Origin of the sequence: Mycobacterium sp. SM1, from assembly GCF_018361265.1 — a bacterium.
Taxonomy (GTDB): Bacteria; Actinomycetota; Actinomycetes; order Mycobacteriales; family Mycobacteriaceae; genus Mycobacterium.
This window is the reverse complement of record NZ_JAFLNH010000001.1, coordinates 230,687-287,306: the sequence shown is the minus strand read 5'-3', so window position 1 is coordinate 287,306 and position 56,620 is coordinate 230,687. Positions and strand designations below refer to the sequence as shown.

Annotated in this window: 52 protein-coding genes, 1 tRNA gene, 1 other RNA gene and 7 pseudogenes (2 of these 61 cut by a window edge); 34 read left to right on the top strand and 27 right to left on the bottom strand. The window is 67.2% G+C overall.

Annotation, left to right across the window (positions count from 1 at the left end):
• Positions 1–1,906 carry the 5' portion of an AAA family ATPase gene (locus MSM1_RS01320; protein WP_213441258.1) on the bottom strand. Its footprint begins 296 nt before the window's first position, so 1,906 of the gene's 2,202 nt are visible here — the first part of the coding sequence; the start codon lies at positions 1,904–1,906; the stop codon falls past the left edge of the window.
• A gap of 166 nt (positions 1,907–2,072) precedes the next feature.
• On the opposite strand from MSM1_RS01320, the gene MSM1_RS01315 reads away from it, so the two are divergent.
• From MSM1_RS01315 to MSM1_RS01295, 5 genes and pseudogenes are all read left to right on the top strand, one after another.
• On the top strand, positions 2,073–2,627 hold the full coding sequence (locus tag MSM1_RS01315) for a TIGR00730 family Rossman fold protein (RefSeq protein WP_213439839.1): 555 nt from the start codon (positions 2,073–2,075) through the stop codon (positions 2,625–2,627).
• 32 nt (positions 2,628–2,659) lie between these two features.
• On the top strand, positions 2,660–4,468 hold the full coding sequence (fadD6, locus tag MSM1_RS01310; protein ID WP_213439838.1) for a long-chain-acyl-CoA synthetase FadD6: 1,809 nt from the start codon (positions 2,660–2,662) through the stop codon (positions 4,466–4,468).
• A 227-nt stretch (positions 4,469–4,695) separates the two neighbouring features.
• Positions 4,696–5,037, top strand: coding sequence for a hypothetical protein (locus MSM1_RS01305; RefSeq protein ID WP_213439837.1), 342 nt, complete (start codon positions 4,696–4,698; stop codon positions 5,035–5,037).
• A 3-nt stretch (positions 5,038–5,040) separates the two neighbouring features.
• Positions 5,041–6,677 (top strand): annotated as a pseudogene (locus MSM1_RS22640) (alpha/beta hydrolase).
• Positions 6,677–7,237 carry an LppA family lipoprotein gene (locus MSM1_RS01295; protein ID WP_213439836.1) on the top strand — a complete coding sequence of 187 codons (561 nt, stop codon included), beginning with the start codon at positions 6,677–6,679 and terminating at the stop codon, positions 7,235–7,237. Before MSM1_RS22640 ends, MSM1_RS01295 begins: the two are co-directional and overlap by 1 nt.
• A gap of 318 nt (positions 7,238–7,555) precedes the next feature.
• Here MSM1_RS01295 and narI read toward each other — a convergent pair whose 3' ends face one another.
• From narI to MSM1_RS01270, 5 genes are all read right to left on the bottom strand, one after another.
• Positions 7,556–8,299: a respiratory nitrate reductase subunit gamma gene (narI, locus tag MSM1_RS01290; RefSeq protein ID WP_307857250.1), complete on the bottom strand. Its 744-nt coding sequence runs from the start codon at positions 8,297–8,299 to the stop codon at positions 7,556–7,558.
• Entirely contained in the window at positions 8,296–8,928 is a 633-nt protein-coding gene (gene narJ / locus MSM1_RS01285; protein WP_213439835.1) for a nitrate reductase molybdenum cofactor assembly chaperone, read from the bottom strand. The genes narI and narJ overlap by 4 nt, the downstream gene beginning before the upstream one ends.
• Complete coding sequence (narH, locus tag MSM1_RS01280) at positions 8,925–10,532, bottom strand: nitrate reductase subunit beta (RefSeq protein ID WP_213439834.1); 1,608 nt, start codon at positions 10,530–10,532, stop codon at positions 8,925–8,927. The genes narJ and narH overlap by 4 nt, the downstream gene beginning before the upstream one ends.
• Complete coding sequence (locus tag MSM1_RS01275) at positions 10,529–14,224, bottom strand: nitrate reductase subunit alpha (protein ID WP_236054966.1); 3,696 nt, start codon at positions 14,222–14,224, stop codon at positions 10,529–10,531. The genes narH and MSM1_RS01275 overlap by 4 nt, the downstream gene beginning before the upstream one ends.
• A 419-nt stretch (positions 14,225–14,643) precedes the next feature.
• A complete protein-coding gene (locus MSM1_RS01270) occupies positions 14,644–16,023 on the bottom strand; it encodes an FAD-dependent oxidoreductase (RefSeq protein WP_213439833.1) in 1,380 nt (459 codons plus the stop codon).
• Positions 16,024–16,222: 199 nt separating this feature from the next.
• Here MSM1_RS01270 and prfB point away from each other — a divergent pair, with 199 nt between their 5' ends.
• The 13 genes and pseudogenes from prfB (at position 16,223) to MSM1_RS01205 (ending at position 26,420) form a co-directional block, all read left to right on the top strand.
• Positions 16,223–17,329 carry a peptide chain release factor 2 gene (gene prfB / locus MSM1_RS01265; RefSeq protein WP_213439832.1) on the top strand — a complete coding sequence of 369 codons (1,107 nt, stop codon included), beginning with the start codon at positions 16,223–16,225 and terminating at the stop codon, positions 17,327–17,329.
• Between the two features lie 16 nt (positions 17,330–17,345).
• Positions 17,346–18,332 (top strand): mechanosensitive ion channel family protein, encoded by a 987-nt coding sequence (locus MSM1_RS01260; protein ID WP_213441252.1) that lies wholly within the window; start codon positions 17,346–17,348, stop codon positions 18,330–18,332.
• A pseudogene (locus tag MSM1_RS22840) lies at positions 18,329–18,676 on the top strand (hypothetical protein); the annotation flags it as partial. The gene MSM1_RS01260 and the pseudogene MSM1_RS22840, both read left to right, overlap by 4 nt.
• A 55-nt stretch (positions 18,677–18,731) precedes the next feature.
• Positions 18,732–19,421 carry a cell division ATP-binding protein FtsE gene (gene ftsE, locus MSM1_RS01250; RefSeq protein ID WP_213441250.1) on the top strand — a complete coding sequence of 230 codons (690 nt, stop codon included), beginning with the start codon at positions 18,732–18,734 and terminating at the stop codon, positions 19,419–19,421.
• Positions 19,422–20,315 carry a permease-like cell division protein FtsX gene (gene ftsX / locus MSM1_RS01245; protein ID WP_213439831.1) on the top strand — a complete coding sequence of 298 codons (894 nt, stop codon included), beginning with the start codon at positions 19,422–19,424 and terminating at the stop codon, positions 20,313–20,315.
• A gap of 2 nt (positions 20,316–20,317) precedes the next feature.
• A complete protein-coding gene (gene smpB, locus MSM1_RS01240; protein ID WP_213439830.1) occupies positions 20,318–20,812 on the top strand; it encodes an SsrA-binding protein SmpB in 495 nt (164 codons plus the stop codon).
• A complete protein-coding gene (locus MSM1_RS01235; RefSeq protein ID WP_213441248.1) occupies positions 20,809–21,657 on the top strand; it encodes a DMT family transporter in 849 nt (282 codons plus the stop codon). Before smpB ends, MSM1_RS01235 begins: the two co-directional genes overlap by 4 nt.
• Before the next feature lie 27 nt (positions 21,658–21,684).
• Entirely contained in the window at positions 21,685–22,518 is an 834-nt protein-coding gene (locus MSM1_RS01230) for a maleylpyruvate isomerase family mycothiol-dependent enzyme (RefSeq protein ID WP_213439829.1), read from the top strand.
• 205 nt (positions 22,519–22,723) lie between these two features.
• Positions 22,724–23,091: a transfer-messenger RNA gene (gene ssrA / locus MSM1_RS01225) on the top strand.
• Positions 23,092–23,334: 243 nt separating this feature from the next.
• Complete coding sequence (locus tag MSM1_RS01220; protein ID WP_213439828.1) at positions 23,335–23,871, top strand: hypothetical protein; 537 nt, start codon at positions 23,335–23,337, stop codon at positions 23,869–23,871.
• A gap of 206 nt (positions 23,872–24,077) precedes the next feature.
• Entirely contained in the window at positions 24,078–24,434 is a 357-nt protein-coding gene (locus MSM1_RS01215; protein WP_213439827.1) for a DUF488 domain-containing protein, read from the top strand.
• Between the two features lie 201 nt (positions 24,435–24,635).
• The gene (pgm, locus tag MSM1_RS01210; RefSeq protein ID WP_213439826.1) at positions 24,636–26,270 is read left to right on the top strand and encodes a phosphoglucomutase (alpha-D-glucose-1,6-bisphosphate-dependent); all 1,635 of its coding nucleotides are present in this window, start codon (positions 24,636–24,638) and stop codon (positions 26,268–26,270) included.
• 77 nt (positions 26,271–26,347) lie between these two features.
• A tRNA-Ala gene (locus MSM1_RS01205) sits at positions 26,348–26,420 on the top strand.
• Between the two features lie 178 nt (positions 26,421–26,598).
• Here MSM1_RS01205 and MSM1_RS01200 read toward each other — a convergent pair.
• The 4 genes and pseudogenes from MSM1_RS01200 to MSM1_RS01185 all read right to left on the bottom strand — a co-directional run.
• Positions 26,599–26,847: pseudogene (locus MSM1_RS01200) on the bottom strand (hypothetical protein); the annotation flags it as partial.
• A gap of 523 nt (positions 26,848–27,370) precedes the next feature.
• Positions 27,371–27,775: a type II toxin-antitoxin system VapC family toxin gene (locus MSM1_RS01195; RefSeq protein ID WP_213439825.1), complete on the bottom strand. Its 405-nt coding sequence runs from the start codon at positions 27,773–27,775 to the stop codon at positions 27,371–27,373.
• Between the two features lie 10 nt (positions 27,776–27,785).
• Positions 27,786–28,016: a hypothetical protein gene (locus MSM1_RS01190; protein ID WP_213439824.1), complete on the bottom strand. Its 231-nt coding sequence runs from the start codon at positions 28,014–28,016 to the stop codon at positions 27,786–27,788.
• 232 nt (positions 28,017–28,248) lie between these two features.
• Positions 28,249–29,058, bottom strand: coding sequence for a DUF732 domain-containing protein (locus MSM1_RS01185; protein ID WP_213439823.1), 810 nt, complete (start codon positions 29,056–29,058; stop codon positions 28,249–28,251).
• A gap of 102 nt (positions 29,059–29,160) precedes the next feature.
• On the opposite strand from MSM1_RS01185, the pseudogene MSM1_RS01180 reads away from it, so the two are divergent.
• The 3 genes and pseudogenes from MSM1_RS01180 to MSM1_RS01170 all read left to right on the top strand — a co-directional run.
• Positions 29,161–29,346, top strand: a pseudogene (locus MSM1_RS01180) (IS607 family transposase); the annotation flags it as partial.
• On the top strand, positions 29,343–29,969 hold the full coding sequence (locus MSM1_RS01175; RefSeq protein WP_213439822.1) for a hypothetical protein: 627 nt from the start codon (positions 29,343–29,345) through the stop codon (positions 29,967–29,969). The pseudogene MSM1_RS01180 and the gene MSM1_RS01175, both read left to right, overlap by 4 nt.
• Before the next feature lie 489 nt (positions 29,970–30,458).
• Complete coding sequence (locus MSM1_RS01170) at positions 30,459–32,093, top strand: fatty acyl-AMP ligase (protein ID WP_213439821.1); 1,635 nt, start codon at positions 30,459–30,461, stop codon at positions 32,091–32,093.
• 14 nt (positions 32,094–32,107) lie between these two features.
• Here the strand turns inward: MSM1_RS01170 and MSM1_RS01165 are convergent, their stop codons facing one another.
• Positions 32,108–33,307, bottom strand: a complete 1,200-nt coding sequence (locus tag MSM1_RS01165) for a phosphatase PAP2 family protein (protein WP_236054950.1) — start codon at positions 33,305–33,307, stop codon at positions 32,108–32,110.
• Positions 33,308–33,827: 520 nt separating this feature from the next.
• Here MSM1_RS01165 and MSM1_RS01160 point away from each other — a divergent pair.
• Both MSM1_RS01160 and MSM1_RS01155 read left to right on the top strand, forming a co-directional pair.
• Entirely contained in the window at positions 33,828–34,130 is a 303-nt protein-coding gene (locus MSM1_RS01160; protein WP_213439819.1) for a hypothetical protein, read from the top strand.
• A 14-nt stretch (positions 34,131–34,144) separates the two neighbouring features.
• Positions 34,145–35,212, top strand: coding sequence for a hypothetical protein (locus tag MSM1_RS01155; protein WP_213439818.1), 1,068 nt, complete (start codon positions 34,145–34,147; stop codon positions 35,210–35,212).
• A 131-nt stretch (positions 35,213–35,343) separates the two neighbouring features.
• Here MSM1_RS01155 and MSM1_RS01150 read toward each other — a convergent pair whose 3' ends face one another.
• The 10 genes and pseudogenes from MSM1_RS01150 to MSM1_RS01110 form a co-directional block, all read right to left on the bottom strand.
• Positions 35,344–35,595 (bottom strand): HypC/HybG/HupF family hydrogenase formation chaperone, encoded by a 252-nt coding sequence (locus MSM1_RS01150; RefSeq protein WP_213439817.1) that lies wholly within the window; start codon positions 35,593–35,595, stop codon positions 35,344–35,346.
• A gap of 3 nt (positions 35,596–35,598) precedes the next feature.
• Complete coding sequence (locus tag MSM1_RS01145; protein ID WP_213439816.1) at positions 35,599–36,111, bottom strand: hydrogenase maturation protease; 513 nt, start codon at positions 36,109–36,111, stop codon at positions 35,599–35,601.
• Between the two features lie 17 nt (positions 36,112–36,128).
• The gene (locus MSM1_RS22835; protein ID WP_374101649.1) at positions 36,129–36,248 is read right to left on the bottom strand and encodes a hypothetical protein; all 120 of its coding nucleotides are present in this window, start codon (positions 36,246–36,248) and stop codon (positions 36,129–36,131) included.
• Complete coding sequence (locus tag MSM1_RS01140) at positions 36,236–37,603, bottom strand: hypothetical protein (RefSeq protein WP_213439815.1); 1,368 nt, start codon at positions 37,601–37,603, stop codon at positions 36,236–36,238. Before MSM1_RS01140 ends, MSM1_RS22835 begins: the two co-directional genes overlap by 13 nt.
• The gene (locus MSM1_RS01135; RefSeq protein ID WP_213439814.1) at positions 37,600–38,247 is read right to left on the bottom strand and encodes a DUF6084 family protein; all 648 of its coding nucleotides are present in this window, start codon (positions 38,245–38,247) and stop codon (positions 37,600–37,602) included. Before MSM1_RS01135 ends, MSM1_RS01140 begins: the two co-directional genes overlap by 4 nt.
• On the bottom strand, positions 38,244–38,879 hold the full coding sequence (locus tag MSM1_RS01130) for a DUF5947 family protein (RefSeq protein WP_213439813.1): 636 nt from the start codon (positions 38,877–38,879) through the stop codon (positions 38,244–38,246). Before MSM1_RS01130 ends, MSM1_RS01135 begins: the two co-directional genes overlap by 4 nt.
• Positions 38,876–39,787 (bottom strand): NifU family protein, encoded by a 912-nt coding sequence (locus tag MSM1_RS01125; RefSeq protein ID WP_213439812.1) that lies wholly within the window; start codon positions 39,785–39,787, stop codon positions 38,876–38,878. Before MSM1_RS01125 ends, MSM1_RS01130 begins: the two co-directional genes overlap by 4 nt.
• A 3-nt stretch (positions 39,788–39,790) precedes the next feature.
• The gene (locus tag MSM1_RS01120; protein ID WP_213439811.1) at positions 39,791–41,590 is read right to left on the bottom strand and encodes a nickel-dependent hydrogenase large subunit; all 1,800 of its coding nucleotides are present in this window, start codon (positions 41,588–41,590) and stop codon (positions 39,791–39,793) included.
• 66 nt (positions 41,591–41,656) lie between these two features.
• Positions 41,657–42,712 carry a hydrogenase expression protein HypE gene (locus MSM1_RS01115; protein WP_213439810.1) on the bottom strand — a complete coding sequence of 352 codons (1,056 nt, stop codon included), beginning with the start codon at positions 42,710–42,712 and terminating at the stop codon, positions 41,657–41,659.
• 372 nt (positions 42,713–43,084) lie between these two features.
• A pseudogene (locus MSM1_RS01110) lies at positions 43,085–43,399 on the bottom strand (hydrogenase accessory protein HypB); the annotation flags it as partial.
• 631 nt (positions 43,400–44,030) lie between these two features.
• Here MSM1_RS01110 and MSM1_RS21390 point away from each other — a divergent pair.
• Together MSM1_RS21390 and MSM1_RS21385 are read left to right on the top strand one after the other, a co-directional pair.
• Positions 44,031–44,675 carry a hypothetical protein gene (locus MSM1_RS21390; protein WP_236054703.1) on the top strand — a complete coding sequence of 215 codons (645 nt, stop codon included), beginning with the start codon at positions 44,031–44,033 and terminating at the stop codon, positions 44,673–44,675.
• Between the two features lie 12 nt (positions 44,676–44,687).
• The gene (locus MSM1_RS21385) at positions 44,688–45,218 is read left to right on the top strand and encodes a zinc ribbon domain-containing protein (protein ID WP_307857249.1); all 531 of its coding nucleotides are present in this window, start codon (positions 44,688–44,690) and stop codon (positions 45,216–45,218) included.
• A gap of 67 nt (positions 45,219–45,285) precedes the next feature.
• Here the strand turns inward: MSM1_RS21385 and MSM1_RS01100 are convergent.
• Positions 45,286–45,661 (bottom strand): annotated as a pseudogene (locus tag MSM1_RS01100) (GTP-binding protein); the annotation flags it as partial.
• Positions 45,631–45,966, bottom strand: coding sequence for a hydrogenase maturation nickel metallochaperone HypA (locus MSM1_RS01095; protein ID WP_213439809.1), 336 nt, complete (start codon positions 45,964–45,966; stop codon positions 45,631–45,633). The gene MSM1_RS01095 and the pseudogene MSM1_RS01100, both read right to left, overlap by 31 nt.
• Positions 45,967–46,320: 354 nt before the next feature.
• Here MSM1_RS01095 and MSM1_RS01090 point away from each other — a divergent pair, with 354 nt between their 5' ends.
• The 3 genes from MSM1_RS01090 to MSM1_RS01080 all read left to right on the top strand — a co-directional run bounded on the left by MSM1_RS01090 (position 46,321) and on the right by MSM1_RS01080 (position 48,440).
• Positions 46,321–46,638, top strand: coding sequence for a hypothetical protein (locus MSM1_RS01090; protein ID WP_213439808.1), 318 nt, complete (start codon positions 46,321–46,323; stop codon positions 46,636–46,638).
• Positions 46,639–47,754 carry a hypothetical protein gene (locus tag MSM1_RS01085; RefSeq protein ID WP_213439807.1) on the top strand — a complete coding sequence of 372 codons (1,116 nt, stop codon included), beginning with the start codon at positions 46,639–46,641 and terminating at the stop codon, positions 47,752–47,754.
• A 146-nt stretch (positions 47,755–47,900) separates the two neighbouring features.
• On the top strand, positions 47,901–48,440 hold the full coding sequence (locus MSM1_RS01080; protein WP_236054702.1) for a homocitrate synthase: 540 nt from the start codon (positions 47,901–47,903) through the stop codon (positions 48,438–48,440).
• Here the strand turns inward: MSM1_RS01080 and MSM1_RS01075 are convergent.
• Positions 48,435–49,913: a cytochrome P450 gene (locus tag MSM1_RS01075; protein WP_213439806.1), complete on the bottom strand. Its 1,479-nt coding sequence runs from the start codon at positions 49,911–49,913 to the stop codon at positions 48,435–48,437. The genes MSM1_RS01080 and MSM1_RS01075 overlap by 6 nt on opposite strands.
• Before the next feature lie 128 nt (positions 49,914–50,041).
• Here MSM1_RS01075 and MSM1_RS01070 point away from each other — a divergent pair, with 128 nt between their 5' ends.
• Entirely contained in the window at positions 50,042–50,722 is a 681-nt protein-coding gene (locus tag MSM1_RS01070; RefSeq protein ID WP_307857325.1) for a TetR/AcrR family transcriptional regulator, read from the top strand.
• Between the two features lie 48 nt (positions 50,723–50,770).
• Complete coding sequence (locus MSM1_RS01065; RefSeq protein WP_213439805.1) at positions 50,771–51,643, top strand: SDR family oxidoreductase; 873 nt, start codon at positions 50,771–50,773, stop codon at positions 51,641–51,643.
• On the opposite strand, the pseudogene MSM1_RS22635 reads toward MSM1_RS01065, so the two are convergent.
• Together MSM1_RS22635 and tnpA are read right to left on the bottom strand one after the other, a co-directional pair.
• Positions 51,615–51,827, bottom strand: a pseudogene (locus MSM1_RS22635) (hypothetical protein); the annotation flags it as partial. The gene MSM1_RS01065 and the pseudogene MSM1_RS22635 sit on opposite strands and share 29 nt — an antisense overlap.
• Before the next feature lie 252 nt (positions 51,828–52,079).
• Positions 52,080–52,493, bottom strand: a complete 414-nt coding sequence (gene tnpA, locus MSM1_RS01060; protein ID WP_213441242.1) for an IS200/IS605 family transposase — start codon at positions 52,491–52,493, stop codon at positions 52,080–52,082.
• Positions 52,494–52,515: 22 nt separating this feature from the next.
• Between tnpA and MSM1_RS01055 the strand changes: the two genes are divergently transcribed.
• Positions 52,516–54,186 (top strand): zinc ribbon domain-containing protein, encoded by a 1,671-nt coding sequence (locus MSM1_RS01055; RefSeq protein ID WP_213439804.1) that lies wholly within the window; start codon positions 52,516–52,518, stop codon positions 54,184–54,186.
• A gap of 141 nt (positions 54,187–54,327) precedes the next feature.
• Here MSM1_RS01055 and MSM1_RS01050 read toward each other — a convergent pair whose 3' ends face one another.
• Entirely contained in the window at positions 54,328–54,930 is a 603-nt protein-coding gene (locus MSM1_RS01050; protein ID WP_374101648.1) for a helix-turn-helix domain-containing protein, read from the bottom strand.
• A 97-nt stretch (positions 54,931–55,027) separates the two neighbouring features.
• Here MSM1_RS01050 and MSM1_RS01045 point away from each other — a divergent pair, with 97 nt between their 5' ends.
• The 3 genes from MSM1_RS01045 to nrdI all read left to right on the top strand — a co-directional run.
• On the top strand, positions 55,028–55,579 hold the full coding sequence (locus MSM1_RS01045; RefSeq protein WP_213439802.1) for an NAD(P)H-dependent oxidoreductase: 552 nt from the start codon (positions 55,028–55,030) through the stop codon (positions 55,577–55,579).
• A gap of 457 nt (positions 55,580–56,036) precedes the next feature.
• Entirely contained in the window at positions 56,037–56,276 is a 240-nt protein-coding gene (locus MSM1_RS01040) for a redoxin NrdH (RefSeq protein WP_213439801.1), read from the top strand.
• A gap of 23 nt (positions 56,277–56,299) precedes the next feature.
• Positions 56,300–56,620, top strand: the 5' portion of a protein-coding gene (gene nrdI, locus MSM1_RS01035) for a class Ib ribonucleoside-diphosphate reductase assembly flavoprotein NrdI (protein ID WP_213439800.1). It continues 159 nt past the right edge of the window; the window shows 321 of its 480 coding nt (coding positions 1–321); it begins with the start codon at positions 56,300–56,302; the stop codon falls past the right edge of the window.

Below are 56,620 nucleotides of genomic sequence, written 5' to 3'. Positions count from 1 at the left end.
CGATCGCGCCCGTCGTGTCGCCGCGCGCCGCTTTCGACCACGCCCCGGCCAGGGCCAGCTCGGGAGCGAACAGGGCCGATTTCAGGCCATGCCGGGATTCGGCACGGTGGAAAACCTTTGCTGCCTCAAATTGCTCACCCTGTTGTCCGAGCGCCTGCGCGAGCAGCATCAACGACAGTGGGCCCCACGAGTAGCCCGTCGGGGTCAACGCCTCGGCGGCCCGCCCCAGCAGCGCAACGGCGGCCTCGAAGTCGCCCTCGGCGATCGCCACATAGCCCACCAGCACCTCGCCGATCGCCCGGCCCGGCTGCTGCAGCTCAGCGAAATCGGTGTATCGCTGCGCCACCGCGCGCGCCTCGTTGAGGCGTCCCGCCATCACCAGCGCGGTAACCCGGCCGAAACCGCTGGTGAACCGCAACAACCCCGGGTGCGCAACCGTCAGCGCTTTGGCGGCGAGCGCCTCGACGTCACCGAGCCGGCCGGTGCGGGCCGAGCACAGCGCCGCCGTCGAGGCCGCCCACCCGATGGCCGTCTCGTCGGCGTGCGGCGTGGCCAGCACCTCGCGGGCCAAGTGAAGCGCGCGCAGCGGAGAGCCCGCGTTCATGGCGAAGGTCGCCGCCAGCGCGTCAAGCGTGACGCGCGCCGCCGGAGCCGAGATGCGGTTGCGGGTGGTCTGCAGGAATGCGGTGGCGCGCTCCGGCTCACCGAGCATCCAGAACTGGTTCGCCGCGCGGGGCAGCGCCCAGGCCATCAGCTCGGTCTCGGACAGCTGGTCGGGATTCACCGCCGCCAGTAGCGCGTCGGCTTCGCGGCCGCGGCCCTGCCAAGCCAGCGCGTGCGCCAACGGCAGTCGCGCCGCAAGCCCGCCCGAGCGCTCCAAGGCGGTGCGCGCCAGCCGCTCGGCCAGCATCAGATCACCCAGCCCCAGCGCCAAATTGGCCGCGGCCACCAGGTCCACGACCGCGCCCGGCTGGTCGCTGTCGGCGGCCAGGGCGGCCAGTCGCAGCCGATCACTGGCATGGGTGACCGGATGCTTGGTCAACTGCGCCACCAGCGACGTGCGCAACGCCCGCGCCTTGGCTCCCAGGGCAGCGCCGGCGTGTTGCCCATAGAGCGGATGGGCCGCATAGATCTGGTCCTCGCCGTCGGCGATGACCGCGCCCAGCGTTTCGGCCTGCGCAACGGCCTGGTGGCCGGCCAGCGCGGCCAGGTCGGCCCGCGTCAGTGGTTCCGCGAGGGCCAGGTAGCTCAGCACCGTGCGCACCGGGGTGGGCAGTCCGGCCACGTATGCGTCGATCAGGCCCGCTAACGGCAGGGGATGCTTGTCGCGGCACCGCCAGCCGCCGTCCACCCGTAGCAAGCCGCCGTCCTGGACAAGATGCCGCAGGTACAGTGGGTTACCCCGACTGCGCGCGACGACCTGCTCCAGGGCGTCCGCGTCGAGCGCCGCGCCTAACGCCGATTCCAGCACTATGGCCGTGCGCGCCCTATCCAGGGGCTGGGGGTCGACGTGATCGAGCAGCCCGTCGGAGGTCAGCGCGGCAATGGCGTGTGGCAGCGGCGTCTCGGCTCTGAGCGTGACCACTAGCCGGGCCGACGTGGCCAGCGCCAATTGGTACACCAAAGTGGCCGACAGGTGGTCCAGCTCGTGCGCGTCGTCGACCACCAGCACCAGATCGTCGTGCCGGCGGGTGAGGGTGTCGCGGGCCAGCCTGAGCAGCTCGGCCGGGCGCCCGACCTCGGGCGCGACGTCGATCAGCCGCCGGAAGGCGCCGAAGGGCACGCACCGCCCCGAGGCGGTACCCCTTACCCAGCGGACGACGCTCACCGGGTGCTCGCGGGCGAACCCCTCAGCGGCCAGGCCGGCCAGCAGGGTTTTCCCGATGCCGTCGGGCCCGGCCAGCATCACGCCCGATCGCTGCGGATGCCGCAAGGCGGTTTGCACGCGGTGCAGCTCGGTGTCCGTCAGCGCGGTTACCCACGGCACTGCCGGATTTTACGGCGCGCCGCGCGGTGGCGTGCCGATAGGGCGAAATGCGCACGCCGACAACCGGTGGTCTACCTTTCGGTGTGTGCCCAATTCACCCGGCGAGTGGGCCGTCTGCGTCTACTGCGCGTCCAGACCCACCCACCGCGAGCTGCTGGCGCTGGCCGCCCAACTCGGCGAGGCGATCGCCGAGCGGGGCTGGACCCTGGTCTGGGGCGGGGGCAACGTCTCCGCGATGGGGGCTCTGGCCACCGCGGCGCGGGCACGCAGGGGGCGCACCGTCGGCGTGATCCCCAAAAGGCTGGTCCACCGTGAGCTGGCCGACCACGACGCTGACGAGTTGATTGTCACCGAGACCATGCGGGAGCGTAAGCAGATCATGGAAGAGCGCGCCGACGCGTTTATCGCGTTGCCCGGCGGCCTGGGCACGCTGGAGGAGCTGTTCGAGGTGTGGACCGCGGGCTATCTCGGCTTGCATGACAAGCCCGTGGTGCTGCTCGACCCGGCCGGACACTACGACGGGCTGCGGGCCTGGCTTGTCGGGCTGGTTGACACCGGCTATGTCTCCCGGGCTGCCTTGGACCGGCTGGTGGTGGTCGACGAGGTGGGCGCCGCGCTAGCGGCCTGCATGCCCGGCTGAGGGCGTCGACCGGCCGGTTAGGCTGGCCACCGATGCTGATTCGCGACTCCAGGGACGGCTTGGCCGCCCACCGCGCCTGCGCCTTCAGGCGGGTCTCCCCGGCCGATGTGGTGACCGGGGTTGCGGGTGTGTTGGCCGACTGGCCGGTGATTGTGCGCGGGGCGGCGACGGGGCTACTGCCCCGGCGGAATTCGAAGACGTCGATTGCAACGGTGTTTCAGCGGCGGGCGGCTCGTTTCGGGGACCGGGTCTTTCTGCGGTTCGGTGACCGGCAGCTGAGCTACCTCGAGGCCAACGCCGCCGCCAACCGCTATGCCGCGGTGCTGGCCGGGCGCGGCGTCGGCCGAGGCGACGTCGTGGGGATCATGCTGCGCAACTCGCCCGACGTGGTGCTGCTGATGCTGGCCGTGGTCAAATGCGGTGCGATCGCCGGCATGATCAACTACCACCAGCGCGGCGAGGTGCTGGCGCACAGCCTGGGCCTGTTGGACGCCAAGGCCCTGGTCGTGGAGCCCGACCTGGTCAGCGCGGTCGGTGACTGCGGCGGGCCCGGTGCGAAGTTGCTGACGATGGAGCACCTGCAGCGGCTCGCCGCCACCGCGCCCACCGCCAACCCCCCGTCCGCGTCGGCAGTACGGGCCAAAGACCCCGCATTTTACATTTTCACCTCGGGCACTACCGGATTCCCCAAAGCCAGCGTGATGTCGCATCAGCGCTGGCTGCGCGCGCTGGCCGCGTTCGGCGGGCTGGGGCTGCGGCTGAAGGCCTCCGACACGCTGTATAGCTGCCTGCCGCTCTACCACAACAACGCGCTGACGGTCGCGCTGGCGTCGGTGATCCATTCCGGAGCGACGCTGGCGCTGGGCCGGTCGTTTTCCGCGTCGCGGTTCTGGGACGAGGTGATCGCCTGCGATGCGACGGCGTTCATCTATATCGGCGAGCTCTGCGGCTACCTGTTGAACCAGCCGCGCAAGCCGACCGATCGGGCGCATCGGGTGCGGCTGATCGCCGGCAACGGGCTGCGCCCGGAGATCTGGGACGAGTTCACGGCACGGTTCGGCATTAAGCGGGTGTGCGAGTTCTATGCCGCCAGCGAAGGCAACACCGCGTTCATCAACGTCTTCAACGTTCCCAAGACCACCGGAATCTCGCCCATGCCGGGTGCGTATGTGGACTACGATCCGGACACCGGCGAGCCGCTGCGCGACGAGACCGGCCGGGTGCGCCGGGTGCCGCGCGGACAGCCCGGCCTGCTGCTGAGCCCGGTCAACCGATTGCAGCCGTTCGACGGCTACACCGATCCGGAGGCAAGCGAAAAGAAGTTGGTGCGCAACGCTTTCCGCGACAGCGATTGCTGGTTCAACTCCGGCGACGTGATGTGCCCGCAGGGCATGGGTCACGCCGCGTTCGTGGACCGGCTCGGCGACACGTTCCGGTGGAAGGGCGAGAATGTCGCCACTACGCAGGTTGAAGCGGCGCTGGCGACCGACGAGGCGGTCGAGGAATGCGCGGTGTATGGCGTCGAGGTACCGCGCGCCGGTGGGCGCGCCGGGATGGCTGCGATCAAGCTGCGCGACGGCGCGGAGTTCGACGGCAAGGCGCTGGCCCGCAGGCTCTACGATCGGCTGCCGGACTATGCGGTGCCGCTGTTCGTGCGGGTGGTGGAGTCGATGGCTTACACGTCGACGTTCAAGGTTCGCAAGGTGGACCTGCGCGCACAGGCCTATGGCCCGGGCATACACGACCCGCTGTACGTGTTGGCCGGCCGGGACGAGGGCTATGTGCCGTTCTATGCCGAATACCCGCACGAGGTTTCGGCCGGTAAGCGACCCCGGGCGTGAGCCCGGGGGAGCGCGCCGGCCCAGAGACGGACGCCGGTAGGCGACCCCGGGCGTGAGCCCGGGGGAGCGCGCCGGCCCAGAGACGGACGCCGGTAGGCGACCCCGGGCGTGAGCCCGGGGGAGCGGTAAGCGACCGCTAGGCAACGCTGGTGGTGACTTGTGGCCGGTTCCCTGCTGCTCGTATTATGCATCGGCCGCATTCTGCTTCCGACGGCGAGGTGCTGGTGATGCCGACTGAGCGAGAGTTTCAGGTCGACCTGGAGGCCTTGGTGTGCTCGGCGGCGCACGTTACCGGCCAGGGTGAGGATCTGGCTATCGCGCATCTTGATTCGGATAACGAGTTAGAAGCCGCGCAATGGGGCTGGGTGGGCACATCTGCGGCGGCGCTGAACACCAGGATGGCGGCGTGGTTGGCGACGTCGCGCATGTTGCTGACCCGGGTCGGTGAGCACGCGCTGAATCTGCATAGCGACGCAATTGATTTCGCGGCGATGGAACGCGAGAACGCTGAGAGGTTGCGTGCGGTGGGCGGCGCCGGCGGCGAGGTAGATGGTGTGCTCGGGGATTGAGCCGTGACGTTGACGGTGGCCGATATTGATCGGTGGAGCGCCGAGGCGGTGCGTGCGGTATTCCGCGCCGCCACCGCGCGGGGGAACGCCACCTTGGAGGCGTCGCGCCAACTGGGGTCGTTGGCGGTGTTTGACACCTGGGAGGGCAAAACCGGCGAGGCCAGGAAGCGCCAAATGCGCTGATCCGCAACGATCTTGATGCTCATGGCAACGAGGCGCTGGCGGTGGGTCGGGCCGCCGACCAGGCCGCCGATGGCATCGAGAACGTGCAGGCTAAGCTGCGCCAATTGCGCGCCGATGCCGCCGAGTTGCACATGTGGATCGATCCGTTGGCCAACAAGGTCGTGGCGAGTTCGACGTTCAAAGGCCCGCCGATGGAGGCTTTGATCGCCGAAGAGCAGCTACAACCCCGGTTGGATGCCATCCTGGCGGAGGCCAACGCGGTCGATGCGGAGCTGGCCAGCGCCATCAATATGGCCGACGGCGACACGCCCATCCCAGCCGATGCGGGCTCGCCGATCGGCCCCCGGGGGCTGACCCCCACCCAGCGGGAAAGTGACGCCAACCAGGAACGGTTGCGCGAGGAACAGGCCAAACTTCAACGCCATATCGCCGAGTTGCAGGCGCGCTATGACCAGTTGGCGCGACACGGTGGTGACGGCGGTGAGCTTCAGGCACTCGGTGATCAGCTCAGCGCCGTGAAAAGCCGGATGGCCGAGTTCGACTCCATCGACAAGGCGCTTAGCCAGGCGCCGGAGACCTATCTGACCGAGCTGCAGATCCCCGACGACCCGACGCAGAAAGTCGGCACCGCGGTGGCGGTGGGCAATCCCGACACCGCCGCGAACGTGTCGGTGGCTGTCCCCGGTGTCGGCTCCACTACTAAAGACTCTTTGCCGGGCATGGTCAGCGAGGCCTACAGTCTTCAGCGGGAGGAAATGCGACAACTTAAGAATGCGGGCAAGCCGACGTCCGTTTCCACGATCGCGTGGATGAACTACAACCCGCCACCCAACCCGTTGAACACCGGTAGCCCGCAGGATCTGTTGAAGACTATGACCGACGGCCAGGCCAAAGCCGGTGCAGCGGAACTCTCGAAGTATTTGGAACATGTCCGAAACCACAACCCCACCGGCCACCTGACGGTGCTGGGGCACTCCTATGGGTCCTTGACGGCGTCGCTGGCGTTGCAGGAACTTAACGCCGAAGGCGCCCACCCGGTCAACGATGCGGTGTTCTACGGTTCGCCTGGCCTGGAACTGTACAGCCCGGCCCAGCTGGGGCTTGATCACGGACGCGCTTATGTTATGCAGGCGCCGCATGACCTCATTACGAACCTGGTTGCGCCGTTGGCGCCTGCGCATGGCTGGGGTGTGGATCCCTACGTTCCAGGGTCGGGGATGACCGAACTGTCGTCGCAGGCGGGTTTCGATCCCGGCGGCATTTGGCGCGATGGGGTATACGGCCACGCTGACTATCCCCGCACGTTTCAAGACCCTATGGGCCACCAGCAGTTGCGGATGTCTGGATACAACTTTGCTGCGATCGCTGCCGGACTGCCGGATAACAAAGTGACGGCGCCGCTGCTTCCTCCCATTCTGGGTGGCGGTATGCCGGGGGCACCGCGGCGTGGTCATTGATGCGGTGGTCGATGGTGTGGCTATTGGTGCTCCTCCTCTGGGGTATGGCGCTGGGTTGCGGCCATCGCGACGGCGGAAAGGAGGGACCGTTGAGCCCGGAAAAGGTCGCTGCGCTGGAGGATGGCTTGCGCTCCAAGCCGCCTCTGGAGGCCGCGAAGGAGCAGTACCGGGCCGCGGTGTCGCAGATGGCCGATGCCATCGCGGCGCTGGTACCGGGGCTGACATGGTCGATGGACATGGATACCTGGGCTGGCTGTGGCGGCGATTACGTATGGACCCGCGCCAAGGCCGCGTATTTTATGGTCGGGTTCAGCGGGCCGATCCCGGATGACAAATGGCCCCAAGCGGTGCAGATTGTCAAGGATGGTGCAAAACAATTCGGTGCCACCGATTACGGTGTCATAAAGGACAAACCGGGCGATCACGACGTGTACCTCTCCGGTTCTGGCGGCGTAGAATTCAAGCTCGGAACCCAGAAAGCGTCGTCGCTCACGGCCCAATCGGACTGCCGCATCAGTGAAACCGACACGTCAAGCCCTTCGCCGACCCCACATCCGTAACGCCGACTGGGCCAGGCTAAGCGGGTGAATCGCGCGAAAGTTCTTCACCGCTAACACCGGCGCACATTGACCGGTACGGCCACGTGTGTCGGACCATGAGCCGGCGATCGGGTGTTCCTGGTTACTTGGACTACTCACGTGCGATCGTCGGCCAGGCGGCGAACGGGTGCTGAGAATGGAGGCTACAACCTGTCGAACGTTAGCGGCAATGAATCGCCTTGGCGCCGAGGGTAACCCGACATATCGACAAAATAGCCAGGGCCGCGGGCAGAGCGCGCGCCAACCCAGCGTCAGCAGAGCGCGCCAGCGCAGCGCTCGTCAGTAGGGCACGCCGATTTTGCGCCAGCGGCGCCCTGCGGTGCCGGGCTCCTGTGGTTGGGTGGCCACTCGGCTGCGGATGACGATGTAGGGCCGCCACAAGTACCACAGCGGATAGCTCCACGCGTGCACCAACCGGCTGAACGGCCACACCATGAAGATCGCCCAGGCGGCCGCGGCGTGCACCTGATACATGATGGGCGCGTTCTCGATTGCCGCCACGTTCGGGCGTGCGGTGAACAGGCTGCGAAACCACACCGAGACGGTGTTGCGGTATTCGTAGCCTCCGCCGAGTTCCTCCTTGCCGATTGTCAGGTAGATGCCGAGGATGACGATGATGCCGAGCAGGATCAGCGCCAAGTAGTCCACGGCGCTGGTGGTGGCGCGCACCCGCGGGATCGCGACGCGCCGAAACGTCAGGATCGCGGCGCCGATGAGGATGCCGATGGCGGCGATCGACCCGGCGATACCGGAGAACATCTGGTAGGCCTTCTCCGGGATGCCCAGCCAGTCGGTGAATGACTTGGGAACCAGGATGCCCAGCACGTGCCCGGCGATCGCGGCGAACGTGGCGTAGTGAAACAGCGGCGAGCCCCATTTGAGCAGCCGCCGCTCCTGCAACTGGGTGGAGCGGCTGGTCCAGCCGAACTGGTCGTAGCGCCATCGCCAGATGTGGCCCACCACGAAAACCGCGAGGGCGATATAGGGCAGGATCACCCACCACAGCATGGACCACGCGCTCACGACCGTCCTCCATCGTGTGGGGCCCCGTAGCCGGTCAGGTATTCCGGCGGGGCGAACGGCTCCAGCCCGACCTTTTCGCTGGGCGGGCCGGACTGCCACGCCGCACGAACCTGGCTCAGCTCGAATTTGCCCAGCGGCGGCAGGCCGGCAGCGACCGCGGTGACCACGTCGGCGTACGGCGACTCGACGGCCACCAGGGCGCGGCGCAGCAGCTCCAGGTCGGTGCGGTGACCGTAGAGCAGCCGTTCGCCGCGTGGGCAGAGCGCGGCGAAGTCCAGCACCATCGGCAGGTAGTCGGGCAGCTCGTCGTCGGACGGGACGAAGCCCGCATCGCGGTACGCGGTCTTGATGACCACCATCGCCATACCCCGTTTGCGGGTGTCGCCGTAGCGGTGGTACGTCAGGTAGAGCGAGCAGCGGCGGCGCAGATCGAAAGTCTGCACGTAGTGCCGCGCCACCTCGTTGGGAGGTGTGGCGCGCAGCCAGCCCAGGAACCGGCCGAACGCCTCGCGGGCGGGCTTGGGGCCGGTGGTGGCCGCGAACGCGTCGAGCTCGTCGAGCCCGTCGAAGAGCGCCGTCGTCGGGTACTGCAGTAGCACCGACGCCAGCTTGACCGTCTGGGTGTTCATGCGCCACCCGGAAACATCCCCGGCACGCGGTCGCGTCCGTTCCAGTTCAGCAGATTGAAACGCCTTGGCCCGCGGGCTGTTTGAGCCCCAGGACGGTAAGAGCCGATGCCGTGCGGCCCCGGTGGCCCGTAGCCGCCCATACCGGGGCCACCGTCGGTGTCCAGGCTGCAGAACAGCTGCTCATGCTGACCCATCAGCCGTCCCGCCTCCTCGGCGTGGGCCGGCGGAATGACGTAGCGGTCTTCGTATTTCGCGATGGCCAGCAGCCGATAGAGGTCATCGAGATCATCGGCGCTGGCGCCCACCGAGGCGGGCAGGTTCTCGTCGACCTGCAGCCCCAGCTGCCCGGCACGCTGGATGGCCCGCACCGCGGCGAGCTTGCGCAACACCGCGCGCACCACCTCGGCGTCACCGGCGGTGAACAGGTTGGCCAGATACTCCATCGGGATGCGCAGCGCGTCGATGGTGGCGAACACGTTGTCCGGGTTGTTCTCGTCGTAGCCCGCCGCGTTGACCACATCGGCCACCGGCGACAGCGGCGGGATGTACCACACCATCGGCAGCGTGCGGTACTCCGGGTGCAGCGGCAGGGCGACCTTGTGCCGCACGGCCAACTCGTAGACCGGTGAGCGCTGCGCCGCCTGGATCCAGTCGTGCGGGATTCCCGCCGCGGCCGCCGCGGCCTGCACGTCCGGGTCGTGCGGATCGAGAAACACTCCTAGCTGCGCTTGGTAGAGGTCCTGGACGTCGGGAGTCGCCGCGGCGGCCAGCACCCGGTCGGCGTCGTAGAGCACCAAGCCCAGATACCGCAGCCGGCCTACGCAGGTCTCCGAGCAGATCGTCGGTAACCCCTGCTCCACCCTCGGATAGCAAAACGTGCACTTTTCCGCTTTGCCGGTGCGGTGGTTGAAGTACACCTTCTTATACGGGCACCCGGACACACAGAACCGCCAGCCCCGGCAACGGTCCTGGTCCACCAGCACGATGCCGTCCTCGGCGCGCTTGTACATCGCCCCCGACGGGCAGGAGGCCACGCAAGAGGGGTTGAGGCAGTGCTCGCAGATGCGCGGCAGGTAGAACATGAACACCTGCTCGAACTCCATCTTCACCCGGTCTTGCAGCCCCGCCAGGTCCGGATCGTCGACCGCCAGCTCCGGCGCGCCGGCCAGATCGTCGTCGAAGTTGCTGCCCCAGGTGACCGTCATGTCCCGTCCGGTCAGCGCGGAGATCGAATGCGCGCTGGGGTTGGGCGTGCCCAGCGGGGCGTCGATCACGGTCTGGTAGTCGTAGGTGAACGGCTCGCCGTAGTCGTCGATGCTGGGCAGGTCCGGGTTGTAGAAGATCGACAGCAGCCTGCGCAGCCGCCCACCCGCCTTGAGCTGAAGCCGGCCCTTGCGGTCCAGCGTCCAGCCCCCCTTCCATTGCTGCTGGTCTTCGTAGCGCTTGGGGTAGCCGATGCCCGGCTTGGTTTCGACGTTGTTGAAGTAGACGTACTCGGTTCCCGGGCGGTTGGTCCACACCTGCTTGCAGGTCACCGTGCAGGTGTGGCAGCCGATGCACTTGTCGAGGTTCATCACCATCGCCACGTGGGCCATCACCCTCATCGGTAGGCCACCTTTTGCGAGCGGCGGCGGATGACGGTGATCTCGTCGCGCTGGTTGCCGGTGGTGCCGTAGTAGTTGAACCCGAACGACAGCTGGGCGTAGCCGCCGATCATGTGCGTCGGCTTGATCACCAGCCGGGTCAGGGAGTTGTCGCCGCCGCCGTGCCAGCCGGACACCTCTGATTTCGGTGTCATCAAGTGCCGGTCCATGGCGTGGTACATGAACACCGTGCCCTTGGGCATCCGGTGGGTGACGACGGCCCGGGCGACCACCACCCCGTTGCGGTTGTAGGCCTCGATCCAGTCGTTGTCGGCCACCCCGATGACGGCGGCATCGGCCGGGCTCATCCAGATCACCGGCCCGCCGCGGAACAGCCGCAGCATGTGCAGGTTGTCCTGGTATTCCGAGTGGATCGACCACTTCGAGTGCGGCGTGAGGTAGCGAACGGTGATCTCGGGCCGGCCGTCTTCGGACAGTCCCTGCTCGCCGAAGTGCCGGGGATAGTTCAGCGGTGGGCGGTACACCGGCAGCCACTCGCCGTATTCGGCGATCCAGTCGTGGTCGAGGAAGAAGTGCATGCGTCCGGTCAGCGTGTGCCAGGGCTTCTTGCGCTCGACGTTGATCACAAACGGCGAATAGCGCCGCCCGCCGGTCTCGCTGCCGGACCACTCCGGGGAGGTGATCACCGCCCGGGGCTGGATCTGGGTGTCTTCGAAGGTGATCTGCTCACCGGCGCGCTCCTCGGCCAGGTCTGCCAGGCGCATCCCGGTGCGCTCCTCCATCGCCTGCCACCCCTGCATGGCGACCGCGCCGTTGGTGGTGCCTGAGAGCGCGAGGATCGCCTCGGCCATATGCACGTCGCGCGCCAGGGACGGCCGGCCGTGAGCGACCCCGCCGCGGACGGTGCCGTTTCGGCGGGCCAGATAGTCCACCGCCGCGGCGGGTTTCCAGGTGATGCCTTTGCACGGGGTGCCCGCCACCTCGATCGCCGGGCCGAGCGCGGCCATCTTGTCGGCGACCGCGGTGTAGTCGCGCTCGATCGTCACCAGGTGCGGCATGGTCTGGCCGGGCACTGGGTCGCATTCGCCGCGGCGCCAGTCCCGCACCGCGCCCCCGGGCTGGGCGAGCTCGTCGGCCGTGTCGTGCAGCAGCGGCGCGGCGATCACATCGGTGCGGGTGCCCAGGTGCTTGGCCGCGAGCCGGGAGAAGTCGCGGGCGATGGTGGCGAACGCGTCGAAGTCGGTGCGCGCCTCCCACGGCGGCGCGATGGCCGGGTTGAACGAGTTGACGAACGGATGCATGTCCGTGGTCGAGATGTCGTACTTCTCGTACCAGGTGGCCGCCGGCAGCACGATATCGGAGTAGCTACAGGTGCTGGTCATCCGGAAATCGATGGTGACGGCCAGATCGAGCTTGCCGCACGGCGCCTCCTCGCGCCAGCGCACCTCGACCGGCCGCAGCCGCTCGGGTGTCTCTTCGGCGCGCACCGCGTGGTGGGTGCCCAGCAGGTGGCGCATGAAGTACTCCATGCCCTTGCCCGACGACCCCAACAGGTTCGCCCGCCACACCGTCAGCACACGCGGGAAGTTCACCGGGTCATCCGGGTCCTCGCCGGCGAAACGCAGCCGGCCCGTTCGCAGTTCGTCGACTACGTAGTCGGCGACGCGCTTGCCGGCCCGGGCGGCCTCATCCGCCAGGTCCAAGGGATTGCGGTCGAAGGTCGGAAACGACGGCGTCCACCCCAGCCGGGACGCCTGGGCCAGCGCGTCGGCCATCGCACGGCCACGGAACAGGCCCCGGCCCAGCGGGCTGGCCAGTTCGTCGGCGCCGAACTGCTCGTAGCGCCACTGGTCGGTGTGCAGGTAGAAAAACGAGGTGCCGGTCATGTGCCGGGTGGGCCGCTGCCAGTCCAGCGCGAAGGCAATCTGCTGCCAGCCGGTGAGCGGGCGGACCTTTTCCTGGCCGACGTAGTGCGCCCAGCCGCCGCCGTTGACCCCCTGGCAGCCGCACAGCATGGTCAGCGTGAAGAAGGTGCGATAGATCTGGTCGGAGTGAAACCAATGGTTGGTGCCCGCACCCATCGCGATCATCGATCGGCCGCCGGAAAGCTCTGCGCTGCGGGCGAATTCGCGGGCCACCCGGGCGGCGGCGCGGGCCGGCACCGAGGTGATCGCCTCCTGCCACGCCGGCGTGTAGGGCTGGGTGGCGTCGTCGTAGCCGGTGGGCCACTCGCCCGGCAACCCCTCCCGGCGTACCGCGTAATGGGCCATCAGCAGATCGAACACCGTCGTCACCAGCCGGTTGCCCAGGCGCAGCACCGGAACACCGCGGCGGACGACGCTGCCGCCCTCGGTGTCGCCGATGTCGAAGCGAGGCAGGTCGACGGCCACCGCGTCGGCGGTGCGACCGTGCAGCGTCAGCACCGGGTCGATGTCGCCGAGCTCGAGGTTCCAGTTGCCCTTGCCCGCGTCGCCGTAATGGTCGGCCAGGGTGCCGTTGGGGATGACCGGGTGCCCGGTCACCGCGTCCAGCAGCACCGTCTGGTGCGGGGCCCGTTCGTCGTGGTGGCCCAGGTGGGCGGCGGTAAGGAACCGGTCCGGAACGTACACGTTTTCGGCGGCAGCGCCGCGTGGGCGCAGGGTGACCAAAAACGGCAGATCCGTGTAGGTCTTGACGTACTGCTGGAAGTAGGGCACCTGGCGGTCCCGGAAGAACTCGGAGAGGATCACGTGCCCCATCGCCATCGCCAGTGCGCCGTCGGTGCCGGGCGCGCAGGCCAGCCAGTCGTCGGCGAACTTGGTGTGATCGGAGTAGTCGGGGCTCACGACGACAACCTTCTGCCCGCGGTAGCGGGCCTCCACCATGAAATGCGCGTCCGGGGTGCGGGTGATGGGCAGATTGGTTCCCCAGATGATCAGGTAGGCGGCGTTCCACCAGTCGCCGGACTCGGGCACGTCGGTCTGGTCGCCATACACCTGCGGGGACGCCAGCGGCATGTCGGCGTACCAGTCATAGAAGGACAGGATCGTGCCGCCGATCATCGACAAAAACCGGGTTCCCGCCGCATAGGACACCTGTGACATCGCGGGGATCGGCGAGAAACCCACCACCCGGTCCGGCCCGTAGGTCTTGATGGTGTGCACCTGCGCGGCCGCGATCAGCTCACTGGCCTCGTCCCAGGTCGAGCGCAGGAATCCGCCCTTGCCGCGGGCCTGCTTGTAGCGCGCCGCGCGCTCGGGGTCGCCGGTGATCTCCGCCCACGCCTGCACCGGGTCGCCCAGGCGGGCGCGCGCTTCGCGCCACAGCTCCAGCAGCGGCTGGCGGATATAGGGGTAGCGCACCCGGGCCGGCGAGTAGGTGTACCAGGAAAACGACGCGCCCCGCGGGCAGCCGCGAGGCTCGTATTCGGGGCTGTCCGGGCCCACCGAGGGGTAATCGGTCGCCTGGGTCTCCCAGGCGATGATGCCCTCCTTGACGTAGACCTTCCACGAGCACGAGCCGGTGCAGTTCACCCCGTGGGTTGAGCGGACCTCCTTGCCGTGCCGCCAGCGCTGCCGGTAGAACTCTTCTGCCCCGCGCCCCCCACGGCGGTGCACCTCACGATGGTCGGGGGTGGGTGTTCCGGGGGTGAAGAACTGCGCCTTGCGCAACAGCGACTCGACGGGCTCCCCGCCGGGCAACAGCGGCGCCAGGTAGGCCCGCGGGGCCGACGGCGCGTGACCGGCGGTAGTGGAATCTTCGGGCCGCTGCTCAGACGACGGTCGTGTCCCGGGTGGTGCGATGTCAACCACTTCGATGCCCCGTCAGGCGTGGCCTCCTCTGGCTGGAGGGGCCATCCGGCCCGGTCGGATCGGGCACTGGGCCTGCGCGCGTCCGGGCCGGCGGCCGATGCTCCGATGTCGCATTCGCCTCGCTATCCGTCATACCACCCGCGCGGGGTTTTGCTGGCATCGTTTTTACAAGAACAGCTCAGGAAAATACCCGCACGGCGCCCGGACGTCGAGCCCGCCTGCCGCCAGCAACGAGCGGGTGTCCGGTCGGCGGGCTTGCGCGCCGCGCAATCCGCGCTGATCTGGCCGAGATCCTCAGCCCGGGGGCGCTCGTCGACGGCTTAGCCAGCGTGCCCGACCCGCAGCAGCTCGTCGAGGGTCGCCAATTTGACGCGAGGCCGCCCGTGCGGCTGCCCGGCCGCGCGCTCAAAGCGGTCGATGGCCAGCCAGTGCGCCCCGGTGATGAGCTTCGGCTGGCGCGAGGCCAGCCAGTTGGCGAGCTCGTCGGCGTGGCTCTGGGGGAAATCCGCGACATCCGCCCGCTCGGACTCACGGGCATCCGCCAGATCGGCGAGCAGCGTGTCCACGGTGTCTTGGGAGTCTTTCTTGTTGGTGCCGATGACGCCGGTCGGGCCGCGCTTTATCCACCCGACGACGTACTCGTTGCGGCTGCCCACGACCCGGCCGTCGGTGTTGGGGATGGTCGCGGTCTTGTCGTCGAACGGCAGCCCCGGTAGGGGTACGCCGCGGTAGCCGACCGAGCGCACCACCAACTGCACGGGCAGCTCCTCTCGGGCACCGGTGTCCTTGGCCACCACCCGCCCGCTGTCGTCGGTAACCAACTCGTTGCGGCCCAGCACAATTCGCTCTACCTTGCCATTGCCTTCGATGGCAATAGGGGAGGTCAAGAACCGGAACACGATGCGGCGATGCCCCGGGCGGGGCTGTTGGGCCGCGTAGTCGCGGAACACCTTGATGTTCTGTTTGGCGGTTTTGCCCACCGCGGCCGCGTCCTCGTCGCTGATGCCCTCCAGCTGGGCGGGATCGACAATCACGTCGACGCCCTCCAGGTCGGCCAGCTCGCGCAGCTCCAGCGTCGTGAACGCGGTCTGCAGCGGTCCGCGCCGGCCGATGATCAGCACTTCCTGGATGCCGCGCGGGCGCAGCGACTCCAACGCGTGATCGGCGATATCGGTAAGCGCGAGCACATCGGGATCGGTGACCAGGATGCGCGCCACATCAAGGGCGACGTTGCCGTTGCCGACGACGACGGCCCGGCCGCCGGACAGGTCCGGCGAGATCTGGCCGAAGTGGGGGTGCGCGTTGTACCAGCCCACGAAATCCACCGCGGCGATACTTCCCGGCAGGTCCTCGCCGGGAATGTTCAGCGCACGGTCCGTTTGCGCCCCGACGGCGTAGATCACCGCGTGGTAGCGCTCGGCGAGTTCGGCAGGCTGGACGTGTTCACCCACCACGATGTTGCCGAAGAAGCGGAATCGGGGATCTTCGGCGGTCTTTTCGAATTGCTTGCTGATCGACTTGATCTTGGGGTGATCGGGCGCCACCCCGGAACGCACCAGCCCCCACGGAGTGGGCAGCATCTCCAGCATGTCGACGGCGACGTCGAATTGGCCGGAGGCATCCGCGGCCCTCAGCAGTGACGCGGCGGCAAAGAATCCCGCCGGACCCGAGCCGACGATCGCGATGTAGTAACGACGCATATGCGAGCCTTCTGTCGGTGTTGGTGCAACCGCATTGGCGCCGCGGGCGGCGTTGCGGCCGGGTAATGCGCATGCTGGCTTCAGCCGATGCTAACCGGTGATGGTTAAAGCTGCCGGCGCAGCACCGTCGATCTCGAATGCCTCGCCGGTTGCCGCTGGACCCCGCCGTCGCCGGGGAACGCCGGTAACGTGGGAAACTGTGGAACCCGATCGCCAGGCCGACATCGCGGCCCTCGATTCCACCCTGACCACGGTGGAAAAGGTGCTCGACATCGAGGGCCTGCGTAGCCGCATCGAGAAACTCGAGCACGAAGCGTCCGATCCGAAGCTGTGGGACGACCCGGCCCGCGCGCAGCGGGTCACCAGCGAGCTGTCGCACAGCCAGGGTGAATTGCGCCGTGTCGAGCAGCTGCGCCGCCGTCTGGACGACCTGCCGGTGCTCTACGAGCTCGCGGCCGAAGAGGGCGGCGCCGAGACCCTCGCCGAAGCCGACGCCGAGCTCAAGGCGCTGCGAGCCGACATCGAAGCACTGGAGGTCCGTACCCTGCTCTCGGGCGAATACGACGAGCGTGAGGCCCTGGTCACCATTCGTTCCGGGGCGGGCGGTGTGGACGCCGCCGACTGGGCCGAGATGCTGATGCGGATGTATCTCCGCTGGGCCGAGCAGCATCGCTACCCGGTCGAGGTGTTCGACACTTCTTATGCCGAGGAGGCCGGGATCAAAAGCGCGACCTTTGTGGTGCATGCTCCGTTCGCCTACGGGACTTTGTCGGTCGAGCAGGGCACCCACCGGCTGGTCCGCATCAGCCCGTTCGACAACCAGAGCCGTCGCCAGACGTCGTTTGCCGAAGTCGAGGTGCTGCCGGTGGTGGAGACCACCGATCACATCGACATCCCGGAAGGTGACGTGCGCGTTGACGTCTACCGCTCCAGTGGGCCCGGCGGCCAGTCGGTGAACACCACCGACTCGGCGGTCCGCCTCACCCACATCCCGACCGGTATCGTCGTCACCTGTCAAAACGAGAAGTCGCAGCTGCAGAACAAGCAGTCCGCCATGCGGGTGCTGCAGGCCAAGTTGCTGGAGCGCAAGCGGTTAGAAGAACGTGCCGAGCTGGACGCTTTGAAGGGGGAGGGGGGCAGCTCCTGGGGTAACCAGATGCGCTCCTATGTGTTGCACCCCTATCAGATGGTCAAGGATCTGCGCACCGATTATGAGGTGAGCAACCCGGCGGCCGTGTTGGACGGGGACATCGACGGCTTCCTGGAAGCGGGCATCCGGTGGCGCAACAGGCGACACGACGACTAGCACAACTACCTTCGCAATTACTAAGGCTTTTCTGCTCTGCGAGGCTTTTCCGCCCGGGCGGGACGTGTGGCGCGCCGATCTGCGCGACTGGATTCTCACCAAGGGCCTGCGCATTCTCTTGCTGCCGATCGGGGCGGTGCTGGCGGGGCGGTTCGTCAATTGGGCGGCGCAAAAGATCACCCAGCGACTTGATGTGGGCTTTACCGAGGGCGACGCGTTAGTGCGCTCGGAGGCCAGCAAGCACCGCCAGGCGGTGGCGGCGGTGATCTCCTGGATGTCGATCGTGCTGATAGCCGTGGTGGTCGCCGTCGAGATCATCGACGTGCTGCATATTCCGGTGCGCGGGCTGGTCGCGCCGGCCACGGTGCTGGGCGCCGCGCTCGGCTTCGGGGCTCAGCAGCTGGTCAAGGACCTGCTCGCCGGGTTTTTCATCATCGCCGAAAAGCAGTACGGGTTCGGGGACCTGGTCAAGCTCACCATCATGGGGTCGTCGACCGATGCGGTTGGCACCGTTGAGAATGTCACGTTGCGGGTGACCAGGCTGCGCTCTGCGGACGGCGAGGTGTTCACCGTTCCCAACGGCCAAATCGTCAAATCTGTCAACCTGTCCAAGGACTGGGCGCGTGCCGCCGTCGACGTGCCGGTGCCCACCAGCGCCGACCTGAATCGGGTCAACGAGGCCTTGCACGAGGTGTGTGAGCATGCCCGCGAGGACGCGGTGTTGGGGGAGTTGTTGCTGGATTCGCCGATCCCGATGGGGGTGGAGAGCATCGAAGTCGACGCCGTGAACCTGCGGCTGGTGGCCCGTACGCTGCCCGGAAAGCAGTTCGAGGTGGGCCGGCGGCTACGGGTGCTGGTGGTTGATGCCCTCGCCCGCGTCGGCGTCGTGACCTCGACCGATGCGTCGGCGACCGCGACCGATGCGTCGGCGACCGCAACCGCGCATCCGGCGGCGGCCGGTGGCGCCCGGGACGACACGCCGGGCCAGGTGCCGCGGCGGTGAGATCAGCGCCGTCAGGGAGATCCACGGGCACGCCGCCTGCCGCCACGACACCCGGTGAGAAGAAACGGGGTTGGCCGGGCTATCTGTTCGGCGGCCGCGTCCGCACCTCCACCGTGATGTTGATCCTGGCATTTGTGGCGGTGTGGTGGGCCTATGACGCCTACCGGCCGGAGACCGCGCCGACGCCGCCGTCTCCGCAGGTAGTGCCGCCCGGCTTCGTGCCCGACCCGAGTTACACGTGGGTGCCGCGCAGTCGGCTGCAGCGGCCGCCGGCTACCGTGACGGTTACCGCGATCCCGAGCGCGACACCCACCACGGCGCCCTCGACAACCACCTCGGCGCCATCTCCGGGGAGTTAAGCGCGCCGGTTGAACTGCGCGGTTACACTGGCGAGCCGTGATGATCACCCTCGACCACGTCAGCAAGCAGTACAAACGCTCGGCGCGCCCGGCGCTGGACGACGTCAACGTCAAGATCGACAAGGGTGAGTTCGTCTTTCTGATCGGCCCCACCGGGTCGGGCAAGTCGACGGTCATGCGGCTGCTACTGGCCGAGGAGTCGCCCACCCGCGGCGATATCCGGGTCTCGAAGTTTCACGTCAACACCCTGCCCGGACGCCACGTCCCGAAGCTGCGTCAGGTGATCGGCTGCGTCTTCCAGGACTTCCGGCTGCTTCAGCAAAAGACGGTGTTCGAAAACGTCGCGTTCGCATTGGAAGTCATCGGCAAGCGCCGCGAGGTAATCAACCGGGTGGTGCCCGACGTGCTGGAGATGGTCGGCTTGTCCGGCAAGGCCAACCGGCTGCCCAGCGAGCTGTCCGGAGGAGAGCAGCAGCGGGTGGCGATCGCCCGCGCGTTCGTCAACCGGCCGCTGGTGCTCCTGGCCGACGAGCCCACCGGCAACCTCGACCCCGAGACCAGCAGGGACATCATGGATTTGCTGGAGCGGATCAACCGCACCGGGACAACGGTGCTGATGGCAACGCACGACCATCACATCGTCGACTCGATGCGACAACGCGTCGTCGAGCTGTCGCTGGGCAGGATGGTGCGTGACGAGCAGCGCGGCGTCTACGGGATGGACCGCTAGGTGCGCTTCGGCTTCCTGCTCAACGAGGTTCTGACCGGCCTTCGCCGCAACGTCACCATGACGGTCGCGATGATCCTGACGACGGCCATCTCGATCGGTCTGTTCGGCGGCGGTCTGCTGGTGGTCCGGTTGGCCGACAACTCCCGCCGCATCTACCTCGACCGGGTCGAGACGCAGGTATTCCTCACCGACGACATCTCCGCCAACGACCCTACCTGCAGCGCCAACCCCTGCAAGGCACTGCGGGAGAAGATCGAAGCGCGCAACGACGTCAAATCGGTGCGGTTCGTCAACCGCGACGACGCCTACGAGGACGCCATCCGCAAGTTTCCGGAATTCAAGGACGTCGCCGGCAAGGAGTCATTTCCCGCGTCGTTCATCGTCAAGCTGGAAAACCCCGAGGAGAACAAGGAGTTCGACGACGCCATCCGGGGCCAGCCGGGAGTGCTCAGCGTACTGAACGAGAAAAGCCTGATCGACCGGCTGTTCGCTGTCCTGGACGGCCTGCGGAACGCTGCCTTCGCCGTCGCCCTTGTCCAAACGATCGGGGCGATCTTGTTGATCGCCAACATGGTTCAAGTCGCTGCGTATACCCGTCGTACCGAGGTCGGCATCATGCGGCTGGTCGGAGCCAGCCGTTGGTACACCCAGCTGCCCTTCCTGCTCGAGGCGATGGTGGCCGCCGCCGTCGGCGTCGCGATCGCCGTCGTCGGCCTGATCCTGGTGCGGGCATTGTTCCTGGACAACGCGCTCAACCAGTTCTACCAAGCCCATCTGATCGCACGGATCGACTACGCGGACGTCCTCTACATCACCCCGATACTGCTCATGCTGGGGGTGGCGATGGCGGGGGTGACCGCGTATGCCACCCTGCGCGTGTATGTGCGGCGGTAGCGGTGGCCAAAAAATCCGGCCGCACCGGAGCGCGGGGTCGGCAGATCATCGCCACCAATCGCAAGGCCCGGCACAATTTTTCGATCGTCGAGGTTTTCGAGGCGGGGGTGGCGCTGGTCGGCACCGAGGTGAAGAGCCTGCGGCAGGGACATGCGTCTCTGGTCGACGCGTTTGCCACCATCGAGGGCGGCGAAGTGTGGTTGCGCAACGTGTACATCCCGGAGTACAAGCACGGCGGCTGGACCAACCATGATCCCCGCCGCAACCGCAAGCTGTTGTTGCACCGCCGCCAAATCGACCATCTGGTCGGCAAGATCCGGGATGGTAACCTCGCGCTGGTGCCGTTGTCGCTCTATTTCTCCGAGGGGAAAGTCAAAGTGGAACTCGCACTAGCGCGCGGTAAGCGGGCGTATGACAAACGCCAGGACATCGCTCGCCGAGACGCCCAGCGGGAAGTGCTTCGTGCGATGGGACGACGCGCAAGGGGCATGAGCTGATCGGCGCCGCGTACGCCCAGCTATCGGCGGTCAGCTTCGGCGTGGGCGATTTCGTCGGCGGCATGGCCGCGCGCCGAGCGGCCGTGCTGCGGGTGATGGTGGTCTCCTATCCGATTGCCACGCTGCTGCTGGGGGCGGTGGCGGTCGGCGCCGGTGGGCCGGTGCATCCCGCCGCGGTGCTCTGGGGCTCGCTGTACGGCGTCAGCCAGGCGTTCGGGGCATGGTGGTTTAACCAGGCCATGGCGGCCGGACCGATCTCGGTGGTCTCACCGCTGGCGGCGATTCTGAACGCTGCCGTGCCGGTGGCCGCCGGGGTGGCGCTGGGGGAGCGACCGGGCGGTATGGCCGTCGCGGGCGTGGTCCTGGCCATGGCAGCGGTGCTGCTCGTCGGTCGGGAGGCCGCCGAGGACGAGGACGTCCGGACCCACCGATTCACCCCCAAGGTGGCCCGGCTGACCGCGGCCTCCGGGATAGCGTTCGGGCTGGACTTCGTGCTATTGCACGAGGCGCCGGTGGAATGCCGTCTTTGGCCGCTGGTTTTCGCGCGGGCGATCGCCACCGTGCTGATCTTCGCCATGGCGGGGATCAGCGGTAACTTGCAGCTTCCGCCCCCGACTCCGCTGCGGCTGGCGGTGACCGCGGCGTTGCTGGATACCTTGGCCAACGTCACCATGCTGCTAGCGTTACAGGAATGGTTGCTCTCGTTGGCCAGCGTCTTGATCTCGCTGTATCCGGCGACGACCGTCGTGCTGGCCATCATCGTGCTGCGCGAGCGGGTGACCCGCTGGCAGGCGGGCGGCATGATGTTGGCGGCGGTGTCGGTGGCGATGATCGCCGCGGGCTGACGTGTTAGGGCACGTGAGGATCGGCGCGTGACCCCCCGCAGCACCCAGCTCGACAAGCCTGCGGTGCTGTCGGGGTTATTCGCCGTCTGGGAGGACATCGACCGGCTGCTGGCGGGGCTCCCGGAGACTCGTTGGCGGGCGCCGACGGCGCTACCCGGATGGACGGTGCACGCGGTGGTGGCCCATCTGATCGGCAGCGAGTTGACCCTGCTGGGACACGCCGTTCCCGACGCCGACATCGACATGGCGGCGCTGCCCCACGTCCGCAACGAGATGGGGGCGTTCAACGAGCGCTGGGTGCGCCACTTGAGCGCGGAATCGGGAGCGCACCTGCGCGCGCGGTTTCGTGAGGTGACCGATGATCGGCGCCGGCAGTTGATCGCGATGTCCGACGACGACTGGAACGCACCGGCGCAGACCCCCGCGGGCGTCGACACCTACGGGCGGTTTATGCGGATCCGCACCTTCGACTGCTGGATGCATGAGCACGACATCCGCGACGCGGTGGGGGCGCCGGCGTCCGAAGACGACCTGCGCGGCCCGGGAGCCCGGCTTGCGCTCGATGAGATCGCGGCCAGCATGGGCTATGTCGTCGGCAAGCTTGGCGGCGCGCCGGACGGATCCCGGGTGGTTTTCGAGCTGACCGGTCCACTGGCGCGCAGGATTCACGTCGCCGTCGCCGGCCGCGGGCGCGTGGTCGACGACTTCGGCGGGCAAGAGCCGACGGTGACGATCCGCCTCGACGGGCTGCTGTTCACCCGGCTCGTCGGCGGGCGCGCCCCCAGCTCCGCGGGCATCGAGCTCGGCGGCGACGAGGACCTTGCCGCGCGCATCGTCGAGCACCTGAACTACGTGATCTGAGGGGCGTGCTGCTCGGTGCGCTCCCGTGCGCGGCGCGCCGCATGCCCGCGCAGGGTAGGGCAGTGCTTGGCGGTTGGCCCTCCGGTGGCGGGTGTGGATGATAATGCGGTGTCTCGGCGTTGGAACTGCGCGCCGTAGTAGGCGTAATCTTTAATTGTTAACTTTGATTGTCCTGCCGAAGGTCGGCGGGGATGCTCGAAGACACGGGGCTGAACGGTTTCGACTTCGCGCATCGAATCAAGGGAAGCGTGCCGGTGCAGGCAAGAGACCACCGTAAGCGTCGTTGCGAACAAATAAGCGCCGATTCACATCAGCGCGACTACGCCCTCGCTGCCTAAGCGACGGCTAGTCTGTCAGGCCGGGAGCGCCCTCGACCCGGATCCTGGCATCAGCTAGAGGGATCAACCGATGAGTTCGGTCGCGGGACTCATCGGGACACCAACAGCGACTGGGATCGTCATCCCGGCAAGTTCGCGTGACCGGGAGATCCGAGCAGAGGCACAGCGAACTGCGCACGGAGAAGCCTTGAGGGAATGCCGTAGGACCCGGGTTCGATTCCCGGCAGCTCCACCAAAAATGCGCTGGGGTCCCGGCGTCGACGTCGCGTCACGACGACCAGCAAGCTTCGGCGTGGTCTGCGCGGTTGTGGTGGCGGTCGTGGCGGGCACGCGAATCGTTCTGCGGGAACCCATGATCCACCCATGATCCACCCATGATCTACGTCGTGGCTGCTGCGGGCTAGGCCACGCGACCCTCTGGGACTACGCTCAAGGGCTCAAGAAGGCACCTGAAGAAGGCACAAAGAAGGGGTACGCGATGTTCGCCGCGTTCGGTTTCGAGACCCTGGGTGTCGTCATCGCAGACATGTATTTCGTCGACCCGAAGCCACTCGCCGGCCAGGAAACCCCGGAACGCGGGGTCAGACTGGAACTTCGTCTCGTCGAGCGAGCCGAGCCCCGGGGATCGATTTACGCCGGTGTCCCGATCGGCTTTGCCCGCCCGGTGTGGCGGGTGGACCTGTTCGGATCCACCGAGAGCCCTCCCGGGACGCTGGACCGAGCCCATCACCACCCTCGTTTCGACGGGTGGGAACCCGGACCCCGACACTTCGTCCCCGAGCTATCCGCCGACCCGCTGTCGTGGCTGGCCGAACAGCTGGCCGATCCGGCCACGGTGCTGGCACGAGCGGGCGTCGACACCGACGAGGTCACTGCGGCCGATAAGAACGGACTGGCTGCGGCAGCCCCGGAGATCGTCGCCGCGGTCAAACGGATGCTCGACGGCGTGCGGGACGGACAACTGGCCCCGCCCCCGGCCGAGCCCGTTGGTGCGGCCCGCATCGGCTGGCTCTAGATTTCCACTGGCCGGGTTCTGCCACACCCTAGGTAACCAACCCCAGGTAACCAACCCTAGGTAACCAACCCCAGGTAACTGGGGCCCAGAGGGAACCAACGAGCAGCTCAGGGGCAAAGGCTCAGGCAGAGAGTCCCGGCAATGCCGCCGAACACGTGCTTTTGCAACACCGCAGGCGGTCGCCGTGCCGGCGTTAGAGTGGCCGTATGGGCGCCAAGAGCCGGATTCGGGTGGCTCGCGTGTATGACGAGCCCGCAGCTGACGAAGGTGAACGGGTCCTGGTGGACCGGGTGTGGCCGCGCGGGTTCCGCAAGGGCGACCCGCGGGTAGGCACGTGGTTGAAGGAGGTTGCGCCGTCGGCGGAGCTGCGGAAGCGGTACAACCACCAGCCGGAGCGCTTCGATGAGTTCGCCACACGATACGAGGAAGAATTGCAGGGGAGTGCGGCGCTGCAGGAACTGCGCAAGCTGAGCAAGCGCGGCACCGTGACGCTGGTGACCGCGACCCGCGATCTTGACCGCAGCCAGGCGGCGGTGCTGGCGAAGCTGCTGACAAGCCGGTGAGCCTCCAAGCTTGGGTAAGCTCGCGGTGACACAGCGGCGGCGAGCGCAGTCTGAGCGGCGGGTGTTTCTGGGCGAACACGACATGCCGAATCGGCGGACGGCGCTCCATGGGCCGCCTTCATCGCCCGACGGCATTCCCCCGCTGCGGGAGCGCCGTGGCTAGTCGCGCCGCGCTGGGGGCTCATCGGCAGAATTGGTGCCATGGTGGCCAACCCGCGTGCCGGACAACCGGCCCAGCCCGAGGACCTCGTCGACCTGCCGCATCTGGTGACCTCGTACTACACCGTCGAACCCGACCCCGACGACGCCGCCCAGCAGGTGGTGTTCGGCACCGCGGGGCATCGGGGCTCAGCGCTCGACGGGGCCTTCAACGAGGCCCATATCCTGGCGATCACGCAGGCCATCGTCGAGTACCGCGCCACCGCGCGAACGACCGGGCCGCTGTTCATCGGCCGCGACACCCATGGCCTCTCGGAGCCGGCCTGGGTGTCCGCGCTGGAGGTGCTGGCCGCCAACGACGTTGTGGCCGTGATCGACTCGGCCGACCGGTATACCCCCACACCGGCGGTCAGCCACGCCATCCTCCGCCACAATCGCGGTCGCAGGGAGGCGTTTGCCGATGGGATCGTGGTGACGCCCTCGCACAACCCGCCCCGCGACGGCGGCTTCAAATACAACCCGCCCCACGGCGGCCCCGCGGACACCGTTGTCACCACGGCGATCGCCGACCGGGCGAACGAGATTCTGCGCGCCGGGCTCACGGCGGTGAAACGGGTGCCGTGGGCTCGCGCGCGGCGTGCCGCACAGCGTTATGACTACCTGCGCGCCTACGTCGATGACCTGCCCAGCGTCATCGACATCGAGGCGATCCGCCGGGCCGGGGTGTGCGTCGGCGCCGACCCGCTGGGCGGGGCCAGTGTCGACTACTGGGGCGCGATCGCCGATCGGCACAACCTGAACCTGACGGTGGTCAATCCACTGGTCGACGCGACGTGGCGGTTTATGACGCTGGACACCGACGGCCAAATCCGGATGGACTGCAGTTCGCCGGACGCGATGGCGTCGCTGATCGGCAACCGCGACCGCTACCAGATCGCCAGCGGCAACGACGCCGACGCCGACCGCCACGGTATCGTCACCCCCGACGCCGGGCTGCTGAATCCCAACCACTACCTGGCCGCGGCCATCGACTACCTCTACACCCATCGGCCGTCCTGGCCGCCGGGCATCGCCGTCGGCAAGACCGCCGTCAGCTCGTCGATCATCGATCGGGTGGTCGCCGGACTGGGCCGCACGCTGGTCGAGGTACCGGTCGGGTTCAAATGGTTCGTTGACGGATTCCTTGGTGGCACTATCGGTTTCGGCGGTGAGGAGTCCGCTGGAGCATCGTTTTTGCGCCGTGACGGATCGGTGTGGACCACCGACAAGGACGGCATCATCATGGCGTTGCTGGCCGCGGAGATCCTCGCCGTCACCGGCGCTACCCCGTCGCAGCGGTATCAGACGCTGACCGCCACATACGGAGCACCGGCCTACGCGCGCGTCGACGCGCCCGCCGATCGGGAGCAGAAAGCTCGGCTGGCCAGGCTATCGGCCGACCAGGTGAACCTCACCGAGCTGGCAGGTGAGCCGATCACGGCGATGCTGACCACCGCGCCGGGCAACGGCGCACCGCTCGGCGGCCTCAAGGTGACGACGGCCAACGCCTGGTTTGCCGCGCGGCCGTCGGGCACCGAGGACGTCTACAAGATTTACGCCGAATCCTTTCGGGGTGGTGAGCACCTGGCCGAGGTGCAAAAAGCGGCGCAGGAGGTAGTCGACAGGGTCATCGGGTGACGGTGCATCGCGGCGGCCACGACCAGCGACTTTGAAGGCTAGTTGGCGGTGGTGTAGCTTCGATTGGCACCACTTTGGGGGCTATGGCGCAGCTGGTAGCGCACCACACTGGCAGTGTGGGGGTCAGGGGTTCGAGTCCCCTTAGCTCCACAGAGAAACCCCAGGCAAACCGCCTAGGGTTTTTTGTTACAAGGCGGGATCTGCAGTTCTCGGATGCTGCGTGAGGTCTTCGGCGGCGCTACCTGATCGCGCCCGTTCACGTCGACCCTGGCTTGCCGGATCGACAACATCCCCGCCGCAAGCACAGGTCGCACCACCGCAGTCCGCCGAGCTCGGCCGAGTATTTGTGCTCAAGGTCTTTGGCGGTGATGAGGTCGGATTCCAGCGGCCGGGTGATGAAGGTGCCGGTGCCGGTGAATCCGTCGAGGATGTGCATACCCTCGTCTGTCAGGCCGCGGCCGAAGTGCTTACCGGACGCGGTGTCGGTGGCACGCAGGATGAGGTCGACGATCTCGGTTGGCGCGCAGACGATGCCGAGTACGTCAGCCTGCTTCTTGAACCCAATGCGGAAGAACTTCAATACGGCTCGGCGACCCGGTGGCTCCGCCCGCACGACGGCGATGCCGCCCGATCACCACGTGCCGGTTGGGTAAACCGATCGGTTCGCTCCTGGGGCCCAGGTCGTCGACGACGATGCCGGGTCGCGCCGAGCACACCGTCGAGGAGGGCGCAACCCGCCGGCGCCCCACGCGGGCGCGATCGCGGGGATCACCAAGCGAACCGGGCGCGCGTCAGCCACCGCCACGCCGCGCGAGGCTACGGTGATAAACGCGTCGATGACGCCCTGCGCGACCTCGACCTGCGCTGCCCAAGTGCCCCAGCCGCTGCGGAAACCCGCGTCACAACACGGCGCTCGCGATTGCTGCCAGGGACGACGTGATAGTGCTCGTAAAACGAGTGTGCCTGCTCGGCTATCGCATCAGCGACGATGAGCCGTCCGCCGCCGATTCCCGATGCGGCAACGGCGTTGCCCGGCGCATCCAGTAGCTGCTTGCCGCACCCTTTCCCATGCAGGGCTGCATCGATTGCCGGCGGCGGACCTAGAGCAGGGTGACCGCGACGGGGATACCGAGCCGATCAGTGGCACCGGCCAAGCGGCTGTCGACGGTGATGACGGCGGCGGAGCGTTCGGCGGCGACAGCGACATACAGGCCGTCGTAGATCGAGATGTTGTGCCGCCAGGCCCACGCGGTGCGCAGGAGCACTGGATCTGGAAGCACGTATTCGATGGCGAGTGCGGTGAGGGCGTAGACGGCGGCGTCGGCGTCCTCGGGCTCCAGTTGGGTGCGCAATACGGCGGTGTGCAGAGCGCGTAGCACCTCGCCGGGCATGTGGGCCGGCGCGAGCCAGCCGTCGTCGCCGTTCAGGGCTGCGCGCGCCGCGTCGCCTTGGGCAGTGCCGCTGGTGAGCGCCAACACCAGCACGCCGGCGTCCACCACGATCACAGGGGGAAACTCACCCGTCGCGGTCGGCGCGGATGACGGCCGCCACTTCCTCGGCCGTCATGGTCAGGCTGCGATGAGCAGCCAACGCCTCCAAGAGCTGCCGGTTGCGTTGAGCCTGGTACTCCCGTTCCAACAGGGATCGCAGATACGTTTGGGTGGATTGGCCGCGAGCCTTGGCGCGGGCCGCTAGCGCGTCGCGAACTTCTTCGGGGACGTCTTTGATCTGAAGCGCAACTGCCACGGCCACACACTATCACGTGCGCATGCCATGCACATGTCGACGCCGGCTTGCAGTCACCAACCAAGCATCACCGGACACCACCAGGTAGCAGTCCCGATGCGGGTCTCTTAGCCTCACCAGGGAATGCCGGCTGCCTCGCGCCGACGCCCCAGGGTGCCCGCCTTAGCCCTGGGCGCGTCCCGATCCCCCCTTGGCGGTCACAGAACGAAACCGTTGTGCTGCGGTGACCCCATTACCCCTGGCCGGGGAGGGCGTGCAAATCGTCTTGGATGCCCTGCAGATCATTTTGGATGGCTTGTAGGTCAGAAAGGGCATTCTGAAACGCCTGCCGCGTGGTGTTGTCCGGGCTCGCAGGCTCGTATTGAGGGCAGTACGAGACGACGGCACCGGCGGCGAATTCCGCGCTTTGGCCGGCATCCCAGATCGATGACCGCTGCACGAAGCGCACCGCCTCGGTGAAGTCCGGCTGGTGTGCAAGGAAGTCACAGACCGCGTGCCCATGGATGATCACGTATTCGTGGCTGGGAACTGGCACACCCTGCTGTGTCAACGCGTCGATGAACGCCTTGTCGACAATGCCGAGCGGCGCAGCGGGGGCCGACGACGCGGCCGGGGAGCTGGCCGGCGGTGCGGCGGTGGGGGGACCCGGCGGCGGAAGGGGCCGCGCATCCGATGGTGGGACCGGTGTCGGCCGCACCGCCGGGTGCGGGTTGTGGACCGTGAGCATCACCACCAGCACGGTGGCGGCGGCCACCAGGGATAGCGGTAACACCGCGAGAGGCCCGAAGCGGCGTAACACCGCCTTATGCCCTGCGGGCGTGACGTCGCCGGTTTCGTCGCGCCGCGGCCGGGCGCGGGCGACCACGGCGTTTCCCCACGGTTGGATCGCGCCGGTTTCGGGCAGCTCTGCGCGGTGCCCCAGGCGCTCATCGAGTAGTTCGTCGATCTGGCGAATTGACGGCGTGCCGCCGTGCGCGCGGATTGACCGCCGCAGCGCCGCCAGGCGCCGCAATTCGGCATCGATCGTATCCCGATCGCGCATCTTTCGAGCGTAAAGCAGTGCGTCACTTTTTGTTAGCCGTTGGGCAGGGGCGCCGCTGGAACTCGGTCAACGGTTCTGAGCCGTTGGCGGAATACTGAGTGGAACACCGAACTGGTCGAGGCCGCGCTGGCCGCGCATGGTCGCCGGCTGGTGGTGCTCGACGACGGCGAGGTTGACGACGACCTGGTGCGCGACATGGTGGAGGTGCTCACAAGTTTCTGTGCGCGACTCTACGGGTGGCGCGGTGCCCGCAACCGGGCGCTCAAAGCGCTCGGCTGCGCGGCGTGATGTCGGACCGGCCGCTGTTGTCGGTGGCGGGGGCGGCCATGAGTGCGGCCGCGGAGAAGATCGCACGTGTCATGTTGTCCACGCTCAAACAGCGAGGTTGGACCGATGGTGCTGTCAGGTGGTTTCTGGGCGAGCCGCATGCCCTGGTGATGAACCCGAATTATCGAAGTGGTCCGAGGATGCGCCTATACGACCTGCCTCCTGTGGAGGCCACCGAACGCAGTGAGCGCTGGCGTGCATGGTTTGACAAGACCAGGGTGCTGCGGGCGAAGGCGTCGGCTCAACAAAGTGAGCGGATGAACGCTGCTCGCGGGGAATTGGCCGCGCAGATCAACGCGGTCGAGATCCGTGTTCCACGCTTGAGGAGAGACGAGGGTGCCGGCGCGATCGTGATCGAAAACCTCGACTTCGTCGACGCCCGAACACGGGGCCGCGAGAAAACCGGCAACCGACCCAGCCGGGGACGAAAGGGCCGCCGGTTCCGCCGGCAGATCGCCGGGATTCCCACGGCTAAGTTCCGGGATCGGCTGACCCAGATGGCGTCAAACACCGGGCTCGCGATCATCGTCGTCGACCCCGCCTACACGTCGAAATGGGCTGCTCAACACTGGCTGGCCCCATGAAACACCATCACCCCCAGACTTCCGGGCACCACGCAGCCGCGTTGGTGATCGGCAGACGCGGACTCGGTCACCGGGCCCGGCGTCGCGTGAACACGAACCCGCCCCAGCGGAGGCGACCCGGGTCAACAACCGCGACACCCGGACAACCCCGGCAACCCAGCGAGCACCCAGGAAACCCGCCACCCCACGAGGCAACTGGCAGCTGACAAGCACCAAGACCAGATGCGCTCACAGGACCACGGCGAGAATCCAGGCGACCCACGACCGTTCGGGGCCGCCCACCGGGCGAAACACAGTTTCGCTCAGTGTTTAGGAACGGTTCGTGGCAGCGAGCCCACCGGGCTCGGGTGCTCGCCATCTTGGGTGTGGGCTAGCCGCGAACGCATGTCATTCGCCCTGTTCGGCGCGAGCGGTTGTATGCTGCTGCGGATCGAGTCGTGAGCCTCAATGGTTGCGCTGCCGCCAGTTGCGTCTCGGAACGGGGTCTTCGTGAGCCGACTTACCGAGGGGATGTTTCGCACCGCGCGGACGAGCGCCAACGGTTTGGTCACGGGTGAGCCCCAGGCACCGGAGCGGCACACGTGGGCCGAGGTGCACCAGATGGCCCGGCGGATCGCGGGCGGCCTGGCCGCGGCGGGGGTCGGGGACGGCGATCGGGTTGGAGTGTTGGCCGGCGCTCCGGTGGAGATCGCCCCGGCCGCGCAGGGCCTGTGGATGCGCGGCGCCAGCCTGACCATGCTGCATCAACCGACACCCCGCACCGATCTGCAGGTGTGGGCACAAGACACCGTCACGGTGATCGAGATGATCGAGGCCACGGCGGTGATCGTTTCGGATCCGTTCCTGGCCGCTGCCCCGATGCTGCCCAGCCGGGGTATTTCGGTGGTCACCGTGGCCGATCTGCTGAGCGCCGAGCCGATCGATCCGGTCGATACCGGCGAGGACGATCTAGCGCTGCTGCAGTTGACTTCCGGCTCGACCGGATCACCCAAAGCGGTCTCGATCACCCACCGAAACGTGGTCTCCAACGCCGAGGCGATGTTTTTCGCCGCCCAGTTCGACCTCGAGACCGATGTCATTGTGAGCTGGCTGCCGCTGTTCCACGACATGGGCATGACCGGTTTTCTGACCGTTCCGATGTACTTCGGCGCCGAGCTGGTCAAGGTGACCCCACTGGATTTTCTGCACGATATCTTGTTGTGGGCCAAGCTGATCGACAAGTACAAGGGCACGGTGACCGCGGGCCCGAACTTCGCGTATTCGCTGTTGGCGAAGCGGTTGCGCAAGCACGCCAAGCCCGGTCAATTCGACCTGTCCACGCTGCGCTGGGCGCTGTCGGGGGCAGAACAAGTGGAGCCCGCCGACGTGGAGGATTTCTGTGCGGCCGCGGCGCCGTTTGGGCTGCGACCGGAGGCAATCGTGCCGGCATACGGCATGGCCGAGGCCACGGTGGCGGTGTCGTTTTCGGAGTGCGGTGCCGGCCTGGTGGTCGACGAGGTCGACGCCGACCTGCTGTGCGTGCTACGCCGGGCGGTTCCGGCGACCATGGGCCACACCCGCCGGCTGGCGTCGTTGGGCCCGGTGCTTGACGGCCTGGAAGCCAGGATCGTTGACGAGGATGGCAACCTGCTGCCCGCCCGCGCCGTTGGGGTCATCGAGCTTCGGGGCGAGGCGGTGACGCGCGGCTACGTCACGATGGCGGGGCTCGTGGCCACCCAGGATGACCAGGGCTGGTATGAGACCGGTGACCTGGGCTACCTGACCGAGAACGGGCACGTGGTTGTGTGCGGCCGCGTGAAGGACGTGATCATCATCGGCGGACGCAGCGTCTATCCGGCCGACGTCGAGCGGGCCGCCGGCCGGGTCGCGGGGGTGCGGGCGGGCTGCGCGGTGGCGGTGCGGCTGGACGCGGGACATTCGCGGGAATCCTTCGCCGTCGCGGTGGAGTCGAACCTGTTCGAGGATCCGGAGGAGGTACGCCGCATCAAACACCAGGTGGCCCATCAGGTCGTCACCGAGGTCGACGTGCGGCCCCGCCACGTCGCGGTCCTGGGTCCGGGTGTCATCCCGAAGACACCCTCCGGAAAACTGCGCCGCGCCCACGCGCTCGCGCTGGTCAGCTGAGTGGCACCGAACGTTCAAGTCCGGCCGCCGGTCACCGCGTCATCCCTGGGTGCCGCCGGTGGCGGATGCCGGGAGGTGACGCGCACTGGCTCGCCGCCGACTCGTCGACACGGTGCCACGGGTGGCGGATAGGCACCCGGCAGCGCGCCGGTGTGGAACCGGGACGCCCGCTCGCGCTTCGACGGTACGCCGGAGTCCGCGACGTCTCGAGCGGAGGGTCGGCCGGCGCGGCGCGACCACCGCGACTCGGCGTAGCCGACGACAACCATCACGCCCGCGGCGAGCATCCAGCCGAACAAGATGTCGATGACGTAGTGCTCCGCCGAGTACACCAGGGCAAAGGCCATTGTCAGCGCGTACGCCAACAGGAACGGACGCCAGCGCCAATGAATACGGCGCCAGAGAAACATCCCCACCATCGCAGATAGGCCGGCGTGCAGCGACGGAATCGCCGCCACCAGATTCACACTGGCCTGCCCCGAGTCGATCAATGCGGCCGCAGCGCGCAGATGCAGCGTGCCCCAGCCGCGGGTGGAGATCCGCTCCACAAACTGGTGGGCACCCGGCCGATGCAGACGCATCGCCCCGAGAAGTCCCCCGCCGGGAACGTTCGCCGGCCTGGCGAACATGCACGGCGGGCTGGCGGGCCCCCCGGTGACCTCGGCTACGGTGCAGCGGGCGGCGGCCCACGGCGGCGCAGCGGGCAGCACGATGTAGACGACAAGCGCCGCAAACGACAGCGAGACGAACCGCCAAACAAAGGCTTTCCACTCGTTTCGGTCACGCAGCCAGAGCAACCCCGCAACCGCATACGGCACGATGAAAAACGACATGTAGACCGTGCTGGTGATCACCTCCCAGAGGGGTGGGGTGGGCATCTTGAGGCGCTCCTGCAGCCAGACCGTCGGCACCGCGCCGAAAAACAGCCGACGGTCTGCTGCCGGCTGAAACCTCCAGAGGGTGGGTGTGCCGACCAGGCTGGCGGCGCCGCGGCTCAGGTCGTAGAGCCCGAGGACCAGGGCGAACGGGAGCCAGTCCCGGATGACCATCAACACGTGGCGCACTTGGCGGGGCCGCCCGATGCTGGCGGTCATCAATCCGGTGGCGATGTAAACCAGCAGCAGTTCGCGGTTGAACGCGACGCCGGTCGTCATGGTCCGGTAGGCCACCACGCCCGCCCAGGCCGCGAGCGCCACCCGCCGCAGCAGCGTCAGGCGATGTTCCCGGCGCGAGTCATCGCGCCCGGCCGGCCGAACCGGCCCGGCGGAGGGCGCACGTTGCCCGCCTGCGTCGCGTGCGGTGGCCCCCGGCAGCGGCTCGCGGGCGAACACCACGGTCTTTCGGTCGGTCGTCAATGACACCAGAGCGGCCTCCCCACCCGCGGGTCGAAGACACGCGCGTGTCCATCTTGCCTCGCCCCAGCCGGTAAGCCACAGCGACATGCCGCAAAACGCTCACGCGCAGTTTGCCGGTCGGGCCGGTAGCGTTTACCCGCCGTTCAGGACTTCACGAGACCGAACAGACTTCACGAGACCGAACACCCGAGACAACCGGAGATAGCGACGTCGTCATCAGCGGCGCCGTCGCGTCGTTGCGGGTTGATCGTGCCGAGGTGTCCCGCCGCATACCGCGATCCCGCAAGGACTTCCCGGTATGCGGTAACGGACCGGCGTCTGCCCGAGTTCGTGCTCTTGGGTGTTGCGTCACGTCTTATCCTGGAGGGGCGAGGCGCGCATGACTCGAGATGAACTGTTGGCCTCGATCGTGGCGGCACACCCCGATCGGGATGCCGTGCTGTATATCGAGCGCCGCGGCGACACCTACGACTGGCGATTGGTGCAGACCGGCGAGAGCGGCTCGGTTGCGGTGTCGACGGCCCCCGATGTGTGGATGTCGTTTTCCGCGGCCTGGCCATTCGACGAACCAGACCGATTGCCCGCGTTCTTCGACGACTTGCTCGCCGAGCTGGAGTCAATGGCCGATACCGCGGACCGGTGCCGCTGGCCGCTCGACGAGCCCTGGCCACACCATCACTGATCGGCAGGAGCGCTGTGGATTACCGAATCACCGCCGATGAGCGGGTGCGTTTCAAACGGTGCCGGCGGCAATGGGATTTCGCTTCGCCGCATCGGCGCAATTTGCAGCCCGCCGGGTTCGCCGACCCCCCGCTGCCCACCGCGCTCAAAGACGCGCTCGCCGTCTACTACTACCCGGGAACCTGGGATTGGCCGCACGAGGTGACGCAGCCCTTGGTGCGCAAGGCGCTGCAGCGCTCGTTGGACGACGCGGGCGCGCATGACGCATTCCAGCGCGGCGTGGCGGTGCTCGACTGTTATGACGCGTGGGCGGCCACTATCGACGACTTCGCACCCGTCAAGGTCAACTGCGAGGTGCGGGCGCTGGTACCAGATCCCGACGAGCCCGAGCGGGGGTTGTTGGTGCACGACGGGTCCGCGGTGGTCTACCCGTGCCTGATTGACTTGCTGGCCGTCGACGCGGCTGACGAGTACTGGGTGGTCAGCCATCAAATCGTCGACGAGTGGCGGGATCTGGAGGCGTTGGTCCGCGACGAGGAGGCCGTGGCGGCCTGCTGGGCGGTGGAGCAGGATTACCTCGGCCTGACCGTCGCCGGCACGATCCACAACGAGCTGCGGATCGGCGGCTCGCTGGACTTTCCGCCCACCGGAGCGACGGCGACAAGCACGCGGAAGGCCGTAGCGCAACACGAGGGCAGCGGCGGCGGTCGGTCACTGCCCCAGCATCAACGGGTCTCCGCCCGGGCGTCACGAGCGGGTGCGGCCAGCCGTACCGCGCAATACGGCGCGGGTATCTTGCGTCGCACCCGCATCCGTCGAACCCGCCACGAGATCACCACGGTTGGGGCGCTGATCGCCGCCGAAGTGGCCGAGATGACCCGCTGGCCTCCCATCTACCCGACCCCGGCCGCGCACTGCCGGGACTGCGAATTCCGGGCACCGTGTTTGGCGCTCACCGAGGGCGCCGACCCGGAGCCGGTGCTGGCGGCGAATTTCCGCGTGGCGCCCGCGGAGCGGCCGAAGCCGAGATTGGGCCAGTCGACGTGGGGATTCGGCCGCGGAGCCGCGCCGCCACGGTGGTGATCGCCAACGGCCGCTGTCTCAGCCCGCATCGTCGCTGCGGCTGGGTTTGCTGGCCGCGCTCCTTCGCGGGCTGCTCAGCCCGCATCGTCGCTGCGGCTGGGTTTGCTGGCCGCGCTCCTTCGCGGGCTGTCTCAGCCCGCATCGTCGCTGCGGCCACGGCCCATCAACTCCAGCCCGGCCATCGCCGCCTCGGCGCCGGCCCGGTCGGTCTTCTCAACCACGAAGCCCATGTGGATGATCACCCAGTCGCCGGGGGCGAACGTCTCCTGCGGCAGCATGCCGACATTAACCTTGCGGTTCTCCCCCGCGACCTCGACCAGCGCAAGCTGGCCCTGGTAGCCGTCGAGCATCCGCACCACCCGGCCCGGAATCCCCAGACACATTTCTCACACCTCCGGCACTACTTCGGCGTCATCGTGGGCCGGGTCGTGATCCCGCAGCATCGCCACTGCCGACTCGACCGCCGCCACGGCCTCGGGAACCGCCGCCTGAACCGCTTCGCTCAGCCCCAAGCCGTCTGAGACATCGGCGACCTCGCACCCCACCACGATGGTGCGCGGGGGGGTGCCACCGAGCGCGCGAAGGCTGGCGAACACGGTTGCTGGGTCCATGCCGTGCGCGTCAAGTGCGCCGGCCGGGCCCGGCGACGCGTGGTCGGCCTCGAAGACGTGCACTGTTCCGGGAGCACCGCGGTTGGGCACGGCGTCGACCAGTATCAGCGCGTCCCAACCCTCGAGCAAGTCGTAGGCAAGATGCATCCCACCAATTCCATAATCGATGGCGCGTAACCCATCTCGCCCGGTGAGCCGACCGGACACCAGACGAAGCACCTCGGGGCCGAAGCCGTCGTCACCAAGGAAGATGTTGCCGATGCCGGCTACCAGGATTCGGGGCGCCATTTAGTCCCGACGCCCCGCTACATGCGGCGGATCTTCAGATAGCGACGAGCATCCGGGAGCGACATAAGCCCCAGCACTACCGCTATCAGCGTGAACAGCGCCAGAATAGCGAGGAAAACCCAACCTAGGACGGCCATGTCGAGTTCCTTTCCGTAGTGGTGGTGTCGAGGGGTTCGACTTCGTCGGGGGAGAAGTACAGGTAACGGCCGTACCAGTCGTGCAGGTCTGCCGCGGGATCCTCGTCGAGGACGACGCCGACGTGACAGCCACCGTCGACGTCTTCGTGCACCGACGTGACACGAGCCGTCTTCCCGGCGAAGAAGAGGTCCTGCGCATCCGCGCGCCGGGCGGGGTGCAGCCGCACCCGGCTGCCTCGCGCCAGCCGGACACCGTTGACCAGCACCGCATCAACCTCCGGTCGTACCGCGTTGTCGGCCAGGGGATCCCACCAGTTCACCCCGTCGGGAATTTCCGGGATGAGCCGTGGACCGCCGGCCGGCTCACCGGCGTGCGGATTGCGCAGCACGCCGTGCAGGCGCTGCATTGCCGCCGGTGACATCGCATCGCAGCGGTCGATGATCTGCGCCGCCAGCGGATCCGTGGCACGCGCCTGCGCTTTCTCCTCATCGGTCATCGTCATCACCCGCAACGTGAGAAGCTCGTCGATCTCGGTGCAATCATAGAGCTCGCCCTCGCTCTGCTCGGCGATCTCGGGATAGTCGTAAAGGATGATCGGCGAGATCAACAGCAGATCACGCTCACCGGGCTGGCCGGCCAGCACCGGGAAGCACCGATGCTGACGGCAGCGCGCGACCGCGGCCGCGGCGTGCTCCGGGGGGTCTAGCAGCGAAATGAACTCGCCACCAATGGCTTCGGCGATAATGTGGGTGCCTATCAGGGATCGTGCGATGGCCCAGTCTTTTCCGGCGGCCTGATCGTCCGCGGCCGCGCCGGTGTTGCGCACCGTGACGCCGACCCGATCCAGGCCATCCTCGGGCTCGACGGTCACGCTGAGCTCAGCGCGCACCTCGTGCCTGGTGCGCACCAGCCTGCCGCCGCTCACCGGCTCGACATCGGTTGCCGCCGGGGCCACCAAGGGTAACGTCCACCGGTTGGAGGTGTTTATCGGTTCCAAAGGGCCAAAGCATGACTCACACTCGATCGCCTCATCCCAGGACAGCCAGGTGCCCGCTGGCGTGCTGAGTTCGTCGACGGGTTGGTAACGGTGGTGGCCGGTGTCGCGCTCGGCGCCACGGTGTTGCAGTTGCAGGAAGCGCACCACCAATCTGATGGCGCTGGCCGACATCAAAAATTGCGCGGACAGCCTGTCATCCTCGCCGATTCCCGCCTCTGCTGCGCCCGGCGGACCCAGAACCCCGAACTGCCAACGTGATTGGTTCTTGCCGGACGTCGCGCGGTACGGGTAGAGCAAATAGCCTTCGTAGAGAACGGCGTCCGCGACGGCGCGGACCCGGTCCCAGTTCGCGGTCATCGGGCCTCCTGGTGAGCCGTGGACAGCAGCGCGGTGACCGCGTCGTCGATGCTCAGCAGCCCATGGGCTGACTTGTAGTTGGCCAACGCGGCCACCGTGTCGTGAGACAGCCGCACCCACCCGCTGCTCGGGTAGTGCTGGTGGATGAGCTGCCGCCATACGGCAACCGGCATCGCGAAGTGGTCCTCGCAGTCCCACGACACTTGTTTAACCGAGAATCCTCGCTGTCCTGCCATGAAAACCGTTCCGCTGAAAAGGAATTGCAGTGGCACGGTGCCCTCGCGCAATGCGTGCAGATACTTGGCGGCAGCGACCTCGAAATCGTAGGTGCACTGCAGCGCGAGCGCGACCTCGGTGGCACCGGTGAACGCCGGCACCATGGCCGTGCAGTGCTGCCACAAGAACGTGCGTTGGGTAGTTGACCAGCGTTCCCGTGGCCCGAATAAATCCACCAATCCCGCGGCCTCGTCGTCGGAGTAGCCGCGACGCGATGGCTCGATGCGCACCTGACAGCGCAGGGCGATCGCGTGCACCGGCTCGTCGCCGGCCGCGGTGACACCGACGCGTGCGGTCAGCACCGGCGTCGCCGCGTAGGGTTCCGGGGTGATGTCGAGGACGGCGAAAGCCAGGTCGGCTGTGGTCATCGGCGCTGCTCCGTGCTGCGCTCCGCGATTTGGGCGAAAAACGCGTCGATGAACTCGCGCGCCTGCTGCCCGCCGTCGAAACCGCGCCAGCGCATCCGCAACCCGCCGACGAACTCATAGCAGGCATCGATCGGGACCAGATAGCACTCGGGTGGCCCCGCGTCGGCATCGTCGGGCACCCGCACCAGCAGCGCCTCGACGTCGTCGGCGGGCAGCGCCACCCGCGGCTCCGCGGCGCTGATCGCCGCCCAGGCGTCCAGGTCGAGTTCGGATTCAGTCGCACCCGCCGGGCCGGGATAGAACGCCACGGTGCGGCCCAGTTCGGAATTGCGGAAGAAGAACGCCAGCCCGACGGGAATCTGCAGCGCGTCCCACGCGCGACGGTCCAACGCGAAGTCGGGGAAGCTCAGGTAGCGGTCCGGGACCGCGCGGTACCGCAGCTCGGCGTGGCTGTCGGTGAACAGCAGGTAGCAGGCCCGGCAGACACACATCAGTTGGCGCGCCGCCACGTTCACCACATGCCGATGCTTGTCGGCGACCGGCTCCGAGCACATCTCGCACCGCTGGCCGGCGGGCTCGGGCGCGCGCTCGCGGCCGCTGATGCGCGACAGGACCTCGTAGGGGCCGGTCATAGCGTCGCGTCCATCGATTGGGCCGGCACCGCGAGGGACAGCACACCATCGCGCACCAGCAATGGAAGCGGATCCAGATGCCGGCCCGGGCCGTCGTTTAGGCCGGCCCCCGCGTGCACCACATCGAAATGGCTATGACACCGCGGACAGCGCAGCACCGGGTCCGGCCCGCCCACCTCCCGGCGGTGCAGCGTGGCACCGGCCAGCGAGCCGTCGCACACCGGGCAGTGGTCGCGGTAGGCGTACACCCGGTCGCCGACACGGCAGGCGAGCACCGAGACGCCGGCGACCACGAACCCGCCGACCTCCCCGGTGGCCAGGTCGGCGAGGTCGGGCACCTGATGCCAGGCGGCCCCTTTGGCATGGACCTTCGTCAACAGTGATTCGGCGGGTATCACGCCTGCCCCGCTGTCAGGCTCTGCCGGGACCACTTCGATCGACGAAATCTCGGGCGCGGCGGCCCGGACCGCATCCTCGACCGCCAGTTCCAGCGTGACCGCCGAGGACGGACAACTCTTGCAGCTGCCGGCGAATTGGAGCCGCACCGTATCACCGGCGACATCGAGCAGGTGCACGTCGCCGCCGTGCGAGCCCAGGTAGGGGCGAACGCTGTCCAGGGCGTCGTGCACCCGGCGGCGAACGTCGTGCGGGTGCAGCCCATGCACGAGCAGCAGGCTGGCCACCAGATCGTCGCTGGCCAGGCGGTCAATGAGCGCCGGATCCTCGATCATGGCCATGATCCTGGCCAGCCCGGCTCCGTAGAGTTCGACTACTTCGCGGACCAGCTGCTCGGCGCGTTCACGCGCGGCGGCCCCGCCCGTCGAGGCCGCGTCCAGCAGAGTCTGGATCCGATCGCCCGCCGTGCGCCAGTGCGCGTCCCCCACGATCTCCTCGGGGCGATCCGCCATGTATCACTCCCCGGTAGCCGCTTGCGTCGGCGAGTGTAGTCGCTCCAGCGTTTTGCCTTTGCCGAGGTACATGTGCACCCCGCAGGGCAGGCACGGGTCGAAGCTGCGCACGGTGCGCATGATGTCAATGCCCTTGAAGTGCTCCCGGTCGTTTTCCTCGAAGATCGGCGAGCCCTGCACCGCGTCCTCGTAAGGTCCCGGCGTGCCGTAGACATCGCGCGGATTGGCGTTCCACGGGGTGGGTGGGTACGGGTGGTAGTTGGCGATCTTGCCGTCGCGGATCACCATGTGGTGGGACAGCACTCCCCGCACCGCCTCGGTGAACCCGCAGCCGATGCCGTCTTTGGGCACCTCGAATTTCTCCCAGGTCTTGGTGCGCCCCGCCCGGATCTCCGCCAGCGCCTTCTCGGCGAAGTGCAGCGCGCAGGCGGCCGCATAGGCCTGGAAGTAGGTGCGCGCCCGGTTGCGCTCGATGGTGTTGGAGCCGTGTTGGGGGATCTTCCATTCGAAAGACACCGGGCCTTTAAGCGCGGTCTTGGGCAGGTTGATCTGCACACTTCTGCCGGTGGATTTGACGTAGCCGATGTCGACCAGCCCGGCCAGCGCGGTCGCCCACAACCGGGCCAGCGGGCCCCCGCCGGTGTCCAGCGCCAAATGGTCCCCTTTGTGATACCAGCGCGGGGACATCACCCAGCTGTACTTGCCGCCGTCCATGTCGCGCTTGGCCGGGTGCGGGTTGGTGTGCTGGTTCCAGGGATGGCGGCGATCCACCGGGTTGCCCAGCGGGTCGGTCTTGACGAACATCTCCTGGTCGGTCCAGTCGTCGTAATAGGAGCTGCCCAACAGGATCCGGATGCCCAGGTTGATGTCGACCAGCGAGGTGGTGACCAGCTTGCCGTCGACGACCACGCCCGGGGTGACGAACATCCGCCGGCCCCAGGACACCATGTCCTTGTAGTCAAAGTTGCAGTACTCAGGGTCCTGGAAGGAACCCCAGCAGCCCAGCAGGGTGCGCCGCAGGCCAACCTTCTCATAGCCGGGGATGGCCTCGTAGAAGAAGTCGAAAAGGTCGTCGTGCATGGGCACGACCTTCTTCATGAACTCGACGTAGCGCATCAGCCGGGTCATGTAATCGGTGATCAGCTGAACGGTCGCCACCGTGCCCACCCCGCCGGGATACAGCGTGGAGGGGTGCACGTGGCGGCCCTCCATCAAACAGAACATCTCCCGGGTGTAGCGGCTGACCTGCAGCGCCTCGCGGTAGAACTCCCCGGAAAACGGGTTGAGCGAGCGCATGATGTCGGCGATGGTCTTGTACCCGTGCATATCGGCGTGCGGCGCCGGGGTGTTCTCGGCTTGCGCCAGCACACCAGGATTGGTCTCCTTGACCATTTTCTCGCAGAAGTCCACGCCGACCAGGTTTTCCTGGAAGATGTTGTGGTCGAACATGTATTCAGCGGCCTCGCCGAGGTTGACGATCCACTCGGCAAGGTCCGGCGGCTTCACCCCGTAGGCCATGTTCTGGGTGTAGCAGGAGCAAGTGGCGTGGTTGTCCCCGCAGATGCCGCAGATGCGGCTGGTGATAAAGTGCGCGTCGCGGGGGTCTTTGCCCTTCATGAATATCGAGTACCCGCGAAAGATCGACGACGTGGAGTGGCATTCCACCACTTCTTTGTTGTCGAAGTCGATTTTGGTGTAGATGCCCAGGCTGCCCACGATGCGGGTGATCGGGTCCCAGCCCATTTCGACCAGTTGACCGGGCTCACGCTTGGCGTGGGTCGGCTCGGGAACAATCTTTGTCATTGGAATTCCGCTCTCTATAGGGCTATGGTTCGAGTTCGGGTGGGCGTGGTGGTCGGTGCGCCCCGGTTACCAGGTGCGCCGCGCGCCCGACAAAAGTTGGGTGCCCTTCTGCCGCCAGCGGGGCTCTTTGTCTACCGTGCGGCCGGTGATGTGGCGCAGGCTGCGGATCATCGAGCCGTACACTCCCACCGCGGTGGACGAGACCTTGCCGCCGGGCGGCTCGTCCATGAATGGCATGAACTTGTCCGGGAAGCCGGGCATGGTGCACCCGATGCAGATACCGCCGACGTTGGGGCAGCCGCCGATCCCGTTGATCCAGCCGCGTTTGGGCACGTTGCATTTGACAACCGGGCCCCAGCAGCCCAGTTTGACGATGCATTTGGGTGAACCGTACTCGGTGGCGAAGTCACCCTGCTCGTAGTAGCCGGCCCGGTCACACCCCTCGTGCACGGTGCTGCCGAACAACCACTTCGGGCGCAAAGCCTCATCCAGCGGGATCATCGGTGCCTGGCCGGTGGCCATGTAGAGCAGATAGGTCAGGGTCTCGGCAAGGTTGTCCGGGTGGATCGGGCAGCCCGGGACACACACGATCGGGATTCCGGCTTTGCTCTTCCAGCTCCAGCCCAGGTAGTCGGGCACCCCCATCGCCCCGGTCGGATTGCCGGCCATCGCGTGGATGCCGCCGTAGGTGGCGCAGGTGCCCGCTGCGACCACCGCGGTCGCCTTGGGCGCCAACCGGTCCAGCCACTCGCTGGTGGTCATCGGCTGGCCGGTCGCCGGGTTGTTGCCGAACCCGCACCAATACCCTTCGCTTTTGATCGCCTCGTTGGGGATCGAGCCCTCCACGATGAGCACGAACGGCTCCAGCTCGCCGCGGTCGGCCTTGAAGAACCACTCCAGGAAGTCGTCAGCGCCCCCGGTGGGTCCGCATTCAAAGTCGATCAGCGGCCAGTGCACGGCGATTTTCGGCAACCCGGGCAGTGCCCCCAGCGCGATCTCCTCGATGCTGGGCTGAGTGGCGGCGGTCAACGCCACCGAATCACCGTCACAGCTGAGGCCGGCGTTGATCCACAACACATGGATCAAGGTTTCTTCCGCTTTGACTGCTGCTTCCGTTGGCATATCGGTGCTTTCCGGGGGGCCATGCTGAACCCCCTGCGCCGCAGGAGTCGACGGTCGGCCCACTTACGCGGCACTGTTTTTTGGGTTTACTCTCACCCGCTGGCGTTGTCAACGGATTGCCAGGGATTGCTGCGGATTGCCGGGGATTGCCGGTAAATCTTAAGAGTTTTCCACGGTTTGGCGGGATCCGTCTTTGCTCTGTATTGATTGATCCGTTTATTGGTCCACGGGGGCTAGTGTTGATAACGGCCATCGCCCGGCTCGGTCTCTTAGCGCTGCTAATACATTCACCGATCGGGGCGCTCCCAGCCGCCGTCTTGCAATCCAATTGCATCTACTTCTTGCAACTAAATTGCATCCGCGTCCGCTTTTTCAGGCCGCGAAGCCGGCCACCAAACGGCGGAGCCAGGAGAACCAGGCCGGCATACTCGCGCCCGTGCGGGCACTGGCGGGGAGCACGGGCGCCGTCGGGTTCACCTCACCGAGGCGGGCGAGATAGGCATCGACATCGACGTCGCGATGGGGATCAGGTCGATCTTGTCGAGTAGCACCGGGTCCACCGTGTGGAACATCACCGGGTGCTTCAGCGGCTTGTCGTCGCCTTCGGTCACCGCGGAGACCATTGCCTTGGCGGTCGCCGGCGTCGAACTCGGCCGGGCACACCAGGTCGCCGACGTTGTCGATGACCGACATCTTGGGCGCAAGCCTCGGACTTCAGTCTGGGGTGAGCCCATCTCGTCGTTGGCCGGGCGCAGCCCGGCGCTTAAAGAGGGCGTGCTTGGCTGTCGATGTATTGCGTGATGATCGACAGTGGTGCGCCTGCGCAGGAGACGGCGAAATACAGATAGGGACCAGAGGTGTCCGCGCATGCGGGCGCGGACACCGGCGCCACAGGTGTGGTTGGCCTCGCCGTTGCACTCCACCAGATCGATATCCCAGCTCGGCGCGCACGGCGCGCATGGTGTGCTCGGTGAAGGTGAGCATGGCGTCGGTGAGCAGTTTGCGTCGGTAGTTGGTCACAACGACGAGGTGGGTGCGCAACGGCGACACGCTGTGGCGGTTGCGGCGGTAGGTCGTGGTTGTCAGTGGTCGGCCTTATGGTGTGGGCGTGCAGGTGGGTAACGCCTACCACGTTGAGCCGGCATCAAACGCCGCTGCTGCGGTCGTGGTGTCGCAGGCTGGGCGCAAGCCGCGGGCGTGCAGCCGTGCGAAGGGCGCGCCCACGCATGTGTAGTCGTGGCCGCTGCGTCCGGGCCCAACGCAGCGCCGAGAGATTCGGACCCGGTTTTTCAGCGGTGCGCGGGTATATAACGCGGTGTTGGGCGAGTTCATCGCCCGCAGCCGGGCGGTGAAGGCCGATCCGGCCTGGCAGGCGGCCCGGGGGTTGCCGCGCCGCAGCCCCGCCGAGCGTGCGGCTCGCCGGGCGGTGTTTCGGGCTGCGCAGACCGCGCACGGGTTTAGCGTCGATGCCGCGCAGTCGTTCGCGTCGTCGCTGCGGCGCTCGTGGGTGGGGGAGCACTTGGCGGCCCAGAAGACCCAAAACCTGGGGTCGCGAGCGTTTGACGCTGTCAAGCAGTGGCACCTGGGTCAGAGGGGAAAACCCATGCGGCCGACCCGCCACCGGGTTGGTGAGGGAAAGGTGTCGTTCGATTTGGGGCCCAGCCAGCTCGCGGTGGCTGTGTCGCGCGCCGACGGGAGCTGGTCAGGTTGGGTGCAGCCGCTGGCCGATGCTTTGCGGCTGGACATGCTGCGGCTGCGCCGCGCCCAGCGGCGACTGGATCGCCAGCACCGTGCCGGCTCACCGGGCTGCTTCACCCGCGGCGGCCATTCGACAGGCCGCTGCGGGTGGCAGCGCTCGACGGCGGCGCGGCGGGCCGCGGCACGGGTGGGCGAGTCGCATCGCCGCCTGGCCGAGCACCGCAAGACGTTGCACGGGGCGCTGGGCAACAGGTTGTTGGGATAGGGCGCCGATATCGTGTGGGAACGCGTGGGCTACCTGTCGTGGCAGAAGAACTTCCCGCGCAGTGCGCGCGACCGGGCACCCGGGCTGTTCGTGGAGGTGTTGCGCCGCACGGCTGAAAGCGCCGGCGGCCAACGGCTCTCCGAGTACAGCCCATACACCACTGCCTTGTCGCAAACCTGTTTGTGCGGGAACCGCCAGAAAAAGCCGCTTTCGCAACGGGTGCATCGCTGTGAGTGCGGCATCACCGAGGACCGGGACCTGTTGTCGGCCTACCTGGGACGACACGTCCGGACGCAGGCTGATGATCTCCACCGGCTGGACTTGCAGGCAGCCAATACTGGCTGGTGGCATCGTCAGGACGTCGACGAGCCGCCGAGGCCCAGCCGTAGTGCGCAAGCACGCAAGCGGCGAGGCCGCAGGCAGCCGCCCTCTCGGAGGTCCGTGGCGCGCATCAAAGCCCGGCGTCAAGCCAAAACCGCGATGCGACGGGGCCGCTCGGCGCGAACCTCCACCGCCGGCCGGCCCACGGCGATAGCCGCATGAATGGCCATCGAGACAGCCGGCCGGCACGAGGAATCCCCGCAGTTTCACTGCGGGGAGGACGTCACCATGGGGCATCGAGGTGGCATTCGCCGCCGAAGCCGTCGCCGGTGTCGAGCAGCGATATCTGCGCTCCCCGGCCGTCCAGGTCGGCCACGTCGAGGTCGGTGGCGATGTCGCCCTCGATCACCCCCCGGCGATCTCACCGGCGAGCTCGTCCAGGGCGGCTTGCAGCACCGTCGTCTTGCCGGAGCCGGCTGAGCTCATCAAGTTCCGTGCACGAATCGTGTTGCGCTCGAATGCTTGCGGTTGATGTCGGCCCGGATGTCGTTCTCGGCGAAGATCGCCTCCAGCACGTCGATCCGCTGGGAGCCGGTGCGGTAACCACTGTGGCCGCCGTGGTGGCGCGCGCTTTTCACGAGACCTCTAGCGAGGTCACCTGGAATTCGTCACCGCGCACCACCGCGACGTCGGCGCTCTGGCAGTGTGGACACAATAGCGACCACCGCGACGTGACCACCGAGCGGCGGCCACATGAGCGGCAGTCGACCTCGGCCGGGACGAATTCGCACTCCAACTCGGCGTCGGGCATGTCCTCGTAGTCCCGAACGAGCGTCCAGCAGAAGGACAGTGACTCGGGAACCACCTGGCGCAGCGCGCCGATTTGCACGCGTACCACATCGACGTGGCGCCCGTTGGCGTAGGGTTTGACCACCCCGGCGATCGCGTGACACAGCGAGAGTTCATGCACGGCTGATCACCGCCGAGTGCCCCGAACGTCCAGGGCGCTCGCAGCCGGCCCGCCGACGTCAGCTGGAGCAGAGTTCACCAGCACCTTTGTACACCCAAGTCGTGGCTTATGTGGCAGAGCTGACGCGAAAGTTGGTGGCGATGGGCCGTGAGCTGCTCGGCTGTCTGCTCTCGGGCGTAGCTTGTTGGTCACCTGCCGTCTTGCGGCCCTGCCGATCTCGCCTTCCACATCGGGCAAGCCTTCCGCGCTACGCGCTCAAAATAGCTGAGGCACCATCACCGGTCACGCGCTAAAAGTACGTGAGACACGTCGTCGCCTTGTGCGGTGTGATAGTCGGCGATCTAGACTCTGCGCGTGGATTCGCCGCTGGTCGCTGCTCAACTGCAGGTTAGCGCCGACGGCCTTCGCGCAGGGGCTGACTGGTGTGGGGCGTTGGCGAGCAGGCTAGCGGACGATAACGCGTCGGCCAGCGCAGCTTCGCCGTGGCTGGCCAGCACCGCGGCGGTGAGTGCTGCCAACGCGCAGGTCGCCGCGGCTGGTACCCGGTGCATGTGTCGCGTGCAGGCGACGGCCGCAAAACTGGCGGCAGCGGCGAGCGGCTACACCCGGCAGGAGGCCGAGTCGACGGCCCGCTTCCGTGCGCTAGCGGTAGCGAGCCCGCAGGTGTGTTAGATGCCGGTCGTCACGGCGCTGCCGACCGTGTCTCAGGCGCAGGCGATGGACACCGCGCATCTGCGTGAGGCGGCTCAGTATTGGGAGCGCACCGCCACGCTGTGGGATGAGGTGTTCACCACCATCCACCAGCGGGTGTCCGCTCCGGGAGGCGTGCCGTGGGAGGGGCAGGCCGCGGCCAGGGAGCAGGAGCGCTCGTTGACCGACATGCTGAAGGTGCGTCCGGTGTCTTTGCAGTTGTATGAGACCGCTGGGATCGCCCGCCGCGGGGATGAGGCGCTGCCGGCGTTGCGCGACGAGGTGCTGGAGGCGATGGCCGATGCGCGGGCGGACGGCTTTGATGTCGGTGAGGATTATTCGGTTACCGACCGCTCCAGAGGGGGTTCGTCGGCGTTTCGCGCCGCCCGACAAAGCGCCGCCCGAGGGCATTCGGCTTTCATGCGTCATCGCGTCGCCGCACTGGTCGCCAAAGACCACGAAATCGCCTCCGAGATAGCCGAAACCACCGCAGGCATCGACCACCTCACCTTCCTGGAATCTCCTGGTGTCGACGACACCGTCGTCGGTGACGAGAAGCACAACGGCGTCCAACTCGTCGACAACAAAACCAGGAACCACGATTGCACCGCCCAGGATCCGGCCACACTCGGCCGCGGCAACCGGTGGTCATCGTCGGGATCGGGGTGCAACTGCCCGTTGTACTCCCACCCGATGTGTCCGCCGATCCCGTTTCGGCTCGGGGGCAGCAAGGGCACCGCGCGCCGGCCGGACTCACCGGCGACGTGCTCACCGTGCTCTCGCCGAGCTTGCCGCCATCGCAACCTGGCGGATACCGCCAACGCCACCGACAAGCAACCGCTCGGCGCCGGGCAGGCCCAGCCGCGGCGCGCGCCGTCAAAGGCACCGTTGCCGTTTCCCGAGATCAGCGCGGCCCCAACAGAATACGAAACTACGTCGTGGCCTGCGCCGCAGCCGCGGCGGACCCGCGAAAATCGAGTTGCCGACCACACGCTCAAGATTCGCGCTAAGCCGCTAAGAGTGGTGAGGCACCCCACCTGCTACCCACAAACGCAAAATAGGCGCGGCACGTCGCAAGGTTGCAAGCTCCACGGGTAAGGGCTACCCTCGACCCTCGTGCATCGTCTTTTCGATCGGGCCGTAGTAGCCGGCACCCGCAGCGGGGTCTGAACCGGACCGACCCCCCGCTGCGGGTCGGTAGCTACGAGCCGTCGGTCGCCCTGCTGACCAGAGAAGACCGGCACATGACAGTTTCGTCGTTTTCACCGTTGCAACCCCATCACCCCCCGGCGGTGTCGCGGGCGTGTTCCGCGAACTCGTGGTTCGCCGACCGATACGGCGCCCCGTTACCACGTGGCCTGCGTGAACAGGCCGATGCTATGTCGTGGGAGAGCTTCGTGGCCGCCTACTGCCAAAGCTCCGGCCCGGTCCGGCTGAGCCACTGGAGCTGCGCCGACCCCGAGCGGCCCGCTACCCGGCTCGGTCCGCATGTCCGCACTTTCCGGGCCGTGATAGCCGTCGGCGATCGCATCAGCACGGCGACGGCAGCCGCCAGCGGCCCGATCGCGGCCCTCACCGCGATGCTCTACGAGCGGGGTATCGCGGTGGAGACACTGAAGTTTCACCAACTCAGATCGCGCGAGCAGACCGCGACTTTTATCTGCGGCACCGATGGCTTGCGCGCCGAGTGGGCGATGGGCTGGTCGGACGATCCGACCCGCTCTGCCCTGGAGGCGGTGATCGCTTGCGCCAATCGGTTGGGTGACGCCCGCCCCGGGCTATAACGGGCGCAAGACTATCGGCATGCCGTCAATCGGGATCGGCATGCCGCCGTAGTCCCAGCGCGGCCGGTAGCCGGGCCGGGCCAACTCGAGCCGGTAACGGCGCAGCAGCCGATGCATGATGGTTTTGATCTCCAGCTGCCCGAACACCATGCCAATGCACTTATGGGCACCGCCACCGAAGGGCGCAAAGGCGTAACGGTGTTTTTTGTGCTCCGCCCGGGGCTCGGCAAAACGCTCGGGGTCGAACGTGTCGGGGTCGGTCCACAGCTCGGGCAGCCGATGGTTCATCCCCGGCCAGATCATCACGTTGGTGCCGCCGGGTACGTAGTAGCCCAACAGCTCGGTGTCGCGCACCGCCTGGCGCATGTTGAACGGCAGCGGGGTCACCAGTCGCAGCGACTCGTTCATCACCAGGTCAAGCGTCTCTAGCTTTTCCAGCGCGTCAATGTCTAGCGGTCCGTCGCCGAGCCGGTCCGACTCGTCTCGGGCACGCTCCTGCCAGTGCGGATGGGCGGCCAGGTGGTAGGCCATGGTAGTGGTCGTCGAGGTGGAGGTGTCGTGGGCGGCCATCATCAAAAAGATCATGTGGTTGACGATGTCCTCATCGCTGAAGCTGTTGCCGTCCTCGTCCTCGGTATGGCACAGCACCGTCAGCATATCGGTGCCCTCGGCGCTACGGCGCTCCCTGACCCGGGCGGCGAAGTAGTCCTCGAGCAGCCGGCGTGCCCGCAGGCCCCGCCACCATTTGAACGGCGGCACCGGGTAACGGATGATCGCCCCGCCCGAGCGGGTCGTGGTGGTAAATGCCTTGTTGACCTCGGCCACTAGCGCCTTATCGGTGCCCATCTCGTGGCCCATGAACACTAGCGACGCAATGTCGAGGGTCAGCTCCTTTACCGCCGGGTAGAACAGGAACCGCGCGTCGTCACTCACCCAGTCGTTGGCCACCACGTGCGAGGCGACCCGGTCGATGTGCTCGACGTAGCCGGCCAGCCGGGTGCGCGTGAAGGCCTCCTGCATGATGCGCCGGTGCGCCAGGTGCTCCTCAAAGTCCAGCATCATCAGGCCGCGCTTGAAGAACGGGCCGATTACCGGATGCCAGCCCTTCTGCGAGAAGTCCTTGTTCTTGTTGGTAAAGACCGCTTGCGTGGCGTCCGGCCCCAGCGCGGTGATGGCCGGCAAGATCGGCGAGTCGACGAAAACCACTGGGCCACGCGTCTGATACAGAAACAGCGGGTAGTCGGGCCCCTCGCGGAACAACTCGATGATGTGCCCCAGAAGCGGCAGGCCGGAGTCGCCGAGCACGGGCTTCAGTCCGCTGCCCGCAGGCGGCTCGGCCAGCACCTTCGTTTTCCACCGATGGGCGAGCAGGCGCTTCTCGATTGCTCCCATGCCCGGAATGTTGTTGAGTGTCGGCGTGAATCGGCGACGCGCCTGGTCGAGTAGGTACTTGGGGGTGCTGATAGTGCCCATCGACGCTCCTTAACCGCTCGGCGGCAAGCCAGGTGTGGCTGCGGTCACCGGCACCTATCCTTCGGACGGAATTGACGGCTGTCAAGTTTTTCGTTTTCACTCCGGTGGTGCAAGGTCGAGGGGTGGAAATCCAGCAGCACCCCCGCGGGGGCGTCGACCGGGGTCGAGTGGCGCCTACCCAACGGCGGCGGGGCGAAAAACAGCGGCAGGCGATCCTGCAGGCGGTGCGCGAGTTGCTGCAGGAGAAGCCTTTCGCCGAGCTTTCGGTGAGCACCATCAGCGACCGCGCCGGTGTGGCGCGATCGGGCTTTTACTTTTACTTCGACTCCAAATACGCGGTGCTCGCCCAGATTCTGGCCGAAGCCGTGCGCGAGCTCGAAGAACTCACCCACTACTTCGCCCCTCGTGGACCCGAGGAGTCACCGGCGGAATTCGCCAAGCGGATGGTCGGCAGTGCCGCCGCCGTCTACGCGCACAACGACCCGGTGATGGCCGCCTGCAGCGCCGCCCGTCATACCGACGCGGAGATTCGCGCCATTCTCGATCAGCAGATCGACACGGTGATCGACCAAATCATTGGTGTTGTCGAGCAAGAGATCAAGGCCGGCACCGCGCATCCGATCAGCGAGGACATTCCCGCTCTGGTTCGCACCTTGGCGGTCACCACGGCGCTCCTGCTGGCCGGCGACAGCGCTTTTCTGGGACCCGACGGGGACGTGCAGCGCGGGGTGCGGGTGCTCGAGCAGTTGTGGCTGAACGCGCTGTGGGGTGGCCCGAAAGACTGCCCGAAAGACTGCCCGAAAGACTGATAGCCATCACTTCCGGCAACGGTTGGTACCGCCGGTATCGTCACGGCAATGCAGAGCACGTTCGGCCAAGCCTGGACTGATTATTTCGCGGGGAAACGCTGTTTTCTCACCGGCGCTGCCAGCGGCATTGGGCGCGCGACCGCCCTGCGGCTCGCCGCTGCCGGCGCAGAGCTGTACCTGACCGATCGCAACGCCGAGGGTCTGGCGCACACCGTGGCCGATGCCCGCGCGCTGGGTGCGCGAGTGCCCGAGCACCGGGCCCTAGACATCGCCGACTACCACGAGGTCGCCGTGTTCGGCGCGGACATCCACACCCGGCATTCCAGCATGGACGTCGTGATGAACATCGCCGGGGTCTCGGCCTGGGGCACCGTCGATCAGCTCACCCATCAGCAGTGGAGCACCATGGTCGCGGTCAACCTGATGGGCCCGATTCATGTGATCGAGACATTCATCCCGCCGATGATGGCGGCTGGCCGGGGCGGGCATTTGGTCAACGTGTCCTCGGCCGCCGGACTGATCGCGCTGCCCTGGCACGCCGCCTATAGCGCCAGCAAGTTCGGGTTGCGGGGGCTTTCCGAGGTGCTGCGCTTCGACCTGGCCCGGCACCGCATCGGGGTGTCGGTCGTGGTGCCGGGCGCGGTGAACACGCCGCTGGTCAACACGGTCGAGATCGCTGGTGTCGACCGCGACGACCCCAGGGTCCGTCGCTGGGTGGACCGCTTCAGCGGCCACGCGGTCTCGCCGGACAAGGCGGCCGAGAAAATCCTGGCCGGCATCAAGAAGAACCGCTTCCTGATCTACACGTCGGCAGATATCCGCGCGCTCTACGCGTTCAAACGGGCGGCGTGGTGGCCCTACAGCGTGGTGATGCGCCACGCGAACGTGGTGTTCACCAGGGCGTTGCGGCCCAGCGGATGACGCTCGCATTCCCGGCGAGAGCCGGTTGGAGGCGGACCCCCAACAGCCGGACCGGCCGGTCCAGCTGGAACAAGCCGAGAACCCGCCAGCCAGCGGTGACGACATCGGCATCGGCCTGGGGGGCCGTTGCGGCTTGCGTATCTAGGTGTTGGCGGCACGTCGCAGTGCGCACGGTAACGGCGACCGCGTGGAAACAAGCCGGTTAGCGGTCTTGGGTCCTTCACCCCACAGCGCCACTGATGCCTACCAAGGGGGACAACTCCGTTTGTGAGCAGATGATGGCGCGAATTCGGCGTGCGGGTCATAGGAGGCGCAGGTGGCAACCCAACGCGGCTCGGATCGCGGTTGCCCGACGATGACCGAATTCTTGGGCCCAAGCCTCGCCATTCGTGGCGGGGTGAGCCCATCCTGTGTGTCGCCGGGCGCAGCCCGGCGCTCAGAGTGGTGGGGCTTGGCCGTCGATGTATCGCTTGATGATCGACAGCGGGGCGTCTCCGCAGGAGACGGCGAAATACGAAGGGGACCACAGGTGGCTGCGCATGCCGGCGCGCCCGCATGCGCCGGTGTATTCCCGGCGAACGGCGTAGGCCGTGCGGCCTTTGAGGCGGTGCGCCAGCGTCGAGATCGCCAGCGTGGGCGGATAAGCGAGCAGCAGATGCACGTGATCGGCTTCGCCGTTGAACTCGACCACCTCGACATCCAGCTCGGCGCACACGGTGCGCATGGTGGTGTCGGCGAAGGTGAGCATCGGGTCGGTGAACAGTTTGCGTCGGTATTTGGTCACGAAGACGAGGTGGGCGTGCAGCAGCGACACGCTGTGCCGGGCGCGGCGGTACGTCGTTTGTGTCAGTGGGCACCTCTACGGTTGAGCTGTGGGTAACAGCTACCAGCAGGCAACGACACCGGACACTATGCCGGTGGGCAAGTCGCGTGCGCGTAAGCGCCCGAAGGGCGCGCCCACGCATGTGCGGTCGTGGCCGCTGCGCCCGGCGCCGACGCAGTGCCGAGAGATTCGGACCCGGTTTTTCACCGGCGCGCGGGTGTATAACGCGGTGCTCGGTGAGTTCATCGCCCGGTGTCGCGCGGTGAAATCCGATCCGGCGTGGCAGGCGGCGCGGGAGTTGCCGGCGCGCACCGGTAAGGAGCGGGCGGCCCGGTCGGCGGCGTTCCGCACGGTCGAGCAGGCGCATGGTTTCACCGCCGATGCCGCGCAGTCATACGCCTCGTCGCTGCGGCGGTCGTGGGTGCGGGAGCACCTGCCGGCTCAGGAGACCCAGGGTCTGGGGGCGCGAGCGTTTGATGCGGTTCGGCAGTGGCACCTTCGGCAGCGGGGCAAGCCGCGGTTCAAACCGGCCAGGCGCGGGTTGCGTTCGCTGGCGGCCAAAGACGGCAACGGTGCGCTGCGGCCTAAGACTGATGCGGCGGGCCGGTTGGTGGGCTTGCAGTGGGGCGCGGGGTTTGTGATCCCGATCGCCGCGCCCGCCCAGACGGGTCGCCGTGGTAAGGAGCAGCGGGCCGAGCTTGCCGAGATCGAGGCGCTGATCGCCGCGGGCAAGGTGTTGTCCACCCGCATCGTGCGCACCGTCATCAATGGGCGCGACACCTACCGCATGCAACTGGTCTGCGATGGGCGCCCCACCCGGCGGCATCCGGTCGGTGATGGCCGGGTGTCGTTTGATCTGGGGCCCAGTCAGATCGCGGTGGCCCTCCAGCGCAGCGACGGGGCCTGGGTGGGATGGGTTGGGCCGCTCGCCGAGGCGATCCGGGTGGACACCAACAGGTTGCGCCGTGCCCAGCGGCGCATGGATCGTGCGCACCGTGCCGGCTCGCCGGGCTGCTTCAACCCCGACGGCACGCATAAGACTGGCCGCTGCGACTGGCAGCAGCGTTCCCGCGCCGCCATGCAGAGCGCCACGGTGGTAGCTGAGCAGCATCGCCGGCTCGCGCAGCACCGTAAGACGTTGCACGGGGCGCTGGCTAACAGGTTGTTGGCGCACGGCGGCGATGTGGTGTGTGAGAAGCTGAATTACGTTTCGTGGCAGAAGAACTTCCCGCGCAGTGTGCGCGACCGGGCGCCGGGGTTGCTGGTGGAGGTGATGCGCCGCAAGGCTGAAAGCGCCAGCGGTGGTCGTCTCTACCAGTACAGCCCATACACGACCGCCTTGTCGCAAACCTGCCTGTGCGGGACGAAAAAGAAAAAGCCGCTCTCCCAACGGGTGCACCGTTGCGGGTGCGGCATCAAAGAAGATCGGGACCTGTTTTCGGCCTACCTGGGACTGCACGTCCGGACGCAGGCCGATGGTCGCGACCGGCTGGACTTGCCGTCAGCCCGCGCGGGCTGGTGGCATCGTCAGGACGTCGACGAGCCGCCGAAGTCCGGCCGTAGTGCGCAAGCACACAAGCGGCGAGGCCGCAGGCATCCGCCCTCGCGGAGGTCCGTGGCGCGCATCAAAGCCCGACGCGCAGCGCGGGCCAAGACCCGACAGAGCCGCTCGGCGCGAACCTCCACTACCGACCAGCCCACGGCGTTGCTCGCAGCATGAACAACGAGACAGCTGGCCGACACGAGGAATCCCCGCATCTTCAGTGCGGAGAGGACGTCAAGGCAGGCCGGCCCGTTCGGGGCGCAGATCGACCGACACCAGGAACTGGTCGACGTCGACGTTGCAGGACCCAGCCCCGCCTCATCTGCCGCACAGCTTGCGCGCAAGGCTTTCCCACGCGTCTCCCAACATCTGCAGAGTCTGGCCGCGTTCGGCGAGCTGATACTCGACATAGTCGGCCTCCAGCAGGGCCAAGAGGGCATCGGTCTGCGCGTCCAGGTTGCCGGTCGTCCCGGCTGAATCCAGCAGCATCCGGACATGAGTGCGCTGCACCATTGCCGCTGCGCTGTAGCGAGTCTGCGGATCGCGGTTAGCCGCCGACAGCAAGGCGTGATGAGTGTGGACAAAGCACAGCCGTTCGCGGCCGAATGCGAGCAGGCGGTCCAGTGGCGGGGCGCCTGGACCCAGCGGTGGGGGGCCGAACATGAACGCTTGCTGGCTCGCCCGTTCATCCTCGTCGAGCAGCACCATCATCAAACCGGCCCGGCTACCGAACCGGCGGAAAACCGTGCCTTTGCCGACACCGGCAGCCGCAGCGATGTCGTCCATGGTGATCGCGTCGGCACCGCGTTCCGCGATCAGCCGCCGGGCCGCTTCGAGCAGCAGCACCCGGTTGCGGGCGGCGTCGCCCCGCTCCTGCGGGGTGGACACGGGCAGCACGCTCGACCGACCGAGGACGCTCACCACTGCACTGTAGCGCGGGCGGAATAAATCGGACCACAGTCCGGTTCGGTAGGTGCAGCCTGGGGGATGTAGGCCGACAACTGAAGGGACGGCGAAGATGTCGGAAATCAAAGTTTTGGCCCTGGTGGGAAGCCTGCGGGCAGCGTCGGTCAACCGGCAGATCGCCGGGCTGGCGGCGGACAGCGCGCCAGAGGGCGTCACCGTTACCGTGTTTGACGGGCTGGGGGAGCTGCCGTTCTACAACGAAGACATCGACAATGAGGCGAGTATGCCCGCCTCGGTGGCCACGTTGCGTGCGGCCGCGGCCGAGGCCGACGCGGCACTGGTGGTCACACCGGAATACAACGGCAGCGTGCCAGGTGTGCTCAAGAACGCGATCGACTGGCTGTCTCGGCCCTTCGGCAACAGCGCGTTGAAGGACAAGCCGCTGGCCGTCATCGGCGGATCGCTGGGCCGCTATGGCGGGGTGTGGGGACACAACGAGACCCGCAAGTCGTTTGGCATCGCTGGCCCGCGCGTGGTCGAGTCGATCCAGTTGTCGGTGCCGTTGCAGTCGTTGGAGGGTAAGCACCCGCGGGAGCACGCCGAGCTGGTAACCAGTGTGCGTGACGTGGTAAGCAAGCTGGCCGCCGAAGTGAGATCGAAGTGAGTTGAGGTGCCCGCGCCGGCCTAGTGGTGGGGCTTTGCTGGCCAGTGGGGCAAGCGCGGCCGTAACGTCACCCGCGGCAGTAGCCGGCCAGGGCCGTGATCCGGCGGCCGTTCGGCCGGCGGATGAGCCGCTCCGTGCCCTGCGACACGCCAGCGGGTGGTGCAGGTAGTGGCTTACCACCAGGGAATTTCATAAATGTTGTTCAGAACATCTTGTATGTCTTCTTATTGCGACCTACTAGGTGTAGTGTTTTCAGTGCCGACAGCCCTCAGGCCTCTCCGGCCCGGCGCAGCCCGGTGAGATTCCCGGCATCACGTATCGCCGGGCGCACCGTCCGGTGCCGGAATACCGGAATCCGGGGGCTTGACGGTCAACCGAACAGCCGTGCAGACGCCGTACCCGAATAGTTGCCAGCCCGTCTCGAATCCGCCACTTTCGCAGAGGAGTCGCAGAGCCGATGAGCATCACCGTGTACGCCAAGCCCGCATGTGTGCAGTGCAATGCCACGTATCGGGCGCTCGACCAGCAGGGCATCGCCTACGAGAAGGTCGACATCACCCTTGACCCCGACGCGCGGGACTACGTGATGGCGCTGGGATATCTGCAGGCCCCGGTGGTGGTGGCGGGAAACGACCATTGGTCGGGTTTTCGGCCCGACCGCATCAGGGCACTTAGCGGGGCCGCGCTCAGCGCATAGGGAAACGCACAGGGAAAGCAATCATGCGGGAAGAGGTCGCGGTGCCGCCGTGCAGCCTGGTGTATTTCTCCAGCGTGTCGGAGAACACTCACCGCTTTGTGCAGAAGCTGGGCGTTCCGGCCACACGGATACCGCTGCACGGCCGCATCCAGGTCGACCGGCCGTATGTGCTGGTGCTGCCCACCTACGGTGGCGGCCGGGCTAACACGGATCTCAGCCCGGACAGCGACGCCGGCGGCTACGTCCCCAAGCAGGTCATCGCCTTCTTGAACGACGAACACAACCGGGCGTTGCTGCGCGGGGTGATTGCGGGCGGCAACACCAACTTCGGAAGGGAATTCGGT

What these genes read in the sequence shown, in the direction of transcription:
- MSM1_RS22835 (WP_374101649.1), bottom strand. Translation starts at nt 36,248, where the DNA reads ATGGCCGTCCTAGGTTGGGTTTTCCTCGCTATTCTGGCGCTGTTCACG.
- MSM1_RS01065 (WP_213439805.1), top strand. Translation starts at nt 50,771, where the DNA reads ATGCAGAGCACGTTCGGCCAAGCCTGGACTGATTATTTCGCGGGGAAA.
- pgm (WP_213439826.1), top strand. Translation starts at nt 24,636, where the DNA reads ATGGTGGCCAACCCGCGTGCCGGACAACCGGCCCAGCCCGAGGACCTC.
- MSM1_RS01295 (WP_213439836.1), top strand. Translation starts at nt 6,677, where the DNA reads ATGCGGTGGTCGATGGTGTGGCTATTGGTGCTCCTCCTCTGGGGTATG.
- MSM1_RS01040 (WP_213439801.1), top strand. Translation starts at nt 56,037, where the DNA reads ATGAGCATCACCGTGTACGCCAAGCCCGCATGTGTGCAGTGCAATGCC.
- MSM1_RS01185 (WP_213439823.1), bottom strand. Translation starts at nt 29,058, where the DNA reads ATGCGCGATCGGGATACGATCGATGCCGAATTGCGGCGCCTGGCGGCG.
- MSM1_RS01045 (WP_213439802.1), top strand. Translation starts at nt 55,028, where the DNA reads ATGTCGGAAATCAAAGTTTTGGCCCTGGTGGGAAGCCTGCGGGCAGCG.
- MSM1_RS01150 (WP_213439817.1), bottom strand. Translation starts at nt 35,595, where the DNA reads ATGTGTCTGGGGATTCCGGGCCGGGTGGTGCGGATGCTCGACGGCTAC.
- MSM1_RS01080 (WP_236054702.1), top strand. Translation starts at nt 47,901, where the DNA reads ATGACAGTTTCGTCGTTTTCACCGTTGCAACCCCATCACCCCCCGGCG.
- MSM1_RS01305 (WP_213439837.1), top strand. Translation starts at nt 4,696, where the DNA reads ATGCCGACTGAGCGAGAGTTTCAGGTCGACCTGGAGGCCTTGGTGTGC.
- MSM1_RS01135 (WP_213439814.1), bottom strand. Translation starts at nt 38,247, where the DNA reads ATGACCACAGCCGACCTGGCTTTCGCCGTCCTCGACATCACCCCGGAA.
- MSM1_RS01160 (WP_213439819.1), top strand. Translation starts at nt 33,828, where the DNA reads ATGACTCGAGATGAACTGTTGGCCTCGATCGTGGCGGCACACCCCGAT.
- MSM1_RS01145 (WP_213439816.1), bottom strand. Translation starts at nt 36,111, where the DNA reads ATGGCGCCCCGAATCCTGGTAGCCGGCATCGGCAACATCTTCCTTGGT.
- MSM1_RS01130 (WP_213439813.1), bottom strand. Translation starts at nt 38,879, where the DNA reads ATGACCGGCCCCTACGAGGTCCTGTCGCGCATCAGCGGCCGCGAGCGC.
- MSM1_RS01075 (WP_213439806.1), bottom strand. Translation starts at nt 49,913, where the DNA reads ATGGGCACTATCAGCACCCCCAAGTACCTACTCGACCAGGCGCGTCGC.
- MSM1_RS01120 (WP_213439811.1), bottom strand. Translation starts at nt 41,590, where the DNA reads ATGACAAAGATTGTTCCCGAGCCGACCCACGCCAAGCGTGAGCCCGGT.
- narJ (WP_213439835.1), bottom strand. Translation starts at nt 8,928, where the DNA reads ATGAACACCCAGACGGTCAAGCTGGCGTCGGTGCTACTGCAGTACCCG.
- fadD6 (WP_213439838.1), top strand. Translation starts at nt 2,660, where the DNA reads ATGCTGATTCGCGACTCCAGGGACGGCTTGGCCGCCCACCGCGCCTGC.
- MSM1_RS01215 (WP_213439827.1), top strand. Translation starts at nt 24,078, where the DNA reads ATGGGCGCCAAGAGCCGGATTCGGGTGGCTCGCGTGTATGACGAGCCC.
- MSM1_RS01085 (WP_213439807.1), top strand. Translation starts at nt 46,639, where the DNA reads ATGCCGGTCGTCACGGCGCTGCCGACCGTGTCTCAGGCGCAGGCGATG.
- MSM1_RS01220 (WP_213439828.1), top strand. Translation starts at nt 23,335, where the DNA reads ATGTTCGCCGCGTTCGGTTTCGAGACCCTGGGTGTCGTCATCGCAGAC.
- narH (WP_213439834.1), bottom strand. Translation starts at nt 10,532, where the DNA reads ATGAGGGTGATGGCCCACGTGGCGATGGTGATGAACCTCGACAAGTGC.
- MSM1_RS01270 (WP_213439833.1), bottom strand. Translation starts at nt 16,023, where the DNA reads ATGCGTCGTTACTACATCGCGATCGTCGGCTCGGGTCCGGCGGGATTC.
- MSM1_RS01115 (WP_213439810.1), bottom strand. Translation starts at nt 42,712, where the DNA reads ATGCCAACGGAAGCAGCAGTCAAAGCGGAAGAAACCTTGATCCATGTG.
- MSM1_RS01125 (WP_213439812.1), bottom strand. Translation starts at nt 39,787, where the DNA reads ATGGCGGATCGCCCCGAGGAGATCGTGGGGGACGCGCACTGGCGCACG.
- ftsE (WP_213441250.1), top strand. Translation starts at nt 18,732, where the DNA reads ATGATCACCCTCGACCACGTCAGCAAGCAGTACAAACGCTCGGCGCGC.
- MSM1_RS01140 (WP_213439815.1), bottom strand. Translation starts at nt 37,603, where the DNA reads ATGACCGCGAACTGGGACCGGGTCCGCGCCGTCGCGGACGCCGTTCTC.